We start from the raw sequence: 57671 nt of genomic DNA, 5'->3' as shown, positions 1-57671 counted from the left end.
TTTATTTTTTCTGATATATCTAAAGGACTTTCTTTTCTTACAATAATTCCGTTAATTTCATGCTGAATAACATATTTCATAGAAGCGTCATCCGTAACAATAGGTACAACTCCTGCTGCCATAGTTTCCAAAAGAGCCATTGGTAAACCTTCTCCATAACGAGAGGGTAATAAGAACACATGTGCTTCCTTAATCAAATCAACTTTCATTTTCCCTGAAACGACCCCATAATACTCAAAATCTGCTTGGAGTATTTCTTTACATGAGTCTATAAAATATTGCTTTAATGGACCAGTTCCACAAAGGTAAAATTTAAATCTGATTTTCCCCTTCAAATGTCGAAAAGCATTTACGATATCCTCAACACCCTTACTTCTATGTATCCGACCCAAATATAATATAATCGGTACTTGGTCTGTAATATATCTTTCACTCGCTTTATAGACTTTTGAATCAATACTATTACAAAGCACAACAGCTGAGTTATAATCATATAACCGATCAAGAGATTCTTTTTCTAAATCACTTAGAACAATTACTTTATCACTATGTTTAAATAGAGATTTGATAATTCTTCTATAAAATATATTGACAGTACCTTCTGTTAAGAAAGCCCCTCCGTGTACATGAAGAAAAACTGGTATTTTCGCCACTCTACACCATAAATTAATTATATATTCACGACTTATACCTTTCGCATTAAGTGGTAAATTCTGGTGTACTAAATCAATTTTATTCTTCTTTAAAGCGAATGGAAAAAGTACTAATTGATTTAATAATCGAAATAGCCAAAAAAAATCATTAACTATATCTGGACGTCCCAATAGATAGTGATAATAAGAATGATCCTTATTATTACTAAGAATAGTAGTAACAACAGCAGCTATACCACTAACATTTTTCGAAACATCAAGACTTGGAGCTGTAATTAAAATATTCATATTTTGTTTATTTTTACTACAACTGCAGGATTCCCTACAACAACAGAATATGGAGGCACATCATGAACAACAACTGAACCTGCTCCCACGATAGAGTTATTACCTATTTTAATGGGACCTACTATAACTACATTTGCTCCTATTTCTACATTGTTCCCTATTATTGGACATCCTCCTCCTGGTTTGGAATTACCAATTGTAGTGTTATGTCTAGCAATAACATTATCCCCTATTATAGTTTTAGAATTCACTACAAAACCTTGCCCATGGTAGATAACAAAATTCTTACCCACTTTTGTCCCATCTGGCAAATCCACTCCTAAAACCCACTGAACTATCAGCTTATAAAAAATTCTTATGGGAAACCCAATTATTCTTAAAAGTATATTATGTGAGAAAAAAGCACTTAACCTAAAACAAAACAGGATGAAACAACTTTTCGTATTTATCATATATGCAAATTAAATATTCAATTTAGATGAAACTATGCCTAAAAACAATAGCCATCTCTTTAAGTCTGTTTCTCCATTTTTTATCTCTCATCCATCCTAATTTAGATAACAAGAAGAAAAATATGCCAACTTTATTTAATATTCCGACAAAAGACAGAGCTCTAATCGCAGATACAAATATAAGATTCCTTTTCCAAAATACCATATCCTTATAGCCATCTTCTGACATTACCCCCCCCGTCTTAATTTTAAGGCAATAAGATTGTAAAAAATCATTCGCTTTATCTAAATACTTATAACTGCCTATGTCTAATTTACCTAATATAAACATTAACACATTTTCGTCAATCTTAAACCCATGATTTCGGTGAAGTAGATTGTCAACTAAATAGTACATCCGCTCCAGTTGAAGTTTTCTGTGAATATGATTTATACTTTGATTATTATCCCGATAATATAGTAAATGTTCATTTATTGTAAAGCAGATGTGCCCATCTGCCAACATCCGATTCCACAGATCGAAATCCTCTATGTGTTCGACAGATTCATCATCTTTATATTTGTACCTTTTCATTAACTCAGCATCAACCATAACCCCTGGATGTACAATCATATTTTGAAAAACAATGGTGTTTTTGATTGCCTCAAAATTTATTGTAATAGCACTTCCCAGTTTACGGTACAGACTTCCATCTTCCGATAATAGATAAGATTGTATATTAACAATGCCAATCCCTGTATAGGTTTTGAATACCTCGATCTGCTTTTCGAATCTATCTGGCAAAGAAATATCATCAGCATCCATTCGGGCAATATATCGACCTTTTGCAAAAACAATTCCCTTGTTTAAAGATTTTATTAGCTTCAAATTCACTTCATTTTTCAGATAAACAATACGAGTATCTTTAAATGATAAAATGATCTGCTCACTAGAGTCCGTACTGCCATCGTTGATGATAATTAGTTCAAAATTAGTATAACTTTGATTCAAAATACTACTTATAGCCTTCTCGACAAAAGACTCTCCATTATAAACAGGCATTATAACTGAAATCTCAGGTACACTCATGCTATCATTAATATTTAATTTAAAAAGAATATAAAAGCAGAAGGCATTACTTTCTGGCAAAGTAATCAAAAATATTTCCTATTACACAATATAGAGTAAAATATCTTTTATTTAATAGATATTTATTAAATTTTCTACGCAGCATTACAGGTCTATAGAATTGCTCCATCATAGTCCAATCTTCAGGCCATATTTTCATCAAACAATTAACTTGTTCTCGAAGTGATATTTTAGGATGAGCTCTAAAAACACACTGAACACTTCTCATAAAAGCACTCTCTATATTTTCCCACAATATTTGATTGGTATCGAATAAGGAAGTGCTATACTTTTCTAAAAAAGAAACAAATGCATCTCTCCATAGCAAATAGCCTAACCATTCAGATTCAAAATTATTATACGTTTGCCCTAATGAATTCTCTCTTCTATAAACCAAATAATTACATTTCCTGGAAAATATTAATGTATCAACATTGCATAGGTAATAGATTATAAAAATAGCATCTTCACCCATATGAACATTTTGAGGAAAACGAATCTTATTTTCATCAATAACTTTTTTATTGAAAAGTTTCGATATTGGACCAGATAATTTCATCAATTTATTCTCAATAAAATAATTGATCATATTTTGTCCCTCGGACACGCACACACACATATCCCCTTGGTATTCAGAATACGTATATCCTGGAACGGCTATTTCGTAGTTATGGAATACCAGATTCAGTTTTCCAACACGACAAGCATCATTATACAATTCTAACAAATAGTCAGGGAAAACCCAATCATCGGAGTCAATAAAGCAAATATACTCCCCTCGACTATTATCCAATCCTAAATTCCGAGCAGAACTTACCCCCCCGTTAACTTTATGAAATACTCTGATACGAGAATCTATCAACAAATAGCTATCACAAATATCTCCAGATCGATCAGTGCTACCATCATTTACTAAGATTAACTCAAAATCTCTAAGACTCTGAGATAAAACACTATTCACACATTCAGACAATAAAGTCTCAACATTATAGACGGGAATAATAACTGATATTTTATATTGAACCATATTTTTCTCTTTTATCTGCTTCAACCGTTTTTTCGACTTAGAATCGAATCCCTTTTATATTCTAGATGAGCTTTTTCTACAATATACAAGGCTATTCCATGAAATACAAATGCTCCTTCTCTAAAAAATTCGATGGTTAAAGGTGATACCAGCAAAAGATATAGGAACCAACATCCAATATAATAGTACTGGGAAAATACTTTTAAGAAATATGCCCGTATAGCATAAGCAATCATTGCTAAAACTGTTGGGATACCTGCAACCCAACTCAAACCTATTAGTCCCCAATCGAACCAACCAGTAATAGATGTCCCTGTTATGTAACCATATTGATCTCTTTGGTGAAATGAATACATATAATAACCATAATCCGAAGATGGATACGGAATACCTGAGCCAAAGATGAACTCCCAAATATTCTTGAAATGATTATTCATATAGTAATCAAGTTGAAGGATGCGTATATAATCACTATCCTCAAAAGAGTCTGTCTGTTGTCTTTCAAACATCCGAGCTATAACATCCTGAATAAATGGAATTTGAACTACCACAACTAAAATTAGTATCATAGCTAGAAACGGGACAATTATTTTTCTTGAAAAACCGTATATGCGAACTACAAGTATAAATGTAACAAATATAGAGGCAATTAACATAGTACGAAAACCTAGCATAACAATAACTATAAAACAAAGTATTATCAGCGGAATATATTTTTTATTTTTATCTACAAGGTATTTATTTATCGAGAAAAAATAGCCTAAAGATGCAACAGCCTGCCCCACTAAACGAAATCGATGCTCATCCTCATTAGAATTCAAGAAGACAAATATCTCTCTAGGATATACCATGTATTGAAAAACATAGCATATAGAAAAAAGGGTTGCTAGTATAAAAATTGAACGTTCAACTTTCTCAATAGAAAAGCACATATAGAGTAAATAAAAATACATTGCAATGTAAAATACATTCCCAAACTCAGCACATCTTATTGAGTCATAAAAACTCTGTCCTCTATTTATGTAAGCGGAATACGTACTAATCAGCAAAAATAAGAAAACAATTAACAAATTCCATTTAAAATAACTCTTCTTCAGAAACGAATCTGCTATAAAATAAAAAAATGGAATAGTCAATATAATTTTGCTATGACCAAATAACCCCCAGAAACTAGTACAAATAAGAACTATAAAAATTAAAGATATACTATTATTTTTCCACATAATAATTATACAGAATTAGTAAAATAAGAACAAGGAGTAGTTCAAATTAAAAAAAAATCTAAAATCAAATCCCATACCATTTTTCAGGAAAGATTGATGGGGGCTCATAGCCTGAATTATACCATTTTTGGGGATAAACAGTTAATTCATTTGATTTATTTAAATAAGCGCCCCAGTAACTAAAACTACTGTTTGCAATTATATTTACTTTACAATAGCTCATCAAATACATATCCCAATGGCTATCTATACCTACATTCCATGAAATATAGGTAGCATTTTCTAACTCGAAATTTTCTTTAACCCAATCCATATCATCAGAGAAAACAAAAAAATGCGGATTCTTATACTTTTGTTTAACCATAGATATTGCATTCCTATAATAATCAGGAGTACATATATTAGTGTATATATCAGCGAACTGGGAGAATAAATAATCTCCTCGCCGTATGTGAATAGATACTGATTCTGTATTTTTAATAGCATTCATAGTTTCAATATTTTTATCATTCAATGGCAAGTTTTTAAATTGTATCCAAGAATTTATATTCTCATAATATTTCTTATCTTGCCACCAGCCATCAAAACAGATTGAATTTATATTATAACTATCGTCTGTTGAGATAAGATCTGAATCCTTATACATATACTTTATGACTTTAATTAACCAATATACTAATTTTATAATTAAATGAGCCTTATTGATTTTTGCATCAAAAAAGTCCATAATTTCAAACCGCCTCTGAATCGCTTTTTTCTCTGGAACATAATATACATATATTTTCTCATTAATCAAAGTTTTCAGATATTGACAGAAAGCATACTCAAAAATCTGGTTTCCAAGACCACCCTTAAATACTACTATTTTCATATATGTATAAAATATTTTTAATATAAAATGGGAGGAATATAATTTAATTAGTCAAAGATTGAGATAAAAAAGATAGTGAAAAAGCGCGCTCTTTATTCAAAATATCATTTACCTCACTCCATTCTATATGCCGAGTTATCTTGTCTTCAGTCAACTCACCTAATGAAGTGATTAATCGATCCTCCAAGTTGAACTTAGATAATAAGGAGGTAAAACGCACCATACCCCTATCTCTATTTCCATATACAATAAAAGGCTTATTAAATAAAATAGCAAATACACAGGCGTGAAAAGAGTCCGTAATAACATATTTTGCATTAAAAAAACCTCTTATCCAGTTCTCTACAGGAGGAGCAATCCGATCCTCTAGTGTAGCATAAACATCCTCTGTTCTAGAATTCACTTCGAATGATTGGTAGCCAAAAGTATTTGAAATTTTTTCTACAACGCTATTTTTCAACTCTGTTCTATCCAAAATATAAGATAATAACCCTCCGCTATCTGATTTAGTTTCGATACAACTAAGCAACTGAAGATAATCTTTATCCGACAGGAGCATGGTTGGATCCAAAACATGAACAGCATTTACTCCAAAATATTTTTCACACATGCTAACAGCAGCAGCCTCTCTTACTGATATTGCTGTAAATAGTTTTGATAAACATTTGCATTTTTTCGTTTGCTTTGGCGTAAAAGCCCATGTTTCCAAGCCAAAAGAAGCTGCATATGATATTCTTTTAGCTGATTCTGTTTCTCTCAAGAAACCCAAAAAAAAATCATAAATACAAGATGTGTATTCTGGACGCCAAACCTGATCGCTACCAACTACATAAGCATCAAATTTATAATCAGTTACCATCCTTAATTTATCTGATGTATCATATACTATCGTTTGAGGTTGAATATTTTTTTCAATAAAAGGGCGAGTATATTGGCTTGTCATTTGTTCTTGCAAAATTCGCTCTTTCTCTGATAAAACAGGCCAACCGCTACCGAATAAACACTTTTTAATGCATTGCTTACTTTTCTCTATAATATAATAGCGAGAGGATATTGGAGTACGTCTTCGATTAATTAACCAAGTGTCATGACCCATTTTTTTCAAGACCATTTGCAATGCATAAGCCTGAAGTATTCCTCCATAATTAGTTGATATGGGTAGTGTTAATATTCCTATTTTCATTATAATTTCATTAATAGAATGCCATCAAAAATTTGCGCCTATCTTTTTCAATTATTTAACAGTGCATATATTGTTAAGAAGTAATCTTTCAGATAAAGCATAAGAGAATTCATTAGGAGGATACCCACAAGCTACCATAGAAATAAAAACTTCTGATTTCTTGGTTTCACATACTTCTTGAAGCTCCCTATCTGTCCTTGGTGTATTACTGCAATTAAGAATACAAGCTCCTATACGATGAAAATGTAGAGAGTACAATAAATTCATAGAATAAATTCCACCATCTATATAAGCCTGATTTCTTTCCATAGGATCTGCAAATACGCCAAGTTCAGCAGTGATAACAATCAGTTTATCCGCTAAATGGCCAAAGCCTCTGTTCCCGTTTTGAATTGTAAATATCTTTTCTATTTGTTCCTTTTTAGTATAAATATACACTCTATATGCCTGCCTATTACAAGCTGATGGAGTATTTCTTGTTAATTCTATTACATTTAACAATTTTTCTACGGACAATGGCATTGAAGAATAATTCCGAATACTTTTTCTAGAGTTCGAAAACTCTAGAAAAGGATTACCTATAGACTGAAAATACTCCTCTTTCGTTACTTTTTTCTGCTTTGTTTGAGTAATATTCATCTGCTTAGAGAATAGAACGATTTGATTTATAGATTTAAGAGTTGCCGTCTTTAATTGATGATTATCTTTATCATGTATTTCTTTATATTCTAAAAGGACAGATATGGCATGCTTTAACTGAGCTTCATCATTATCATATTTTGACAAATATAACAAACAGTTAGCTATTAAAATTACAACTTTATCCTGTCCAAATCCAAGCCTAGGAGTAGGCATTGTTAAACCTTTCTCTATAACATGATAATCTTTTATTATTTTTCCTAGTAGTTTTATTCGATTATCCATTTTTTGGGTTGCCGAATATTTATAGAACCTTTCAAAATCATGTTTATATGCTAAAAATAAGGTTATTCGATCAGAAATAATTTTTGGTAATATCCCCTTTATAATTTGTTTCATTAATTATTATTTTTAAACATTTTATTTACAGTCTTACCTATAAATTTATCAATATATTGTCTTTCATCTCTCTCTAATCCAAAAATATAAATACTGATAGAAAATATTATCATAGATCCCAACATAGTAAACGCAAATCTAAAAGAAAAATCAAATATATTCAAACTTATAATACAAAAGGCCACAGAAAAAATAACTGGTAATATTTCTCTAAAAAAAACCCGATTTACATATTCCTTAACAGATAATCCTCCCAATCTCTTCAAAAAATACAAACGGAAAGAGCAAGCTAGTAATTCGAGAAAGATAAATGCTACAAGGATAGAGTACGAAGGAAATTTAAATTTTAGCAAAAAATAAGCGACTGGCAGATTTAATAAGATTATAGACCCAACAACAACTTGATACATTTCAATTTTACCTATAGCTTGTATTGCTGACTGTAAGCCTATCGTTAATTGATTTACCATTATACCGATAAGCATCAGATTACAAAAAACAACAGTATTATCAGGTACATCTTTCAGCCACAGTTTCAATATTGTAGACATCTCAAATATAGATGGTATTGTTACAAGAGCCATCAAAAAAAAGCCAAATTTACTGGCCATCATAGAGAATCGAAGCATTCTATTTCGATTACCTAAACCTTCACTTTTCATTATTTGAGGATTTAACGCTTGAAGGAGTGCTGCCGAGAAAAAATTCATCTGTCCTGCTACTTGATTTGCAATACCATAAGCAGCATTAATTACAGTGCCTAAAAATAGATTCAATACGACAGCTAAACCTTGTGTTCGAGCTATACCGCACAAGGCACCAAAAAGATTCCATCCGGCAAAAGATGTTAATTTCCTCATCATAGCAGCGCTAAAAGATGTCCATAATAATAATGAACATTCTTCATATCTTTTAATGCAATATAGTGCATATAAAATCAAACAAATAATACTCGTAACTGCTATCGATGTACCATAGAAAAACAATTTATCACCTTCATATCTAAAGAGAGCTAAAGCTATTCCCAATTTTAAAAGAACCTCTACAATATTTATAATGGCTATCCAAAGCATGTTTTCATGAGCATTTAATGATGCTATAAATGGAGGTGAAATCATTGTAAAAAAAACAGTTGCAGACATGAAATGATATATTTTCCTTGCTGTAGATATCCTCTCAATTGGGATATTCAAAAAGCCATCGAAAAGAAAAAGACCTATAATTTCTAAAATAATAACAACAAAAAAAGCTATTAAAATATGTAACAAAAGACTATTGGCGAAAACTATTTTTTGCATTTTCAAATCGCCAACCCCCTGATTAAAAGACAGATACCTTTGCGTCGAGGTAGCCATAGCTGTATTTAAAAAAGATAACATGGCTATAACTCCTGCAACTAAAGTGTATATTCCATAATCAGCCGCACCTAAGGAATTCAAGACAAGACGTGTAGCATATAAGGAAATCCCTACAGTCAATAACATCTTCCCATAGAGGATACCTGTATTAAAAGCTACTTTTGTTGCTATTTGCATACTCTCCTAAAAAGTCTCATTCTTCTATATTTACTCCATAACCATAGGTATATCCATAACCATAACGACCTTTATTTTTTGCCAACTCAACGCCATTCATAACTAAATAAATATTAGGCAGTTTTTTATCACGATAAATTTCATTTATAAAACTGACAGCTTGCTTAGGTGTCACATTCTCTCGCGTAACATAAACAGTTGTATCAGCGTAGGGTGCCATTAAGAAAGTATCTGAAACAACACCAATAGGAGCTGAATCTATTATAATTAAATCATAATGCTTTTTAGCCTCATCAAATAGCTGTTTCATTGCTGGTTTCATTAATAATTCATTAGGATTAGGAGGAATAACACCTGCTTGAAGAATATCTAAAGTTGGGAAACCATCCATTGATACTAACAATGACTTCCAATCGGCTGTAGCCCCAGACAGATAAGATGTAACTCCTAATCCTTTACGAAATGTCATATCCTCGGACAACTTAGGATTCCTAATATCCAAGCCTATGAGTAAAACCTTTTTATCAAGCAATGCAAATGAGGCAGCTAGATTTATGCTTATAAAGGTTTTGCCCTCACCAGGAATAGTTGATGTTACTAACATCACTTTCCTCTCCGATGATCCTAATATAAATTGCATATTATTTCGTAATGTCCTAAATAACTCAATTATTGGGCTCGTCCTATTAGCCTTAATAACTAAAATATCTTCTTTCGAGCCTTTTGCCATTATCTCGCCAATAACTGATACTTCTGATAGTCGCTCTAATTCCTGACGATCTGCAATATTTACTTGCATTTTGTCTCTCATATAAATAATAATGACTGGTATAAAAATACCAATTAAGAAGAAACAGAAAAAGATAAGACTCCTTTTAGGTGATACTGGTTGCTCTGGAATTATGGGATCAATGATAATCTTGGCTTTATCTGAGTATGATGCCATAGATACATTTGTCTCTTCTTTGACTTTCATTAAATAAAGATAAAGAGATTGTTTTATCTGTTGTTGCCTCATTATCTCAAGTAAACCTCGCTCTTGTGATGGTACTGAGTTTACTCGAGTTGCAATTTTTGCTGACTGCTTCTCTGCCTCCTGTATTGAGATATTCAAAGACTTCTTAATATTAGACAATGCTGCTAAGATACTAGATCGTGTATTCGTTAAATCATCCAATGCTCTATTGAAAGACGGGTTATCTTCGCTTACACTACGTTCTAACTTATGATATGATAACAATAAAGAATTGTAATTCGAGATAACACCAACTAACCCTGGATCGGAAATACCTAGATTCGGTATCAGTTTATAGTTATTTTTATCTTGAAGAATGAAATCTTCTACCAACTCCACTGTCTTCAATTGAGTTCCAAGTTCATTTTGTTTTTGATTCAAAGAGGATGCATTCTCAACGTATAGACGAGCTTCTGCCCCTAAATCCGTTATTGATTGTTTTTCTTTATAATCAACAACATCATCTTCAATATTACTTAGTTCTGCAGATATCCCTTTCAATCGTTCATCTACAAATAATGATGTATTTAAAGCAACTTCATTATTATCATCAATATTATTAGTGTTATAAGTTTTAACCATTTCCTTCAAAATACTAGCTCCCTTATTGGCATTCAATGAGTTTATATCAAGAGATAAAACTGAAGATCTTTTTGTCGTTGAACTTATAGACAAGGCTTCAGTTAAAGCGTAAGCTTCTTTTTGGGGGTTCTTTATGTGAACATGATATCTATCACTAAGCTTTTCTTCGGAAACGCCCTGTCTAAAAAAAATTGAAAGACGTCCCAAACCCGATGGTAAATCAACATAACCTGGTAGCTGTATGACTGAACTTTCTATATTTATTTTGTTTTTTTTGTAAATATATTTCCCTTCTACTTCTACTCCTTGAGCCACTTTTTTCAATGTAATCTCTACACGCCCCTTTATATTTTTAGGGCTAACACTATCTATCGAAACATAATATGGACAATCTGTATACACCTCATTATTTCTAAAAAAGCCATCTTCAAAATAAGAAGTATAAAGTTCTAATGAATAGACAACTTGTCGCATTAAATTAGGGGAAGACAATATAGCAATTTCATTGTCAATATTGCTAGTTGTACTCAATAATCCCAGGCTCTCTAGCCCTCCCAATGCACCTCTTCCTGAACCAGTTGCCCCAGGCTTGTCCTCCTTAAGCAAAATTGATACTGAGACTTCGTATCTTTGGTCAGAAATACAATAAAAAAGCACCCCAACAATACAAGACAGAATAACTGAAATTAAAAACCACCTCCAATATTGTAAGTACTTAAATACTAATACTCTCAAATTAATTTCATCTTTGGCTTCAGACTGAGATTCTTGATCATTTCCAGCCATATTTTGTTTACGCATATTTATTAAAAAGCTTATCGTGATAAAACTGAGACAATTGTAATTATTAGTGACAACCCTGAGATCAATGCTGTAGCAGTCAAGGTTTCAACTGAACCAATTTGAGAATTTCTTGCTCGGGCTTTATTTGGCTCAATATACAATTTATCATTTTGTTGAAGATAGTATATGTCATTTTCCAAAAGAACATCCTTATTCTGAAGATCAATCCGTTTCACACTACGAAATCCATTTGCATCCTCTCTTATCAGCATTACATTGTCTCGCCTTCCATAAATAGTCAAATCACCAGCTGTGGCTAAAGCTTCCAAGATAGTAACTTGTTCATTTGTAAAAGAATAAACACCAGGCCTTGCAACTTCTCCAAACACAGCAACCTTGTAATTTAAAAATCGGATATTCACAATTGGTTTTTCTTTTATATACTGAGGGTAAATCATAGAATATATTTTTTGTTGCGCTTCTAGCTTTGTAAGTCCACCGATTTTCAATCTGCCTAAAACAGGGAAATCAATACAGCCGTCTTTATCTACAATATAGTTTTGAAGACTGCCATATCCACCCGTAGCGGAAGAAACCCTAGACTGCACTAGGTCATTCGCTTCCTGAGGAACAAGGGGCAAATTAAAGTCCATTGAAGCCGCATTAGTCGGAGTATTTACGGTGATACTCAGAATATCATTTGGCATAATTATAGCTTCATAATTCTTCGCTACTTTAGCAAATTCTTCAGAAGAGATTAACTCTGCCTCTGTAAGATAAGGGATTGTTTTATACGAATTACAAGAAGTTAACAACATAGATACAAAGAGTATCCAATAAAACTTTTTCAATACAAACTTCATATTTTTTTTATTATGTGCATATCGACTAATAGGTTTGTTTTAGGCAATTGCCTCTCATTTATATAGTAATATATCATACTAACCAGCGAAAAAATAATTCAAACATTATTTATGATCAAAAACCACTAGTTATTTTAGCGCTACAAAGTTAGATAACTTTTAGCTTAAACCAAGGATTACGTAAGATAATTTTATATTAAAATAGACTTTTGATTTTCAACTATTGCATTATCTTTGTATAATGGAATCTATAATATTTAAATATATAAACTTTCTACTTCCAAGGCATAATTGTGTAATTATACCCGATTTTGGCGGCTTTATTACAAATATAGAGCCTGCAAAATACACTAATAATAAGATCCTCCCTCCCACTTATACCATAAGTTTCAACAAAGAACTAGGTCATGATGACGGCATACTCATCTCGCATATACATAGAAATGAGTGCATATCATATAATATAGCAACAAAAAAAGTAAAAGAGGAAGTATTTACTATTAGAAAAACTCTCTTAACCGAAAGGATTTTTGAGTGTGGTAAAGTAGGACGGCTAGAATTAGACGATTATAATAATATTATCTTCATAACGAATCCTGTAATTATTCATCCTCAGCTTTGGGGTTTAACACATACAGAACTTTACCCTCTGGCGGGTATTTATAATTCGGAAGGTAAAAGAAAAAATGCATCGAGATTAAAGCATGCGTTAGGTACCACTGCTGCTATCGCAGCTACAGTACTATTATTTATTGCCCCATCCACAAGCATAATCGATAGTAGTAATACAAATAAGCAAGAAGCTAGTTTTGTTCAGTCGCTAACAAAATCATTTCGTTCGTCAGCTAACATTCAAGCCTCTAAAACTGAATCGACAGCGAGTCTTGTTTCAACAACGAATAAGGCTAATTTAGAGGAAGAAGATATTCATGCAGAAAAAACAGTACCATCTCGTAAATATCACATTATTATTGGCGGAGAGGATAATACTGCAAGAGCTAACAGCCTTCTGAAAAAAATACAGAATTCAGACTTTCCCCATGCAAAAATAATCCAGTCTGCGGATAGATACAGAATATCTGCTAAAAGTTTTGATGATAAAAAAACGGCTGAAAGTTTCTTAGAGAATTTCCGTAAAGAAAATCCGAAATATGAAACAGCTTGGCTGTTTTCCACTAGAAATAAGTAATTGCTTAGGTAATCATAATAAAAAGAGTCGGCTGAAATTTCATCCGACTCTTTTTATTATGATTTATTCAGAGACAAGTATTATTCTTTTTCACCATACGCCAAATCGCCGGCATCACCCAATCCTGGGACAATATAAGCCAAGTCATTCAACTCCGGATCGATTGCCGCAGCCCAGATAGTCGTTTTAGCATCCGGGAAAGTTTGTTTACAGTAGTCGATTGCCTGCTGGCTTGCTATAATAGTAGCCACATGAATGTGCTTAGGTTGACCTTTTGTCAACAATGCCTGATATGATAAATCCATACTGCCACCCGTTGCCAGCATAGGATCGGTAAGAATCAACACCTTTCCCTCAATCTTAGGAGAAGCAATATATTCTATATGTACATGAAAACTTTGATGATTTTCTCTGTATTTACGGTATGCCGAAACAAAAGCATTTTCAGCTTTGTCGAAACAATTCAAGAATCCACTATGATATACGAGACCTGCTCTCAATATTGTACCAATTACAATCTGGTCTGTAGGGACATTGGTCGTAGATACACCCAATGGTGTTTGTGTTTCTATTTGAGTATAAGACAGCTTTTTACTTATTTCGTATGCCATGATTTCGCCGATACGCTCTACATTCCGTCTGAAACGGAGGCTGTCGCCCTGAATGTTTACATCCCGCAACTCGCTCACAAAGCGATTAAGAATGGTATTTTGTTCTGATAGATTTATTATTTCCATAATGGTATTTCGTGTTTAATTTATTTTCGTCTTATCTATTCCATATTTCCCATGCAGCAAGTGCCTGTAATTCTAACATCTCAGCTCCGTTTTTGATTATAGCCCCATTTTCTTTAGCTAATTTTAAGAATTTAGTTTCTTCGGGATTATACACTAAATCATATACCAGATGATTTGTTGATATATATTGATAAGGAATATCAGGAGCCTCATTCACATTAGGAAATGTGCCTAATGGCGAAGCATTAATTATTACAGTATACTCAGTCAGTATTTTTTCACTCAGATCTTGATATATGAACGCACCTTCTTTTTTAGTACGTGAAACATATACTGGTTGTATATTTAGATTTTGCAAGGCACGCACTACAGCTTTAGAAGCCCCCCCAGTACCTAATACTAATGCTTTTCTATGAATAGCTGGTTTAATCAAAGGAAATATCGAGTTTTGAAAACCGATTATATCAGAATTATAGCCAATTAATTTCACACCGCCCTTGCTCCTATCGAACTTAATAACATTTACAGCACCTATAGCTTCGGCCTCAATGTCTAATTCATCAAGAAATTGCATAACATCCTCCTTGTAAGGAATGGTCACATTCAGTCCTTTTAGGTCAGGATGAGATTTTATAATATCGGGAAATAAAAGCAACTGTGGTATTTCGAAATTCAAATACGCTGCTTCAATATTTTCTTTAGCAAACTTTTCTGTAAAAAAGCGTTGGGAAAAAGAATGTTTTAACGGATAACCAATAAGTCCGTATTTATTCATATCATCTATAATTTGAACAAAGATAAATACTATACAGAAACAAACAAAAATAGGCGGAAGTTTTTTCTACTTTCCGCCTATCCTTTCTAAAAAACAGCTTACTTATCTCCCATCAAAAATAATTTCGCCAATATCTACAGTAGCCTCATCTTGAGTCAATCGTAATGTTATCGTTTCCTTTTTCTCTCTTCCTGTAGAGTAATAGGTATAAATATCCAGATAAACCGTTGTCGGGCCAACCAGCGTTTGTTCTCTTGAACCAAAATAATGCGCCTGAATTTTATACTTACCCGGTATGGCCTCTTTTATCATGAATTCCTCGGGACCATACCCTCCCGTGAAGTCACTGGAGATATAGCCTCCAACTCGTGTGTTTGGATTATCATAAAAGCACTGCTCACCACAAGGATCTGTTACCCAGAGATCCATATCACTGTTGTCGGTATCCCAATTGAGAACAATACGAATATCCACAGGCATCTCATAAATTAAACGACTATCTATTGCTGACAAGTCTAATTTCACTTTCTTATTTTTTGCCTCTATGATCACCTTATTTATCTCTTCGACAGCGATAACTTCGATGCCCGGGAAGCGACCATCCCAAGAACGTTGTACCAATTTGCACATTATATCTACTGCCTTTTGGTAATCACCATTGGCTGCATAGGCTTGTCCTAAATCACGATATGACTGTGCTTCATTTGGGCGGAGTTCTAAAATCTTATCAAAAAATGCAATTGCATAATCAGTGTGACCAAGTTGATTTAGTCTATTAGCCAAAACACGAAGTAAACGATAATTCTCAACCTCTAGTTCAGCCAGATTGGATAATACAATCAGAGCCTCTTGCTTTAATCCCCTCTCTTCGAATAGAGCCGCCACATCAAGGTAGAAAGATGGTGTAGTTTTATAACCTTCTTTTATGTCCAGATAAACCCGATAAAGTTCAGCATCTGATTTAGCTTTTAGAATTTTCATATATGGTGTATCCGGACTCCAGACTTTCAATTCAATCTTCGCTTGTTTTACTTGTTGTATTGAAGTAGAAGGCTTCAATTTTATCTCTCTATCCATCACCTTATTTTCTGATAAACTTTCGATAGCAACACCTGATATAGAACTACCAGACATACTAGACACCGCCATTCTACTAATATTAATTTCTTCTCTAAGTACCATGTCTTCTTCATCTGAACTCGCTATATCCATATCTGACATAACCATATTATCCTCATAAATAACAGGTGGTACAAAGTGAGGTTCAGAACCTTTCCTATTTTGAGATTGCTTCGAACACGTTTTAGGAAATGACTTATTCCACCAAGCTTTACGGGCATCAAACATCTGCGCTACAGATTCTATGTGCTCTTGTACATAATTACTTTTATTCTTTTTTATATAGTTGATTTGTTTTGTATACTCAGCGAGCAGTTCTTCAGGAGGAGTTATTTCATATTGCACGTAATCTTCTACCCTATCCAAAACGATAAGAGAAGTATTACGGGTTACAATATTGAACTGTTTGCCCAAGGTTTCTATTTCTCGCTTATTTTTATCATAACGAATATCTAATTCTGCAATTCTTTTTTCTGCCCAGACACGCTCCACAATATTATTGTAATCACCAGCATCAGATTTACTCATCGTTATTGTTTTAGAATATAATATTTCATCTTCTACTCCAAAGTGTAACGTAATAGTCGCCGATTTGGTTTTAAGCTTACCAGCCAGAGAAAAAATACTTGATAAATTTACAGTTTGTGGCACAGAAGGCGTTATGTCAGAAATCTCACCTTTATCATAATCAGCATAAAGGAATTGAAGCTCTTGTGTATGCATTCTCGACACTGCTTCGTCCACCGTTTCTTGCATAAGATTTATGAACTTACCACCCGTAGCTGATGCCATATATTTCAATATAGCATGATCCGCTGACAATAGAGAAGTTATTGTATTCACTGGGATGCCCCCTAATTCAGGCTCCGATTCGCCGAAATTTGTCAATCCATCCGAAAAGAACAATATTTCATCAGGTTCATTCCACGATTTTAGTCTTTTCATCGATTGTGTAGACGATGCTGATGGTCTAGGCATCGACCTATTAGAGTTTTTCAGATTCAAAGTACCATATTGGGTGGCTCCATCATATTTTATATTTTCCAATACTTTTCTGAGCTCAGACCAGTTCCCTTCTTTAATGATATACGTTTGAGACTTTATCACATTAAGATTGAAAGAATATAAGAATACTATTTTATCATTTGCTCCCTCGAAATATTTATCCAAAAATTGAAATTCTTTATTTAAATCCCTATTTTCCATAGATGCAGATGCATCCCAATATAATGCAATCGTGGCAGGAATATTTATTTTTTCGCGATTTTTTTGTTTGATTTCCGGCTTAACATTCGTATAAAAATAAAAATCACCACTCAATTTTCCTTGCTCAACAAACTGGGTCTGATTATTCTTGCTAGGAATAGAAAAAACAAGCTGACCCTTAGCATCATAATTTATACTACTATAAGAAGCGACATAAGCATCCCCTGCTCTATCGAACGAAAATTTGCCCCAAGGAGTTTCATCTATCACAGGTTGACTGTTTGTTGCAAAAGCTGTAAGATTCAAGTCGAAGCGATCTAACACATTACCATACTCCACAGGCAAATGAAAGCAAAAGCTACCATTATTTTCGATCAACTCTTGCTCGTAAGCAATTACAACTCTACGTGTCCCTTTTGCAGGTAATGGATATACACGAGTACGAAAATTGTTCCCCTGTGTTTTTTCGAGTAATCCCGGGTCTATTTTCTGACGGATCACCGATTCGAAAGCTTCCTGCCCCTTAGCCTTATCTACAACTACACCTTCGCGTAACTTCCCATTAATATCTAAAGCAAAGCGCGAAACAGATTGCCCGTCGCCCAAAGGGAACTGTAGTTCTCCTTCCAGAATGCGATTATTCGGATTGTAAAATACCATATCAACAGTAGTCACAGCCATAGTTCCGACAACCTTGACATCTACCTTTACTTCCGAAATGCGAACAGGAGATTCGTTCGGCCTTAATGCAAAAACATCTATTACAGGCATAGGTCTTACTCTAATACCCTTTTGGGCATAGCTCAGCTCAACAAAAGCCATGACGACAAGTAAGAAGGTGATCATTTTTTTCATGATAGTTAAGTATTATGTTTGTTTAAAAATGTATTTCTAAAACTATAGATACATTTCCACTTCAAATTTCATAATCTACAATCGAGAAAAAAACAAAAAAAATAGGGTGATCCCATCGGACCACCCTATCTATACTATTTCTCTTATGCTTTTTATTTAGCTGCTTCTGCTTTATAGCGGCTGTTCAATAACTTCAATATATCTTGAGTTATATCGTATTTGTCTTTTGCAGTAAGAATATTATCCAAACCTTTATTACTGAAAATAATCTGATAATTTGCTTTTTTGTTATATTCTACTAAACAAACACGTACCGAATCAGCTAACTGCTCATTAATTTTTTGCTCTTCTTGCGCTAACTCATTTTCTAAGCGTTGAGCCATTTGTTGCAAGTCTGCATTTAATTTTTGGATACGTTGCGATTCTGCTTGAGCACGCTCCTGACTTAGGAATGCATTACTCTGAACCTTACGTTGGAAATCGGTAGCTTCAGTTTCCAACTGTCGTTGTTTTTGAGCTACTGTGTTATTCGAACTTTTAAATTTGTTCATCAATCGCTCTCCCGACACTTTTGCAAATTCGTAGTTAGCAAGTAATGAGTCTACGTTTACGTATGCTATAGGCAATGTTACAGTAGAGTCTCCCGGCTCGAAAGCCAAAGGAGTTTTATCTTCTTCATTTGAATTACCCTTGTTAGTAAAGAACAGTACAAATAAAATGATAATAGCAACAGCCAAAACACCATTAATCACATAAGAAATATTCTTCATTATTTATCTATAAAAAATTAGTTAATCTTACTCCTAGGCTCTAAATATACAAGTTTTATTTTAGAACGACCCGGCAAAGATATATCATAATGTTAAAAGTACGCTACAAATAAACCTTTAAAAGTTGTAAAAATATTGCTTTTTATCCTTTATCTGTATATTTTTATATGTTATTAAGATTGTGAAAAAGTATTATCAAATATAAAAAAGATGAACATAAAAGATTTAAAGCCCGCTTCTATCTGGAATTATTTCCATGAAATCACTCAAATACCCCGTCCATCAAAGAAAGAAGAAAAAATAATTACTTATTTACTTGACTTTGCAAAAAAACATAACTTAAGTGTAAAAAAAGATGATACAGGCAATGTCCTTATCACCAAAGAAGCAACAAAAGGAAAAGAAAACCTACCGATCGTAATTCTGCAAGGACACGTGGATATGGTATGCGAAAAGAATACCGATACTGTACATGATTTCGACAAAGACCCCATCGAAACCTATATAGACGGTGACTGGCTGAAAGCTAAAGGAACGACTTTAGGTGCAGATAACGGCATGGGTGTAGCAGCAGCTTTAACGATTTTAGCATCGGATGATATAGAACACGGTAAACTAGAATGCCTGTTTACGGTAGACGAAGAAACCGGATTGACAGGTGCTTATGCTTTAGGCAAAGACTTTCTTACCGGAGATATTCTCATTAATCTGGATACAGAAGAAGAGGGGCAGATTTATATCGGTTGTGCCGGAGGGAAAGGAACGATAGCGACTTTCACATATAAATCGGAATCGACTCCTGTTAATTTCTTCTGGTTCAAGGTACAAGTAAAAGGGCTCAACGGAGGACATTCCGGCGCCGAGATACACAAAGGATTAGGCAACGCTAACAAGATACTCAATCGCTACCTTTGGGATTTGAACAGAAAATACGATCTTCTTCTTGCAGAGATTGGCGGAGGAAATCTTCATAATGCCATTGCGCGCGAAGCTTATGCGATAGCAGGTGTTCCCTACAATAAGAAAGAGAACATTATTATCGACCTGAATATTCTCGCTCCACAAATAGAAGCTGAACTGAAGGCTGTGGATCCGAATTTTAGAATAACAGTTGAATCGACCGACACCCCTACATCACTCATCGATAAGAATACGACAAATAATCTATTGAATGCTATCTATGGTTGCCCTCATGGAGTATTAGGCATGAGCTTCGATATACCGGGATTGGTAGAGACATCCACTAACCTGGCTTCTATCAAAATGAAAGCCAGCAATACGATTGTTGTAGGAACAAGCCAACGTAGTTCTACCGAATCGCAGAAAGAAAATGCTGCCAATATGGTAAATGCAATATTTACACAGGCTAAAGCAGAGGTAACACATTCTGACGGATATCCAGGATGGAAACCAAATCCGGATTCTAAGATTCTGAATATTGCAAAAGAAACGTATAAAAAACTTTATAATAAAGAACCCGAGATTAAAGCAATTCATGCAGGGCTGGAGTGTGGGTTGTTCCTTGAGAAATATCCTCATCTGGATATGATATCATGTGGCCCGACTATAACGGATGCACATTCGCCGGCTGAACAGATTAATATACCATCGGTTGCTAAGTGGTGGGATTTCTTGCTTGAGGTTTTGAAAAATATACCTGCAAAGAAATAAAATAAAAAGCGGATTGATCTCGAAACATCAACCCGCTTTTTTAAAATTTAAATAGTTGTTACCAAACTAGAGTTTGTGTAATCAGCTTTTTGTTATCTCTTTTTCGCAACTCCAATGAAATAAAATTCATCGAAATTCTGAATTAAAGCTGTTTTAAGATTTTTGGTATCTGCCGGATCCCAATAAGTAAGAGTTAACTCATATTTCTCGGAAGGGCGAGTTTCATCATATCCCGCAACAAGGACCTGACGGCTACTTGCACCACTTGAATCTTTTAGCATGGCAAAAAGACATCTATCATTAAATAAAAAAGATAGAGGGTGCAAACACTCATAAGATTTGTTCGCTTCGAAATAATATGACAGGATTTTCTCTTGCTCGTAAGGGGTAAAGCCATATCGTTTTCTATGTTCATAGCTATCGCTTGTTTTAACAATTTCCATAAATTTCCTCAGGAAAGAATCTGGCCTATCTCCATAGATACCCAATTTTAGATGCATTTGCTGAACACAAGCTGCAAAGCACAGCCCCCAATTTTGCGGTTCTTCGTTGGGAAAGTCGTCTCTCATATTTAAATTAATGTGATAGGAATAAGGACGTAGTGAGACACTCTTTGCTCCTGATCCAAATAGAGCGATTTCACTACAGTTCTTTAGACCAGAGCCTGAGCCCGAACCTGAACCTGAGCCTGAGCCTGAGCCTGAACCAGAACCAGAACCAGAACCAGAACCAGAACCCGAGCCTGAGCCTGAACCTGAGCCTGAACCTGAATATCCAGGACAGTATACTCCACTGCCGCTATCACATGTAACACCTACAGGCTTAAGCGTTCCTTCGACTAGGGAACTATGTATTGTATAATAGTTATTATACTGACATCCAACATAATCGCCAGTAGGGCAAGAAACTCCATAGAATGACCCCGACTTCAAATTATCGGCCGCACTAGAGGCCGCCATTGATGTTTTTAGCTCTTGCTCATTTAAGACTTTGATTTTTTTTAATTTTTCCATTTCTTTTAATGTTTAATTATTGTGTTGTAGGTTCAATTGTTTGCAGCTGCTTCTTTTGTTTACAACTTAACAAAAGGTTTATTTTTATTTATTTGTAGCTAAATCTGTATAATAGGCGACATCATCTATATTGTATCCTTCGGGTAATTCATGACCATTCATGATTATAGTAGGCGTACCCTTCAAAGAGACAGTTTTACACCATCTTCGATGACTCTCTATTTCGTCTAAGACAGTTTGACTCGTGATATCAAAATCATATCTATCAAAAAAATCTTGTCTATTATTTTTTCCATGGCTAAACCATCGATTGAAGATTTCTCTTTTCTCATCGGGCTTTATTTCATCAGACAGATAAACAGCCGTAAGAAAAGTTGCACTGGACTCTAATTCTTCTGAAAAAGACGTGAGTATATACTGAACACATATTTTATCCCCTACTCTGTCTAATAAATTATCTAATTGCTGATGTATAGCTGCACAAGATCCACAATGAGGATTGGTAACAAGGGTTACAAGCGTTTCAGCATCCTTATTACCCCATAAAATTTGAGATATGTCTCTATTTACTTCATAATACGGTTGTACTTTTAACTTGGATTCGAATACTCCTGCATCCATTTTTATACTACTATATCTTAGTTGTACTGCTTTCAATTGCTTCTTATCTATAAAATAGGGTAGCAGTATATTAATTATGGCCGATGGCATAATAAAAAGACATCCAACAATAAAAATTGCAAAAAAGGATAACTGGGGAACATATATGTAATCAAATACCAGATTTATAATGAATGACAGCCAGAGGAGAGCTTGTACAATAAGACATAGAAGGCACCATTCTTTAGCAATAAATTTCTGATACCAAATACTCCATAAACTATAAGGGAGGGCACAGCAATTAATTAAAGCTAAATAAGGATTAAAAGAGGAGAAAAAAAGCAAAACACATAGATTGGAAAGAAAGTAGCCGAATCCAATTTCGCTCCAACCGATAACTCCCATAATTCTGGCAGCAGATGAATCTAAAATACTATTACACCCATGTTTTAGTAATGAGCAAATTTTATCTGCATGATTGTTAGAGATATGCATTTGTTTTTGTAAAAGTAAATAACCGACATAAGCCCCTCCTGCATTTATTGACAGCAACATTAAGAATCCAATATCGGAGTACGACTGGCCAGATATAATCCCCAATATCGATAATAAAACAATGGAGATCAGAAGTACTTTATTACGTAGGAAATTGAATGTCTCTACCCTCTTGTGTTGTGAGTAGTTTGGTTCTATTGACTCATTGTTCTGTTCGGCGATCAGTATGGTGCCATTCCAGCGATTTAAGAAATCATTAATCGGGATTGTTTTACGATCATTTTCCCCTAAATATTGAACATTATCATTGGTGATTTTAGATACAACAGCAAATTTATTATTGATACCTGTTATAAAAGGAGTATTAAGTTCACCCATATTTTCATCTGTGTTTATCTGAAGTCCTGTTGTTTTCAGATTATACTTCGATAAAATATCTGAAATACCGAAAAGCGTGTTTTTGTATGGATGTTCATCATAAAGTTTATTCAAATAGCTTTTTGTGTATTTTATTTTTAACTGTCCTAAAAAAAGCTCTATTATATTTTTTATATCCATATGCGGTTAACTTTTTAGATATGATGGTATTGCTATTTATTAATAAGTCATTTATCAATTCGGATACGAACAAATAATCAGTTTGTTATAAAATAGATATTCTAATTCTGCTACCATAACATTATAAATAAGACTTTTATCTTTTTCAATTTCAGGATAAAAACATTGCTGCAATTCCTCAAATAAGCATTCAAAAGTTTTACTGATCTTCAGAAGAATCAGAATATTATATGCCAAATCATTTATAAGGACTTCTTTTAACCCATCAGTGGATAAGCACGGAATACATGCTATGTCAAAATGAGATGAAGCATAATTCTTATTTATTTTTTCCTTTATTAGTAGTTTTGTTTCTGATGTCCAATCATCCCCAATTTCGTATATAGATAAATGTGGATTGCTCTTGATTACGACAAGAAGTCTATCGCCCTTCGATTTATTTAAAAACTCAAAATAGTTGCACGATTGCTTATCTAAATCGAATAAATAACTATCTGGGATATCCTTCCATTTTATAGATAAATTGTTTAAATAATCTTGGTAAGAAGTTATTCCCATCGGTTTTGTCAGATTGGGTAAAATCAATTGTCTTGTTTCTTTGGGCTGAAGTCGTTTATTATGTGCCGGGAACAGGTCTGTAATTCTCTCATAATATTCCGGATATTTATTCAATAGAGTCCGGCCGAGTAATTCGCAAATCTTCGCATTCCTTTTGTGCCCACCAATAATATGCATCAGACTATATTTATCATAAGAATAAAAATCACAAAATTCATGATAAGTATATCCATTATCTTGTACACTATGGTTAAGCACAGTTGTAACAGCCTTGTTCGATTTTTCTGAAAGAGCATAAAATAATATCTGCTCGAAAAGAATGTTATAATTGACATTGACATTTTTACGATTAATGTCGTTTAATCGATTACCTTCTATAAAGTCGAAAGCAGTCCGACAATATTTTTGTATAAACTGAATATCGTTTCCTCCGATTATTCCGGCATTGTAGGATGGAATGGAATCTTTTTTTAGCACTTCTTTCAAAAAGTCAGGAATAATTATATCTTCTTGTAAGATTCCATCCATCATATTCTTATAGTAATCGGTACCTATTTCTCTGTTCTGTGCAATTAGCCCATCTGTTTCCATTTTTACTCCCAGCCTTTTAGGTAAATAAACATCCCCATCGATGTGTATAAATGGCTTTTTCTGAAGAGAATACGTTAGTAACTTAGGGTATGCCCAATGGTGTTCAGGACAAGAAAGATTGTCGTATTGAATAATGATCTCGGAATAAGGCAATTTTAAAAGTTTACCCAGAATATTATAGCCGGCATAATCTGTGTATAAGACAACTTTTTCATAGTTTTCTTTCAGACTTAAGCAACTCAAAGCCCACGACATTAAATGATATTGTGAGCTTACCCAGCCAAAATCATCATTCAAAATGTCTTTATTTCCATTCCATAGTGTTTGTACTACTCTCATTTATTCTTATTCATTAGTTTTCTATATATATAGATAAATGAGATGTAAAATAATTGTAGATTTTGCACTATATATTTAATAATAATTCGAATAAACAAAGGCCGTCTACTGCATCGCTATTAAAAGGTTAATTTCTGCAAAACAAGGATCTTTTAGTCTTTGAAAGCGTTTTATACGAAAGCAGGGGCCTCTTATAGTATAAATACTTCGGGTTTTATCTATAATAAGGGTTACATACTCAATGAAAATAAATAATCTTAAGTAACACTAAGTGACAATCAAAAAACAACATAAAAGTGTTACCTTTGTTACTTTATTCGATCTAAACAACACAGCATCAATCAGAAAACTAAAATCATACAAATAAGAATAATTATGGATAAAATGAAGATAGAAATATGGTCAGACATAGCTTGTCCATATTGTTATATAGGAAAACGCAAATTAGAAAAAGCTCTGGCTCAATTTCCTCATAAGGACAAAGTAGAACTTGTATGGCATAGCTACGAACTAAATCCGGAGCTTCCCAAAAAGGCTTTAGACAAGACATTTTATCAATACTTTGCCGAAACCCATAATACGACTGAAGCCGCAATAAAGGAAGATCATATCGAACTTATTAAGCTAGCGAAAGAAGTGGGTCTAGATTATAACTTTGACCAGCTTGTTGTTGCAAATACATCCGATGCCCTGCGACTGATAAAACTAGCCAAAGAATCGGGGTTAGCGACAGAAGCCGAAGAGGTGCTTTTCAAAGCGTACTTTGTGGATAGCGAAGATATAAGCGACAGATCGGTTCTTATAGAGCTAGGCGTGGAAGTAGGACTAAGTCAAGACCAGATAATAAAGATGCTTGATAGCGATAAATACATTAATGATATAAAGAAAGATATTGAGTATAGCGAAAATGAGCTAAATTTGGAATATATTCCGTTCTATCTATTCAATAATAAACATATTGTTCAAGGCTCTATTGCCTCCGAAGAATATTTAAAGGTATTGAAAAAATCGTATGATGAATGGGAACAGAATGGTGTTTCTAACGAAAGAGGTGATATCATTAGCGGACAATCGTGTTCTATTGATGGTGTGTGCAGCTAAAAAACTAAATAATTTGTGAGAAAACTATTTTATATTATTCTAATAACTATTTGCTGTTCTTATTTTTGGGCATGCGATGACAATGATAATTTTTCATCCGATTCAAAACTCAAATTAGAATTTTCGACGAGTTCAGTACAATTCGATACTGTTTTTTCGTCTATTGGCTCAACGACCAGACAGTTTAAAATATTTAACAGGAATAATAATTCGTTGACTATTCAATCTATAGAATTGGTTAATGCATCAGTTAGTGGTTTCAGAATAAATATAGACGGGCAAAGAGGCACTAGTTTTTCGGATGTACCAATTCTGAGAAACGACAGTCTTTTTGCATTTGTTGAAGTGACTGTAAATCCGAAAACAAACAGCCAGACCATAATCAAAGATTCTATCCGTTTTGTCACAAATGGAAATACGCAATATGTTCATCTCGAAGCTATCGGACAAGATGTCTATATCTGGAAAGGCAAAACAATCGCAACGGATACGACACTTACCAACAAAAAGCCGTTCTTGATTTATGATTCGTTAGTAGTAAAAGAGGGTGTAACACTGAATGTGAAGGAAGGTACTAAATTCTTTTTTCGTCGCAATGCCTCTTTAATTATTCATGGGACATTAAATGCACAAGGAACTACAAACCAACCTATCGTATTGAGAGGAGACCGCTTCGATAATATAGAAGGAGATATTTCGTACAATAATGTTTCAGGACAATGGGATGGTATATACTTTTCTTCAAGCAGCTACAATAATTACCTAAAAAATTTCAATACTCGAAATGCAACTAATGGAATGATTTTTTTAGAATCTCAGCCTACTATCAAAAAAGCCTCTTTGATAAATACGGTTGTCCAGAATAATTCGGAAAATGGTGTGCTTGCTATCAACTGCGACATAGATGCACAAAACTGTTTATTCGTCAATTCGAAAGGAGCTGCTTTAGAATTAAACGGAGGGAAATATAGTTTTCTACATTGCACTATTGCCAATTATTACGCATGGTCGCCTAGACAGAAAGAAGCTTTAATAATAAAAAATACTCTCGGGCTATCCAAAGCATTACCTCTTAGTCAATGCGATATAATCAACTCGATTATTTATGGCTCGGTAAGCAACGAGATCAATCTAAGTGGCACAAATACCGTACCTTTCGTCTATCAATTTACAAATTGCTTGGTCAAGTCACCACAAACAATTGATCCACAATTTGCTAATACAATATGGAATGAAGACCCCCTATTCAGGAATCTGAATTATGAAGGTAATTACGTATTTGATTTTCAATTAGAACCATCATCTCCTGCGATTAATAAAGCAGATAAGACATTCTCTATAAAAGCTCCTTTCGATTTAATTGGCAGATCGCGCCTTAGTGATTCAAATCCCGATATAGGCTGCTATGAATGGGTTGCAAACTAAAATGATAAAATTCGGAATACTCTTTTATCTAATTTTCTTTTGTCTAATTGAAATACAGGCACAGAATAAATTTCGTGTCATGTTTTACAATGTGGAGAATTTGTATGATATAAAGGATAATCCTAAAACAAATGATGATGACCTTACACCTGCGGGAAACCTCCACTGGACAAGTTATAGATATTGGAAGAAACTGAATGATATAAGTAAAGTCATAACATCGGTAGGCAATGGTATTGCACCAGCTTTAGTTGGACTTTGCGAAGTGGAAAATGACTCTGTATTACATGATCTTACCCAAAAAGCTAATCTAAAAAAAGAGAAATACGAATATATCATAACCAAATCGAAAGACTTGCGAGGCTCTAATGTAGCATTATTATATCAACGAGATCAGATAAGGATTCTTAAAAAAAATACATACACTCCTGTATTAGATGAAAAAGACAGAACAACACGTGATATATTGCATATCACAGGAAAAGTTATTAGTGGAGATACCCTCGATATATTCGTCTGCCATTTCCCATCCCGCACCGAAGGAATAAAGAAAACCAGACCATTCAGAGTAAACTGTGCCCAGTTATTAAAGCAAAAAAGCGATAGTCTTTTCCGTATCCGTAAAAAAGCCAATATTATTATAATGGGAGACTTTAACGATTATCCGAATGATATCAGCATGATTGAAACGCTGCGAGCACAGAGTATAGAGTCAACCGCTTCCTCGAAAGAACTCTATAATATGTTTCTTCACAAGATCGATGATAAAAGCCAGGGAACTTACAAATATCGTGGCAAATGGAATTATCTCGATCAGTTTGTCGTTAGTGGTAACTTATTAAATGTCGACACCAAAGTGAGAATTAAAGACAGAACTGCGACAATCTACTCTGCTGATTTTTTGCTGGAAAATGATGTAAAGTATGGAAATAAAAAGCCTTTCAGAACTTATGTTGGATATAAATATCTGGGAGGCACAAGTGATCACCTGCCCATTCACATGGACCTATTGATAAACGAGTAGAACTCATCTTTCGTCCAAAGCTTCTCTGATGTTACCAAAAACGATGGATAATATACTACGCACTTGTTGCAAACCTTCCTCGTCAATTCTCGCTAAAGCGGCATTCATTGTATCGAATAGCGCTTTTCGAGCTTTCTCTTTTATAGATTTCCCAGTGTCAGTCAAAAAGATATAATTAGACCTGCGGTCTTTGACAGAAGCATTGCGATAAACCAAGTTTTGTTTTACCAAATTGTCTATCAATCTCGTCATACTTGGCTTATCCTTAAATGTAGAATTGCACAATGTTTGTTGGGTTACCCCATCTTCGCGCCACAAAAAAGCAAGGACAGTCCATTGCTCGGGCGTGATGTCCAACCCTTCTTTTCTAAAGTTTCGGTACATCATTCTGTTTATCGCCATTGAAACCTTTCCATTAATGATAGGAAAGATGAGGTCTAGGTCCTGATCTTCGTTTAATTCCATTTTATTATAACTAGGTGTTAATTGAGTGTAAAGATATAATTTATAGATAGTAAAACAATAACAGGTCAATATTTTTTAACTTTGAAGTTTGTAAAATCCGATAAAACACTTATCTTTGCACCCTCATTTTTACGGAAATGAGAATATGTTTAATATTTATTTAAGATTTAATTATGAACAACTACGAAACCGTTTTCATTTTGACTCCCGTTTTATCTGACGTTCAGATGAAGGAAGCGGTAGAAAAATTCAAGGCTCTTCTAGTAGAAGAGGGCGCGAAAATAGTTAGTGAAGAAAGCTGGGGACTTCGCAAATTGGCTTATCCAATTCAGAAGAAATCTACAGGCTTCTACGCTATGCTAGAATTCGAAGCTGATCCGACAGTGATCGCTAAATTAGAGACAAACTTCCGTCGCGACGAACGCGTGATCCGTTTCTTGACTTTCCGTCAAGACAAATTTGCTCACGAGTATGCAGTGAAGAGAAGAGGTTTAAAATCAACCAAAAAAGAAGAAGTAAAGGAGAATTAAATTATGGCACAGCAATCAGAAATCAGATATTTGACTCCGCCTTCAGTTGATGTCAAAAAAAAGAAATACTGCCGTTTCAAAAAGAATGGTATTAAGTATATTGATTACAAAGATCCTGAATTCTTGAAGAAATTCTTGAACGAACAAGGAAAAATTCTTCCTCGTCGTATTACAGGAACATCTTTGAAATTCCAACGTCGTATCGCTCAAGCTGTAAAGAGAGCTCGCCATTTGGCTTTGCTTCCTTACGTAACAGACTTAATGAAATAATAAAAGGAGGAAAAAGATATGCAAGTTATACTAAAAGAAGACGTTCTAAATCTAGGATTTAAGGACGATATCGTAACCGTAAAAGATGGTTACGGGCGTAACTACCTTCTTCCCCAAGGTAAAGGTGTTATAGCTACTGAATCAGCAAAAAAGGTTCTAGCTGAAAACTTGAAACAACGTGCTCATAAACTAGCGAAAATAAAAGAAGACGCTCAAGCTCTAGCTGCAAAACTAGAAGGAGTATCTCTATCGATAGGAGCAAAAACAAGTTCTACAGGTACTATCTTTGGTTCTGTTACTAATATCCAAATTTCAGAAGCCCTGGAAAAACTGGGTTACAATGTAGACAGAAAAACAATCCTTATCAAGGATGCTGTTAAAGAAGTAGGTACTTACAAAGCAATCGCGAAACTTCACAAAGAGGTTTCTGTTGAAATACCTTTTGAAGTAGTTTCTGAATAAGATTCAATCTCAATATAAAAAAAGAGTTATCCATTTGGGTAGCTCTTTTTTTCGCTCATCACATAGTAACTAAATCTAATTCTTCCGTTGAAACCTCTTTTCTTAAAATCCATTGTTCAGTAATTCCATCATACTTGAACAAATACCCATCCATACACCCACAAACAGTTCAGACCATCGACCTAAATTCCCACAGTTTACCTTTTGATTTTAGCTAAAAACATAGGACACATCTAAGTTTAATCGCCTAGTTTTTTTTCATTTCGTCCTAATTTAAAGCATCCATTATATGCAAATCAAATAAATCATCACATTTTATAGATATAATTTATAAAACATTCTCGCTCATAAATTATTGACAACCAACACTAACAATCAACAACCTCTTAAAATAATCTACAAACTCAACTTGGAATCATGAAAAAATAAGTAACTTCGTAGAGTTTAGACAATTAATTATCTGAGTCATTTACATGGCTTAATTAGTAGTCAGTCTGTTATATAAATATAAAACAACCATATACAAGATGAAATCAAAACCGATACAAGACCAAGCGCTTGTCATTTTTGGTGCGTCAGGCGATTTGACATACAGGAAATTAATTCCTGCAATATTCGATTTACATAAACAGGGTTCATTACCTGCTAACTTTGCAGTACTAGGGGTTGCTCGCTCTCCTTTTTCAGATGATTCGTTTCGTGAAAAAATGAAAGAAGGGGTTAAGAAATTTGCAACTGCAAAAGACGCTTCTGATGAAGAACTTGATAGCTTTTGCAAAATGCTTCATTATCTGGCCATAAATACAGATGATGGAAAAGAATACAGCAAATTAAAAGACAGATTGGCTGAATTGGACAAAACTGATAAAACAGCCGGAAATTATATATTTTATCTATCTACTCCTCCAACTCTTTATCCTTTGATTCCACGCTATTTAGCAGAGCAGGGATTAAATAAAGAAGAAGGTAATTTCAGGCGTATAATTATAGAGAAACCATTCGGTACTGACCTTCAAACGGCAATTAGCCTGAATGCGTCTTTAATGAAAGATTACGAAGAAGATCAGATTTATCGCATAGATCACTATCTGGGCAAAGAAACAGTTCAGAATGTATTGGTAACACGCTTTGCCAATGGCATATACGAACCCCTTTGGAACAGAAATTACATCCATCACATAGAAATTACGGCTGCAGAAAGTATTGGAGTCGAGAATCGTGGTAGCTATTATGACCATTCGGGTGCACTTCGCGATATGGTTCAAAACCATTTACTCCAGCTATTAGCCCTTGTGGCTATGGAGCCCCCAATGGCGATCGATTCGGTCGCTATCCGCAACGAAAAGCTAAAAGTATTTCAGGCGCTACGCCCAATGAGCAAGGAGGATTTAGTTAACAATGTTATTCGTGGTCAATATACTTCTTCCAAAATAAAAGGAAATTACACAAAAGGTTATCGTGAAGAAAAAGATGTAGATCCAGAATCACGTACTGATACGTTTTTTGCGATGAAACTATTTATAGATAACTGGAGATGGGGAGGTGTTCCATTTTATATTCGCAGTGGAAAAAGGCTACCGACACGCGTTTCTGAAATCGTTATCCATTTCAAACCTACACCACAAAATCTATTTATTGAGAATAAAGAGTTTTGTAATGATGGCAACATACTTGTACTCCGTATTCAACCCGACGAAGGAATCCTTCTAAAAACAGGAATGAAAGTACCCGGCAGCGGCTATCAGGTTAAGAATGTAAATATGGATTTCCACTATACTCAACTGGAAGGTATGTATGTACCGGAAGCATACGAAAGGTTATTACTCGATTGTATGATTGGTGACTCTACATTGTATATTCGTGGAGATGCTTTAGAATCTACATGGAAATTTGTACAACCACTTATCGACTTTTGGGAAAATAATCCTGATGCTCCACTCTATGGCTACCCCGCCGGCTCGTGGGGTCCGGCATGTGCCGACGACCTTATAGAAGGTGAGCAATTAACGTGGAGATACCCTTGTAAAAATCTATCTGATGATGGCATATATTGTGAATTATGATAAAAGAAGAAATTAAAGTATTTCAAGACACAGAGGCTTTAAGTGAAGGTTTCAGTCAGTTTTTAATGAAGTTACTAGAGGTTTACCCTCATGTCAACTTATCATTATCGGGAGGGTCAACCCCCAAGGTTATATTCGATTATTGGGCAGAACATTGCAAAGAATCAATTCCGTGGGAGCGTATATCATTCTTCTGGGGAGATGAAAGATGTGTTCCACCAGAAAATAAAATGAATAACTACGGGATGACTAAAGAGCATCTTTTCGACAAGATACCTAGACTCAAACCGAAGAGTATATACCGTATACATGGTGAAAATGAATCTGAAGAAGAGGCACAGTGGTATAATAAAATATTGCAACGGAAAATCCTGCAACGTGACAATACTCCTTGTTTCGAGATCATTATGCTCGGCTTGGGTGATGATGGACATACTGTATCGATATTCCCTGACCAGATAGAACTATGGGACAGACCCGAAAGCTGCGTTGTAGGAAAACATCCTGAAAGTGGCATGGAGCGCGTCAGCATAACGGGGAAGGTAGTTAATAATGCACAATACGTAGTTTTTTTAGCTACCGGCAAGAATAAAGCAGAAAAAGTAAGAGATATAATTAAAGAGAGACACTTGTTCAGCGAGAAATATCCTGCAGCCAAGGTAAACCCTAAGCACGGTTATTTATATTGGTTTCTTGACTCAGAAGCCGCCAGCTTGTTGTAAACAACAAATCATAAAATAAGAAAAGGATCGTTTAAAGCGATCCTTTCTTATTTATATTATGTGGCTATTTATTCGTAATGACCTTTTTTCATTCTGAATCCATCCTTTAAACTCGTGCCTCTTGCCTCTATTGATTTATAACTTTGGAATCTCCAAAATTGATGAATATCACTATCATAAGGAACACTCGGGAATTTATGAAAAACTAGGCCGGAAGGTTCTTTAATTATATAAATCTCTACATTATCATTCAATTTAAAAGTATCATATTGAAGCACCTCTTCCGGATACCAGATTTTCTCACGCAAGGGTCTTGGTCTTATAACCGTATTAAAAACAGTCCTCATATTGCAAGCCGGTATAGCTAAACCCTGCAAATAGAATGCTGCAAGAAATAAATAAGGCAATAACATTACAGCTAAAAAGAGAATTCTTTTTTTAATAAAACGAGTACAGTCTATCACATTAAATACCTGAACAATAGATAGAAATATTACAGAAAACAATATACCGGAAACAAATCTTATATCAGGAGTCGATACGAAACCTCCAAGTAAGCATATCATCAATACCCCATAAATTAAAACCAGAGGTATTGATTCTTTCCACGCCTTTTTATAAAAAGTAAATAGAAAGACTATTGGCGATATTCCGGCAAGCACATATACTAGCGCCGTAAAATAGTAATGCATTTTAAGTGTCGACGGCGCATAAAATAATGTTAATGCCCCATGATACACATATTTTAATTGCCATAATGCACCATCATGAATATAACGTCTCTCTATAATTGAAATCTCTCTTGGAAGTTTCCAATCAAAATCGAACAAATCTATTTCATAAATCGGGTGAATTAAGTATCCCGAGATTATAACATTATGAGCCATCCACAGACCAAATATTAAAGAAGACGCACATAGCATAAAAACAAGAGATTTTATTTCTTTATTCTTATATAGAGTAATAAGGACAAACAGACTGATACATGCGATAAAGGCGATAGACAGTTTAAATGTTGCCAACGTAATAAGTACGACGGTATATAATAAGATATTGCCTTTCAGTATCTGCGGATCTAGTATAAGCTTAGAGACAAGGTAGAAAACGATTAGATTAGGCACAATATCCGTAGAAGAATCGCCAATATGGATAAAACCTAAATAAAGGAATAGCAAATAAAGAAAAAGTAAAAAACAACGTCTCAGCTCATATCCACTCTTTACCATTTCGTGAAAAACCCAAAGAAAAACACCTACACTCAACAAACCCTGAATGGCAAATATAGGTTCAACCAATAAAAAACGAAATGTAAAAAGAGAACTCAGTAGAAGATAATTAGAGTTGAAACCTATCCTTTCTTCGAGATTTGCAAGCCCGGGCACAGCGGCAAATTCTTCAATCCATCGTACACTCTGATAGTGGTAGCATGCCGGATCGAAATTAGATGCTCCCCAAGCCACAATAATAACCAACGGCAAAACAAATAAAAATAAAAATATTTTTTCTAACAGGCTATAACTCTCAAAGTATTCCCTTATTCTCCTAAACAAAGAAGTTTTTTTGCACAGAAATGCACTATAGAGAAGGCTAGACAAGAGGAATACAACTACTACTATAACATTTATCGGGAAGAAAAATGAAACTGCTGATAACAAAATCAAAACAAAAGGAATGCCTAATAAGAATGTATCCAACAATGAGTATTGCTCGTCTTTATTACAAATACGGTTATATAACTGAATAAAAAAAGCACCGTATGAGTGAAGTACACTAGTAATTGCAACCCATACCAATAAAACTATCAACATATCTATATACTCAATATATTTTCGAAGCGCAGTTTACACTAAAAGTTTTGTCAAAGGTAAAATATCATCTTGTATAACAAAGATCATATTTCTATTTATTATCGATAAAAGCCAAAAGCTTATCAATATACTCACGATTATTGGATAGCCGCGGCACTTTGTTCTGCCCACCTAACTTGCCTATAAACTTAAGCCATTCATTAAATGTGCCCTTCGGTAAACTTTTCACGATAGGAGTTCCTAGAGACAAATTATATGAACGTTTTGCTTCATAATCTGAATTTACTTTTTTCAAGGTTTCATCCAACACTTGAATAAAAGCATGTAGATTATTCGGCTCTTCGGCAAACTCTATAAGCCACTCGTGCGCTCCTGTATTCTCATCACCAAAATAAACCGGTGCAGCAGTGTATTCAGCTATTTGCGCATTTGTTTCTTTACATGCTTCAGCCAATGCTTTTTCGGCATTATCTATTATGATCTCTTCACCGAAAGCATTTATGAAATTCTTCGTGCGCCCTGTTATTCGAAATAGATACGGATTAGTAGACGTAAACTCGATCGTGTCGCCTATCATATAACGCCATAAACCACCATTGGTCGAAATAAGAATTGCATAGTTCTGCCCAACTTCAACTTCTTCCAAAGTCAATGTATGAGGGTTTTGCGAATCCCATTCATTCATCGGCACAAACTCATAATAAATGCTATTATCGAGCATAAGCAACAAGTCTTTAGAATCGTTAGAAAACTGAACTCCAAAGAATCCCTCCGAAGCATTATAGGTTTCCCAATAATACATATCGGGTTTCTGGATCAGCTTCTTATATTGCTCCTCGAATGGAGTAAAACTAACCCCTCCGTGAAAAAACACTTCGAGATTAGGCCATATATCGGTCAACTCACGACCTGTATCTGCTTTAATCTTCTTTAGAAGAACCAGCAACCATGATGGTACACCCATAAATGCACGAATATCGTGCTTAATCGCATAGTCGGTCAAGGCCTGTAGTTTAATCTCCCAATCGGGCAACAATGATATATGCTCAGGAGTACGGCTCATCTTCGCCCAAAAGTATAAATTGCGAATAAGGATAGCCGATATATCTCCGGTGAAGACACTATCACCAATATTATTGATCTGTTTGCTACCTCCCATTACAAGCGTCTTACCAAAGAAGAACTTAGCATCACGATTGGCTTGTGCATAAATAGAAAGCATTTGCTCGCCACATTTATAATGCCCTTTAGTGAGCGACTCACGGGTAACAGGAATATATTTACTCTTATCTTCGGTAGTACCCGACGACATGGCAAACCAGTTAACCGGCTTATTCCAAAGGATATTATTCTGTTTGTCTATGATAATTTTGTCCAGATAAGGACGCAGATCTTCGTAATGAAAAACTGGAACTTTCTTACGAAAGTCATCTTTTGTTTTTATTGATACGAAATCATACTCTTGACCAATAAAGGTATGCTCTCCGTTACGGAGCAAATAATCTAATACCTTACTTTGGGTTTCAAAAGGCCTGTTTATAAACCTGTCGACTTCCCTGTAACCATGATCAAGATATCTATGAACGAGACGGGTAATCATCCGATTTTGCTTATTTTTCGAAGTTTTTCTTCGTCAATAACTTTTATTTTTCGTCCATCGAGTGCAATAATATGCTCTTCCACGAATGTGGATAAAGTACGGATAGCATTAGACGTTGTCATATTAGACAAACTCGCTAAATCTTCACGGGAAAGGTAAATACTGATAGTAGCACCGTCTTCCTCCAAGCCATAGCTTTCAATAAGAAATATCAGCGATTCGGCTAAACGACCTCTAATGTGTTTTTGAGTGAGATTCACAACACGTTCGTCAGCAATTCCCAGATCGGTAGATAATTCGCGGATAAAGAACATACCCAATCGAGGACTCGACAAGACTAATTCTTCTATAATTTTCATTGGTATGAAACAGATTGTTGCCGACTCGAAAGCCGAAGCTGCCGTAACATAAGGCTCATTGGCAAAATAAGCACGGTATCCGAAATATTGAGTAGGCCTAATCATCCTGATTATCTGACTACGCCCTCCTACTCCTTCTTTATATATCTTCACCTTGCCTTTACACAAGCACATAAGATCCTGTGGGGTTTCTTCCTCTCGGTAGATCACCTCATTCTTTTTAAACTCAAGAATCCTTGTGTTTATAGTAATAATCTCACGCTCTTTGTCGCTCAGTAAATTCCATATCTCCGGAATGCTTTCCGATAGACTAATTACATCACTCTTGTCTGCCACCATAAAGAAATATGACTATTAGAATCAAATACAATCGAAAACAAAGTTAATATTTTTTATTTACAAACATGTTACAAAACATATTTATAATACATTACGTTTATTATTTCTTCTTAAAATCGAATGAATAAATAGGTATTTCACTTTGAATATTACAATAATAAGACTATTTTTGCACCACCTAAAAAAGGATGACTGATTATAATCTGTATAAATCAGCCCTTTAGATTGGTTTGGATTTGATAAACAATAAAAACTAACCCCATAAACCCGTTAAGATGAATATATCTCTAACAAATGTTGACAGTGTAAATGCTGTTCTACAAATAATCATTACAAAAGAAGACTATCTAGAAAAAGTAGAAAGCTCACTTAAAAACTTCCGCAAGAAAGCAAATGTACCAGGTTTCCGTCCGGGAACAGTACCTGCCGGTATGGTGAAAAAGATGTATGGCAAATCTATCATTGCAGAAGAAGTAAATAAACTTGTAGGCGAAGGGTTATACAATTATATCCAAGAAAACAAACTAAACGTTTTAGGCGAGCCTCTTCCAAATGAAGAAAAGCAACAACCTGTTGACTTTGCTACTGAAGGAGATTATGAATTCTTTTTCGATATAGCTCTTGCTCCCGAAATCAAACTTGCATTAACTAAAAAGGATAAAATCACATATTACGCTATCAACGTAAATGAAGAGCTTGTTGAAAAACAAATAGATTCGTACAAGGCAAATTATGGCAAATACGAAACTATCAGCGAAGGTGCTAAAGAAACTGACCTGACTAAAGGTAAAATCACCGAGTTGGAAAATGGCAAAGCAAAAGAAAATGGCATTTCAGTAGAAGCTGGTGTTGTTATGGCTTCTTATATAAAAGATGCTGAAGAGCAAGCTAAATTTGTAGGTGTAAAACCAGGTGATGTTATCACATTCAACCCGGGTAAAGCTTACGAAGGAAACGAAACTGAAATAGCATCACTTCTTCATATCGAAAAAGATGCAGTTGAAGCTATTTCTCCTGAATTTAGCTTCGAGGTAACAGAAGTTACCCGTTATAAAGAAGCAGACCTAGATCAAGAGTTATTCGACAAAATATTTGGCGAAGGCACTGTGAAAACAGCAGAAGAATTCAGAACAAAAGTAAAAGAAACTGTTGCTCAACAATTCACTCCTGACAGTGACTACAAATTCTTGCTTGATGCAAAAGAATTACTGGAGAAAAAAGCCGGTGATATTGAATTCCCTGATGCATTCTTAAAAAGATGGTTAATTGCCAGCGGAAAAGAAAGAACAGCAGAATCGGTAGAGGCTGAATATCCGAAAATTGTAGAAGATTTGAAATTCCATCTAATCAAAGAGCAGATAGCAAAAGACAAAGACCTCAAAATAGAGAACGAAGACGTTAAAGCCATTGCTATCCAAGCAGCGCGTGCGCAATTTGCACAATACGGCATGATGGGTCTTCCTGACGAAATGGTTGAGAATTACGCTAACGACATGTTGAAGAACCAAGATAATGCTCGTAATCTTGTTGACCGCGCAATGGAAAACAAAATCATCGAAAGTTTGAAATCAACACTAGGTGTAACAGAAAAAGCAATTTCACTTGAAGAATTCCGTAAATTCTTCGGAAACGAAACAGCAGAGGAAACAGAAGCTTAATCACAGCATACTAAATAATAAGAAACGAGCAGGTTAATTATATCCCTGCTCGTTTTCTTTTTTCTGCTAATAATTAAGGTAAAAGAAAAGATTTACCCATTATTTCAATTTTTTATTTATAACTTTGTTTAGGTAAGAAAATGTCTTTTACAAAACCTTATCATTATGCCACAATATGCTGGCACGGTAATTGTTAATCCTACATTCAATACTATTATTAAAAATAAAAATAGAAGATTATGAATAATGATTTTAGAAAATATGCGACAAAGCATCTTGGGATGAACGGATTAGCTCTTGACAACTACGTAGGTTTTACAAGTAGCTATATATCTCCGACAATCATCGAAGAACGTCAACTTAATGTTGCACAAATGGATGTATTCTCTCGTTTGATGATGGATAGGATTATCTTCCTTGGTACACAGATAGACGACTATACAGCGAATGTAATCCAAGCACAATTGTTGTATCTGGATTCGGCCGACTCGGGTAAAGACATATCTATATATATCAACTCTCCCGGAGGTTCTGTTTATGCAGGATATGGAATTTACGACACTATGCAATTTATAAACAGCAATGTATCTACTATCTGTACCGGTATAGCTGCTTCTATGGCTGCTGTATTACTTGTAGCCGGAGAAAAAGGTAAACGTTCGGCATTGAAACATTCACGTGTAATGATTCATCAGCCACTAGGCGGAGCACAAGGACAAGCATCTGACATCGAGATCACAGCACGCGAGATAGGTAAAGTTAAACAAGAACTTTACAAAATCATATCTGATCATTCCGGACAACCAATAGAGAAAGTAGCGGCAGATTCTGACCGTGACTACTGGATGACTTCGGCTGAAGCAAAAGAATATGGTATGGTCGACGACGTACTGTTAAAAAATAAATAAGGTCTGCGACCTTATTTATTTTTGCACTTTATTCTACTCAATAACAAGCATTTGTTGTCCTTACCAGAATAAGATTTATATTTAACTTTACTTATATAACCAATTTGCTTAAAAATAGATGGCAAAAAAAGAAAATAGCACACATTGTAGTTTTTGTGGACGAAGCGAGAAAGATGTAAACTTACTTATCTCGGGAATGTCTGCCGAAATTTGCGATAGCTGCGTTGAGCAAGCATATCTGATTGTAAAGGAAGGTCTTGACACAAAGAAATCAGGCTCCCACGGTTTAGACAAAAATAAGCTACCCGATCCGAAGAAAATAAAAGAGTATCTGGATCAATACATCATAGGACAAGATAACGCCAAGCGCTATCTGTCTGTAGCTGTATACAATCATTACAAACGAATACTACAGGAAGATAGTAACGACGATGTAGAAATTGAAAAATCTAACATCATCATCGTAGGGCCTACGGGTACAGGTAAAACGCTTTTAGCACGTACTATTGCCAAGTTACTACATGTTCCATTTGCGATTGTAGATGCAACTGTTCTAACTGAAGCCGGATACGTAGGAGAAGATATAGAAAGTATCTTAACTCGCTTGCTACAAGCTGCCGACTATGATGTGGCCGCCGCAGAAAGAGGTATTGTATTTATAGACGAGATCGACAAAATAGCACGCAAAGGCGACAATCCATCTATCACACGCGATGTAAGTGGTGAAGGTGTACAGCAAGGTCTGCTAAAACTACTCGAAGGCTCGATAGTAAATGTGCCACCACAAGGTGGACGCAAGCATCCTGATCAAAAAATGATTGCTGTAAACACAAAAAACATTCTTTTTGTTTGTGGTGGTGCTTTTGACGGAATCGAACGTAAAATCGCTCAGCGTCTCAACACACGTGTAGTAGGTTATGCATCATTGTTGGAAACAGCAGATGTAGATCGCGAAAACATGTTGCAATACATCACTCCGGTTGATTTAAAATCTTTCGGGTTGATTCCCGAAATAATTGGTCGGTTACCCATCCTCACATACTTGAACCCGTTAGATAGAGTTGCATTACGCCGGATACTGACCGAACCTAAGAATTCTATCATCAAGCAATATATCAAGTTATTCAAGATGGACAATGTCGATCTGACATTTGACGAAGATGTATTCGAATATGTGGTGGATAAAGCAATAGAATATAAACTTGGAGCGCGTGGTTTACGGTCGATTGTAGAATCTATTATGATGGATTCGATGTTCACTATACCATCTACTAAACAAACAGAATTGCATATAACTAAAGAATATGCAGTGGACCAATTAGGAAAATCGAACTTAGACAGGCTAAAAAAAGCTGTATAAATTTGGTTATTTCATAAAAAATAGTCTACTTTCGGTTGAAGTTTAAAACATAGCTGCATAGCTTCATAAAATAAAACGACCTAGAGATGTTTAAATATGTCTAATCAAGACGATACGCTAATTATTGCTCTAAAAAAGCATTTTGGCTTTGATAAATTCAAAGGTAACCAAAAAGAGATCATTCAGAATATTCTGGATGGCAGGGACACCTTTGTACTGATGCCTACCGGCGGAGGAAAGTCATTATGTTATCAACTTCCAGCACTGTTGATGGAGGGAACGGCAGTAATTATTTCGCCACTCATCGCTTTGATGAAAAATCAGGTAGATGCCATGCGGAACTTTAGCGAGGAGGATGGTGTAGCACATTTCTTGAACTCATCACTCAATAAGTCGGCTATTGAAAATGTAAAAAACGACATCTTATCGAAGAAGACAAAATTACTTTTTGTTGCTCCCGAGTCGTTGACCAAAGAAGAAAACATTGAATTTTTAAGTCAGATAAAAATATCGTTCTATGCTATTGACGAGGCTCACTGCATATCGGAATGGGGGCATGACTTCCGACCCGAGTACAGACGAATTCGTCCGATAGTGGCAGAGATTGGTAAACATCCACTTATAGCACTCACGGCGACAGCCACTCCAAAAGTGCAACTTGATATACAAAAAAACCTGGGAATGTCTGATGCCGATGTATTTAAGGCATCATTCAACAGAGAAAATCTGTTCTACGAGGTTCGTTCAAAAACGAATAATGTAGACAGAGATATCATCAAGTATATCAAATCGCAAGGTGATAAATCGGGTATTATATATTGTCTCAGTCGCAAAAAAGTGGAAGAATTTGCAGAAATACTTCAGACCAACAATATTAATGCACTCCCATATCACGCAGGTTTAGACCCAAATACACGCTCCAACAATCAGGATGCTTTCTTAATGGAGAAAGTTGATGTGATTGTGGCAACCATTGCTTTTGGGATGGGAATAGATAAACCCGATGTGCGCTATGTTATACATTATGATATCCCAAAGAGCCTCGAAGGCTATTATCAGGAAACCGGACGTGCCGGCAGAGATGGTGGCGAAGGCAGATGTATAGCATTTTATTCATACAAAGATTTGCAGAAATTAGAAAAATTCATGCAAGGCAAACCGGTTGCAGAGCAAGAAATAGGTAAACAATTACTTATGGAAACCGCTGCTTATGCCGAAACTGCCCTTTGTCGTAAAAAAGTATTACTCCATTATTTTGGAGAAGAATATAAAGTAAAGAACTGTGGTAATTGTGACAATTGTATAAACCCTAAAAAACAAGTGGAAGCTAAAGACTTATTATCAACAGCCCTAGAAGCTGTAATTGAATTAAAAGAAAAATTTAAACCTGAGTATGTTATCAATATACTGGTAGGAAAAGAAACATCAGAAATAGAGACGTACAATCATCAAGATTTAGAAGTTTTCGGCTCGGGTGATGATACTGACGAGGACACATGGAATGCATTGATTCGCCAAGCCATAATTGCCGGATATTTTGATAAAGACATAGAAAACTACGGATTGCTCAAAGTAACCAAAAAGGGTAAAGATTTCTTGAAGAAGCCTGTATCGTTTAAAATATCGACAGACGAAGATGAAGATATGGATGATGATGGTAATATGGATGAAGTAGCAGTGAAAGGTGGCGGAGGCGGCTCTGCTGTGGATCCTGTACTATTCTCTATTATGAAGGATCTTCGCAAGAAGATGGCTAAAAAGCTAAATGTACCTCCTTATGTTATCTTCCAAGATCCATCGCTCGAAGCTATGGCAACAATCTATCCTATAACTACCGACGAATTGCAAAATATTCCGGGTGTAGGTGCAGGTAAAGCTAAGAGATATGGTGACGAGTTTGTTCAAATCATAAGAAAGCATGTTGAAGAAAACGAAATAGAACGTCCTGAGGATTTACGTGTCAAAACAGTTGCAAACAAGTCGAAACTTAAAGTGGCAATTGTACAGGCAATAGATCGTAAAGTAGCACTCGACGACTTAGCAGAATCAAAAGGAATAGAATTCCACGAATTACTTGATGAAGTAGAGGCAATTGTCTATTCGGGAACAAAAATAAATATCGATTATTTCCTTCGCGAAGTGATTGATGAAGATCACATGGATGATATATTCAGCTACTTTCAGGAAGCAGAATCTGACTCTCTAGCTGATGCTATCGACGAATTAGGTATGTATACTGAAGATGAAATCCGATTGGTCAGAATCAAATTCATTTCGGATATGGCAAATTAAGAATGAAAAAAAAAGCTATTTTCCCAGGAACATTCGACCCATTCACCATTGGTCATGATTCCTTAGTAAAACGATCTCTAGGCCTTATGGACGAGATCGTTATTGCTATTGGAGTAAATGATTCCAAAAAAAGTTATTTCTCATTAGAAAAGCGGGTGAACATGATCCGCTCGCTGTACAAAGATGATTCACGCATTACTGTCGGAACATACGATTGCCTGACGGTAGACTATGCGAAAGAAGTCGGAGCAAATTTCATAGTTAGAGGTATACGCTCTGTGAATGATTTCGAATATGAGAAAACCATCGCAGACATGAATCGAAATATATCCGGAATTGAAACTTTTATACTTTTTACTGAACCAGAACTAACACATATTAGTTCTACTATCGTACGCGAGTTATTAAGATACAATCATGATGTCAGTAAATTTGTTCCGGAAGGATTGAATTTAGATATTCAAGACTAAAATAAGATTTTAATATATAAGCCTTTAAGCTTATAAATACAACTCTTAATATGAAAAAAACAACAATATTCGTACTCTGTATTTGTGCTATTGTAACAACAGCTTCTGCTCAATTAAGAATGAGTGAAGGCTCAAAGAAAGTTGCAACAACAATGGCAATTATAGAAAATCTGTATGTAGATGAAGTTAATGATCAAAAGCTCTCGGAAGATGCCATCAGAGCGCTCTTGGAGAAACTCGATCCCCACTCTACTTACGCAAGTGCCGAGGAAGTAAAAGAAATGAATGAGCCGCTTGAAGGAAACTTCGATGGCATAGGTATCTCTTTTAATATGATGACAGATACGCTGTATGTTATAGAAACTATATCGGGAGGCCCTTCCGAAAGAGTAGGCATAAGACCGGGTGATAAAATCATATATGTGAATGACACACTGATTGCCGGTGTGAAAAGAAGCAATAAAGATATTATGTCACGCCTTAGAGGTCCAAAAGGGACTTCGGTTAATGTAAAGGTATTGCGTAAAGGAGAACCTCAATTGCTCGAGTTTAAAATTGTAAGAGCAAAAATTCCTATCTATAGCTTAGATGCAGCTTATATGATAGACAAGCATGTAGGATACATCCGATTGAGCCGTTTTGGAGCAACTACCACAAAGGAGTTTCAGGAAGCTGCTAAAAAACTGAAAGCTGAAGGAATGCAAAGCCTTATACTCGATCTGGAGAATAATGGTGGAGGGTATCTTTCCGCTGCGATTGAGTTAGCCGATGAATTTTTAGAAAAAGATCGATTAATAGTATATACAGAAGGATCGCGCCAACCCAAAAAGCTAGATTCGGCAACAGCTAAAGGTTCTTTCGAGCAAGGCAAACTAGTAATCCTCATCAATGAGGGATCGGCTTCGGCAAGCGAGATTGTATCAGGAGCTGTACAAGACTGGGACAGAGGAATTATCGTTGGACGCCGCAGTTTTGGAAAAGGTCTTGTACAAAGACAAATACCATTGCCCGACGAATCGATGATACGATTGACCGTAGCCCGCTACTATACCCCGACCGGACGTTGTATTCAGAAACCATATACAAGTGGCGACAAGGATGCTTACGAAATGGATGTTATAGAACGATACAATAAGGGAGAAATGATGAGTGCTGACAGCATACATTTTCCTGATTCTCTAAAATATCAGACTCTTATCAATAAACGCACAGTATACGGCGGTGGAGGTATTATGCCCGACTATTTCGTTCCGGTAGACACAACTGCTTACCCTATGTATTTAAGACAAATAGTAGGAAAAGGCGTTACACTCAAAATATCTCATAACGAGGTTGACAATAACCGGAAAGAAATTCTTGCCAAATATCCGAATGCTGAATCTTTTTACAAGAACTATACTATTTCAGAAGAAATCATGCAGAAGGTAATTGCAGCCGGAGAAGAAGAAAAGGTTGAATTTAACGAAAAGGAATATGAAAAAGCGAAGCCGTTCCTTGCTATGCAGATAAAAGCTTTGATGGCACGTGATTTGTACGATATGGCAACCTATTTCAAAATTATAAACGATTACAGCGATATTTACAAGAAAGCTTATGAAATCATCCGTGATGATAAGCAATACGAAGATTTGCTTCGGAAGTAAAGCAAAAATCACACAAATAAAAAAGGATGTATCTTATAGATACATCCTTTTTTATTTTAACTCGAAGGTAAAAGTTAATCTTTCAGCTCTTCGTATTTTATATACTCTCCTTCATTCTCTGAAAATATCTTCTTAGGTACATCATCCTGTACCGGAGAATTTGCATTTCGGTTATTTGCATTATATTTTGAGTATGAAGAGTGTTTACCTGACATAGATGCTATTTTTCTGAAAACAGATAAAATCAACATAATGCCAAGCATTAGTGATGTTATAACAAGAAATAATAAAATTTTCATCTATCAATTATTTAATTAAAAGGTCACAGACCTATTTGTTACTTTTACGAATAACTACCTATATTTTTTCTTACTGAAATTGTATAACAAATATACTAACTTAGTAAATCCTATGTACACTTATTTACTATATTTAACAAGACTTCTCATTAATAAACAAAAGCCGATTATTCATATTTTCAGAAGCGTATGCTCTACTAAAATACTCGATCCAATAAGGATCAAAATAATACCGCCTGCCAAGTTTATACGCAGATTATAACGCCTTCCAACCTTGCAACCAAACACAACACCAAACACAGCAACAGTAAAGGTCACAAGCCCTACTATTATGGCTGGAGTGAAAATCGGTCGATTAACTAGAGATAAGGATAAACCGACAGCCATAGCATCTATACTTGTTGCTACCGCCAGACTGAACATTACACGTATATCAAGAGGATTGAATGGTCTCTTATCTTCCTCTCCCTTAAAGGCCTCGTAAATAACTCTTACACCCAATAGCGATAAAATTCCGAATGCAAACCAATGATCATATTGATCTATATACTCAGCAAACGTAGATCCTATAAACCATCCGAAAACAGTCAGCCCTAATTGAATAAATGCTAACATACCCGCTATCTTCATAACATTGGTCGCACGATGATCGCGAATTATAGCACCACTTGTAAGGGCTATAATCAAACTATCCATGGATAAACCAATGGCAAGAATACTCATTTGAATCATATCCATCGGGTTATATCAGAAAGAGTTTTACGCTTTTTCTCAGGAACTCTACTCTTTTCTTCGTCAATATATCCTAAAGGAAAAATTGCTATCGGCTCTATATTTGCATCTAAATTGAGTGCCTCAGCCAAGACATCGGGTTTGAAATTACACACCCAGCATGTACCTAATCCGATTTCAGCTGCTGCAAGACAAATGTGTTCTGCTGCAATAGCTGCATCTACGTCTCCGAAGTCTTTTTTATCGGTAGCTGTTCGCTTCCACGAAGATGCCGAATCTTTACAAACGACAATACAAAGAGGTGCAGTCTTAAACCACTCTCTATCGTACGCTTCATGAATTTTGAGTTTTACAGATTGATCAGTAATAACATAAAACTGCCAAGGTTGAAAATTGCAAGCAGAAGGAGCTAGTCTTGCACAATTGAGAATGTAGTCTATTTTTTCCCGCTCTACTACCTGCGGCAAATAAGCTCTAACCGAGTAACGGTTTTCGCTAAGGTCTTTCAAATTCATTTTTTAGTGATCTTATATTAAATAAAGAAGTGCCGGTCGTCTAGGAAACCGGCACTTTGCTTTATAGTTCTTCTTCTATCTTATAATTATTTCTCTCACTCGAATTTCGGGAAACAATCTCACCCAGAAAACCTGCAAGAAACAACTGAGTACCCAAAAGCATCATTGTCAACGAAATATAAAAATATGGAGAGTTGGTAACCAATGGATGTGGTACTCCTTGATACATAGCATACCATTTATTAAAACCAACAATAATAACAGCGATAAGCCCAACAAAAAACATAACGCTACCCCACAATCCGAAGAAATGCATAGGTTTGCGCCCAAATTTAGATAAGAACCACAATGTCATCAAATCAAGATACCCATTGATAAAACGGCTCATACCAAATTTGCTTTGTCCGTATTTACGGGCTTGATGACACACTTCTTTTTCCCCTATTTTATTAAATCCTGCGATTTTTGCCAGATAAGGTATGTAACGGTGCATATCGTTGTACACCTCTATATTTTTAACGACTTTCTTGCGGTAAGCTTTAAGCCCGCAATTAAAATCATGTAGTTTTATACCTGATACTTTTCGAGCAGTAGCATTAAATAGTTTTGTAGGCAGAGTTTTAGATATTGGATCGTAGCGTTTCTTCTTCCAGCCCGATACCAAATCATATTTCTCCTCTTTTATCATTTTGTAAAGAGTCGGTATTTCATCAGGGCTATCTTGCAAATCAGCATCCATCGTGATGACAACATCGCCTTCTACTTTTTGAAAAGCACAATGCAAAGCAGGTGATTTGCCATAATTTCGTCTAAAACGGATACCCTTTATATTCGGCGAATCTTTTTGCAGTCCACATATAACATCCCACGAATGGTCTGTACTTCCATCATCAACGAAGACAACTTCGTACGAGAAACTATTCTCGTCCATTACTCGCTTAATCCAAGCATAAAGTTCGGGAAGAGATTCTTCTTCGTTAAACAGTGGTATGACTACAGATATATCCATCCGATTAATTATATTTTTTATTACCAAGAATTCCTATCAATACACCAAAAATTAGCCCAATGAAGGTATTACCGATAAACTTACCAAATATATAAGTCCCCCTATTGTTGAAAATCGAATAAAGGATCCTCTTCGATTCGGCAAACTCTTCATCCGACATCATATCCATTTTTTTAACCTGTTCTATAGACTCGGTAAAAGGATGAATCATTTGGGCAAAATAACCCGGGTCGATAAACTTATAATGAAGGTATATCATTGCTCCTTCGAAAAAAGATGCGAAAAAGCAAGCCAAAATAGTAAAAACAGCACATTGTAATGCCGATTTCATCTTCTCTGCATCGGACTCTTTATATCTAAAATAAAAAATATAGATAAGAAAGAAGGTCCCTGCATTCAGCAAATAATACAGATAGATAAAATGCTCCCAATAACTGGCTCCTACATAAACCAAATACTTAAAAGCCCAGAAAAGCCCCAATATAGCGCCATAGTGCATAGCGTAGTTGATTATCGATGCTTTCTTTTCTTCCATGTTTACTTTATTGAGGTACAAATGTAAGGATTTTGTTTAAAAAATAAGTGCAAATCTGGGATTTACACTTACTTAATTATCAATTTACCGATTTATTATCTTTCGCTACTAAATCGAGCGGATGCTTTATTTTCTCTTTTAACAAGGCTATATCGAGAACCTCTTTGATATCTCCAACATAATGAAACGTCAACCCTTTTAAATAAAGCGGTTTGATCTCCTCTATATCTTTTTTATTTTCTTTGCAAAGAATTATCTCTTTTATTCCGGCACGTTTAGCAGCTAATATTTTCTCACGGATACCTCCTACAGGAAGCACTTTACCTCGTAAAGTAATCTCACCTGTCATAGCCAGATTAGATTTCACCTTGCGTTGAGTAAGAGCAGAAGCCAAAGATGTAATCATAGTTATACCCGCCGACGGACCATCTTTTGGTATAGCACCCTCGGGTACATGCACATGCACGTTCCAGTTTTCAAAAATGGATTCATCTATGCCTAAGGACTGACTATGCGAATGAAGATATTCCAATGCCAAAACAGCTGATTCCTTCATAACATCGCCTAGATTTCCCGTAAGGGTGAGTTTACTACCTTTACCTCGGCTCAAAGATGTTTCGATAAATAATATCTCTCCACCAACCGACGTCCAGGCTAAACCGGTAACCACTCCGGCATAATCATTACCTTGATATTGATCTCTACTATATTTTACAGCTCCAAGATAATCTTGCAAGTCAGCAGGCTCTATCGTTTTCTTGTACTCCTCGTCAGAAGCAACTTTTCGAGCAAGCTTACGCATAAGTTCTGCGATTCTTTTATCCAATTCGCGAACCCCCGACTCTCTTGTATAGTTTTCTACAATCTTTTCTAATGTCTTCTTCGGAATATTGATCGCATCTTTTGTCAAACCGTGATTCTCCAATTGCTTAGGAACAAGATGACGGTAAGCAATTTCCACTTTCTCTTCGATTATATATCCACTAACATCTATCAACTCCATACGATCCAATAACGGTTGCGATATGGTAGATAGATTATTGGCTGTTGCCAGAAACATAACTTTCGACAAGTCGTAATCTATATTCAAATAGTTATCGTGAAATGCAAAATTTTGCTCTGGATCCAAAACCTCTAACAAAGCCGATGACGGATCGCCCTTAAAATCTGATCCTATTTTATCGATCTCATCCAATACAAACACCGGATTAGATGAGCCCGCTTTCAGTATATTCTGAATAATGCGACCGGGCATAGCACCGATATATGTCCGGCGATGACCTCTGATTTCAGATTCATCATGTAATCCACCGAACGAGACACGCACATATTTGCGATTTAAAGCCTTTGCGACCGATTTACCCAAAGAAGTTTTACCAACTCCCGGAGGGCCATAAAGGCAAATAATAGGAGATTTCAAATCGCCTTTCAGTTTTAACACAGCAAGATGCTCTATGATACGCTCTTTTACTTTTTCAAGTCCGAAATGATCCTGATCAAGCACTTTTTGCGCATTCTTTAAATTGAAATTATCTTTTGTATATTCGTTCCAAGGTAAGTCGAGCAATGTCTCAACATAAGTATATTGAGTTGAATAGTCAGGCGATTGAGGGTGTAGACGTTCAAGTTTACTTATTTCTTTCTCAAATGCCTGAGCAACATCCTTACTCCATTTTTTCTTCGCACCTCTGATTTTAAACTCTTCGATATCGGCTTGCTGTGGATTGCCACCCAACTCATCTTGAATAGTTCTTATTTGCTGTTGTAGGAAATATTCTTTTTGCTGTTGATTCAGTTCCTCACGAGTCTTCATCTGGATATTGAGTTTCATTTCCATCATCTGAGTCTCGCGGTTGAGAATGACCAGCAAGTTATAAGCGCGTTCTTTCTCGTCGTTAATCTCCAGCAAAGCCTGTTTCTCAGCGCCCGATACCGGAAGGTTCGTGCAGCAATAGTTTACCAGAACAGATTTAACAGATTCCGAGTTCATTCGCTGAATAAACTCTTTGGGAGGATCTCCATACATGCGTAGCATCTGAACCATTAATTCACGAATAGAATCAAGTAATGCTTTATATTCGGAATCGGTTTTCAATGCAGGAACACTTTCTAATATCTCATAACGTCCTTTTAAGAACGGTTCTGTTTGCGTTACATCTGTCAACCTGAAGCGCTTTTTACCTTGGAATATAACGGTAACATTATCGCTGTCGGGCAACTCGATCACACGTATAATTTCGGCAATAACACCCACCGGATACAAATCGTCCTTTTCGGGATCATCTATGTCGGAATCCTTTTGACAAATAAGGCCGACCAACTTGCCTTTTTGGCGGTTGGCGGCTTTTATCAACTTCATCGACTTTTTCCTTGCCACAGCAATCGGTGAACTTGTTCCCGGGAAGATAGCAGTATTACGAAGGGGTAGAATAAACAATTCTTCCTTCAAATCCTTTTCGTTTATATAGCAGTCTCCATCGATTAAATCGGTTGTAATGATTGAGATAACAGGCTCATCACTTTCGCCAATACCTAGAAGATCTTTCTTATTTTTAAACATATTTATGTCCTTTTTATATATTTCTCTTTTAAATTTAAGAGGGTGTAAAAGTACAGAATTATAACTAACTTTGTCTGATTATAGAACAAAATCTATGCCAAGAGTTTAAAAGCATAAGAATCTGTCAGTTTGATCAAACCGCATGGCTAATCCGTATTTTCAATTTAAACAATTTACTGTCTATCATGACCGATGCGCCATGAAAGTGGGTACAGACGGCACATTACTTGGTGCATGGACCAAACTGGAAGGCGCAAAGAGAATACTTGATGTAGGAACAGGCTCCGGTTTAATATCTTTAATGCTGGCACAGCGAAAAAATGATACTGAAATAGATGCAATAGACACTGATACAGATGCTGTGGAGCAAGCTAATCATAATATAAAACAATCGCCTTTTTTCAAACTCATTAAATGCCAACATACATCATTTCAGGATTTCGCGAAACGGAATAGTATCAAATATGACGTAATTGTTTCTAATCCCCCATTCTTCGTGCAATCGTTAAAATCGCCCGATAAGCAACGCACTTTAGCACGCCATACCGATAGTTTACATATTGAAGAACTGATTGCCCTATCCTCAAAGCATTTGGCAGATAACGGACATTTGTCTATAATATTTCCTTACGAGCAAAAGAATACCCTTATTGCTTTAGCTGCAAAGAGTGGACTCTATATATCTCACATTACAAATATCTTTCCTACCCCTATGTCTACAGCCAAAAGAGTGCTAATGGAATTTTCAAAGGCAAATATTCCTTTAGTAGAGGATGATCTGGTTATTGAAAAAGAAAGGCATGTATATACTGATGATTTCAAAAATCTAACGAAAGACTTTTATTTGAAACTGTGACCCTACTAAATTCGCTTATTCTGCCACCTCGCATATCTGAGGTAAATAAAAGATAAAATGAGCAGACCACCCCAATATACATACTCAACTGTCCAACATACTGCAACCGAAGCTTGCTTATACATTACGATCCAAATCATATAGAGGATATAGGCCACAAGAGTTATCACTTCCAGACAAAGAGCCGCACGTGTATTTCCGGTTCCTGATATAGAATTAAATATTACAGTGCTGACACTACAAATAGGTAAAGCTAACACAACTACCAGCAAAGGATTTACTGATAAGCCAATTAATTCCGGCGAATCTTTGGGAGTAATAAATGATATCCAAAATTCGGGCATAATGGCAGTACAGAGCATTACAATAAATATAACCCCTATACTCAAGCTGCATATTTTTTTAACAAGTGGTATCACATCTTTTATCCGTCCGGCTCCCATCGTATTTCCGACCAGCGTATTGGCAGTCGTAGCGAAGGCATTCATCGGAATAAAGAATAGCATATAGAAATTACGAACGATATTTGTTATAGTCAGTGCATCGACCGAATGCTTCTCCATTGCCATAAAGAACAGAAACCAAGTGGACATAGATACCAGATACTGCACCATCGTAAAAGACGAAATATTTAATATACTACGTATTATAGAAAATCTAAACCGCATTTTCATAAATCCGTATTTCTTCAAATCTACTGTCTTCAATGTGTAGATAACAAAAAACAAGACTGAGGCGATCTCGGATATAACGGCAGCAATACCTGCACCTTCGATACCCAATTTAGGAAATCCGAAATTCCCGAAGATTAGCACATAATCACCTATACAGTTTACGACTGCCATAATTACAGCATTCACTGTAAGAACGCGAGTACGGGCAATACCGACGTAAAATGCACGGAACATTACATTTATAGAAGAAAAGAACAATCCGAATATACGCCACGAAAGATAGGCTTGCATAGCCTGATACACTTCTGCCGAATCTATATATTTAGGTAGAAGAAACTTTGTCATTAAAGACGAGCCCACCACAAGAATGAGAGCAAGTAACTCTAAAAACAAAACACCTTGTATGACAATACTTCCTATTTTATTATGATTCCCCTCTCCATTACGACGACTGATCATTATCTGACCGCCGATGCTGAAACCGAAACACAACGTATAGAAAGCAATGTAATAAATACCGGCTAAGCCGGACGCGCTCTGCGCAACCTTAGCTCCTTCACCAATAGATGCAAGAAAATAGGTAGCGGTTACCTGAACTACATTTTGAGCCAGCAACCCGAGCATTATAGGAACGCTCACCCGCCATATATCTTTATAGGAGTACATAAATGTGGAAAAGTTAGTAGAAAAAAACTTGTTATTTCACAAGCTTATTTGTTTTAGTATCGGGAAATGCCACCCATGGTTTGAACAATCTAGCTTCTTCGAAATCCATTTGAGCATACGACATAATGATAACAATATCACCCGGTTGTACTTTTCGCGCAGCAGCTCCGTTAAGGCAGATTGCTCCCGAACCGCGCTCACCTTTGATAACATAGGTTTCGAGACGCTCACCATTGTTATTGTCGACTATCTGTACCTTTTCGCCTTCTATCAGGTTCACGGCATCCATCAAATCTTCATCAATAGTAATACTTCCTATGTAATTTAAATTGGCTTCAGTTACTGTAACTCGATGTAATTTCGATTTTACAACTTCTACAATCATATCTTTCTACTATTTAGCTATTATGCTTTAATATAAACAATATCATCAATGAGGCGTACTTCTCCGCAATATACGGCTATACATCCTACAACGTAATTGGCTTCTGACCAATCAGCAATAGATTGTAGCGAATACCCGTCTACAACCTCAAAATACTCGACATCAAGACCATCGAATGAATTTATAGTTTCAACTACTTTTTTCACCAGGTCTTGGACAGAATAATCACCGACCCATATCTTACTTTGAAAAAGAGCCTTCGATATATTTATCGCAATCTCTTTTTGCTCAGCCGTCAGTCGCTCGTTACGGCTACTCATCGCCAACCCCGAATTCTCGCGGACAATAGGCATAGCGACAATTTCCACATGTAAGGCAAGTTGCTTAACCATTGCCCGGATAATCGCTAACTGCTGAAAATCTTTTTCACCAAAATATGCTTTATCGGGTTTTACAATATCAAACAATCTGCTTACCACTTGTGCTACCCCGTTAAAATGTCCGGGACGATGCTTCCCTTCCATCACCTTGTCGATCTGACCAAAGTCGAACTGACGGGTATCAGGTTCCGGATAAACCTCTTCTTCGGATGGAGCAAAAATTATCGAAACTCCTGCCTGGGTAAGATATCGACTATCCCGCTCAAGATTACGTGGATATTTTACAAGATCTTCCTTATTATTAAATTGTGTAGGATTAACAAAGATGCTAACCACACAAATATCATTATCGATAAGACACTGCTTCACTAATGATAAATGTCCGGCATGAAGCGCTCCCATTGTCGGAACGAAGCCGACAGTTTTACCACTTGTTCGCAGAGCCGAAATCGCCTCCTGCAACTTACTAACGGTGTGTATTAAATCCATTCTTTTAGTCTATATATTCCTAAAGAGGATACAAAGCAACTAAATATTTATGGAACGGTGAAACAATCATTCTTTTTTGTTTTCAAATTTAACGTAGACAGATATCTAATAATTCATAACAATTGAGATAAAACCAAAAAAATCAGCAATTTGTTAAGTCTGGTTTGCAAATAACAAGATTTTTTTTTATTATCTTTGTACTTTCAATTCAGTTCTGTAAAATAAGACAAATGAGCACAAAGAAAATTTTATACATTACCCAAGAGATAACACCTTATCTTCCGGAGTCTCCAATCTCAGTAAATTGCCGATACTTACCACAAGCTATACAAGAAAAAGGTAAGGAAATCAGGACATTTATGCCTAAATTCGGTAATATCAACGAGAGAAGAAATCAACTTCATGAGGTTATCCGTCTTTCGGGAATGAATTTGATTATAGACGACACCGATCACCCTCTTATTATCAAAGTTGCCTCTATACAAGCAGCCAGAATGCAAATCTACTTTATCGACAATGAGGATTTTTTCAAACGCAAAGCTACAACCGCAACAGACGAAGGCGTTGAATTCGCAGATAATGACGAGCGCAGTATATTCTACATAAGAGGAGTGCTGGAAACAATAAAAAAATTACGCTGGATACCTGACGTTATAGACTGCCATGGATGGATGACTGCACTTACCGGTCTTTATATTAAAAAAGCATACGCTGACGATCCTTGCTTCAAAAATTCAAAAATTGTATACTCCTTATACAATGACGACTTTAAACAACCTTTCAGTGCTAATTTTGCAAATAAATTAAAATTCGACGGAATTAAAGATGCAGATGTTGCCGACTTGACAAAAGGAGAGGTCAGCTATGAGGCTCTTTGCAAGTTTGCTATGCAATATGCTGATGGAATCATACAAAGCGAAGAAACAATAAACCCTACCGTACTGGAATATGCCAATGCTTCAGGTAAAAAATTCCTTCCTTACCAAGGAGACGTTGCCGCTTCGGTGGATGCAATCAATAATTTTTACGATAATATTTAAAGTATCTAAAATAAAACTAGAAAAATACTGTTTATCTTTTGAGAACAGTATTTTTTGTGGATATTTGATGCCCAAATTCATTTAATAATTAATTCTGAATGAAAATAAAGACATTATTAGGTTTTATAATAGCACTTCTTGCTATAAGCTTTATCGCTTGTGATGACGATTTACATTCGGTTGGAAGCTCTATCCAGACCGAGAGTGACAGTATATACGTTAGTGTTGACACTGTTGTGATCACAGCAAAAACTATTTCATTAGAAGATCGCATTTATGCTCGTACAGCAGCAGGAGTTCTTGGCGAGTATATTGATCCGATATTCGGAAAAGTTAAATCAGACTATCTGTCTGAATTTTATTGTCCTAAAGACATGGCATTCAAAAACAAAACATTTTCGATAGATTCTGTACAAGTAAATGTTGTTTTTTCGAGCTTCAGCGGAGATTCCACAAATCTAATGGGAATATCTACATACGAACTTAACACGCCATTAGTAAAAAACTTCTATACAAATATTAATCCAAAAGATTTTTATGACCCGGCAGATCTATTGGGTAGCGGATCTTTTACGGTTAATGATGCATATCAAATAAAATATAGCGATGGCTCTGTTGGACCTAGAATGATTACAACGCAGGTAGATACACTTTTCGGACAAAGATTCCTTAAAGAGTGGAAAACAAATCCCGGAACATTTAAAGATTCAGAATCACTGAGAAAGACATTCTTCCGCGGAATATATGTTACTACTAACTTTGGTAACGGTACGCTTCTGAATGTTAGCAACACTACATTAGATATTTTCTATAAATATGTAGGTCGTAATAGCGGTGACACTGCAGATTCAATCAGAACTTCGATATTCAGCCTTGCTGTGACACCGGAGGTTATACAGATGAATCGCATTCAAAACAAAATAGATCCGGCACTTTTAGAAAACACCGATCTTACACGATCTTATCTGAAAACACCGGCAGGTGTAGCTACCGAGCTGACCATTCCGTTAGGTGAGATAATCAGAAAAATGGGTGCTAATAAAATAGTAAATTCTGCGACATTCAACATAAAAGGTTTCACTGAAGAAGAAACTGCATCAAAACTACAAAGACCGGCAATGCTTCTATTTGTAAATAGCGATTCTCTTCCGACTTTCTTCCCAAATAAAAGACTTGAGAATAATATATCGAGTTTCCTTATGCCAAGAAATACAGGTACCAATACTTACGAATTCTCGCTTAATGGCTATAATATATCCCAGTTGATCAATTACTATGCTGATCATTATAAAAATATGGACAAAAACTCTATCCCTGATCTCAAATACACAATAATACCGGTAAACAGGCTTACGGAAAGAGTAGCTTCGGGATCTTCGTATGTAAATGTGACATCAGGTATCTATAACTTAATGAGTCCTACATCTGCTATATTGAGAACAGATGAGAAAAACATGAAAATGGGACTTATCTTTAGTAGATATTCGGACAGAGAATAACCTAAATAAAATTGATTGCAAATAAAATAAAATACACAGCCAGATTATTACTCCTGTTATACATAGGATATTATGGCTGTGTTTCTTATTTTGTACATATGCACGTATACCAAGGTGCCATATATGTACACTCTCATCCTTACAACAAAGCGACTCAAAATCCGGGAGATAAAGACATACCTCCCTTTGAAACGCATAGCCACAATGCAGCGGGATTTTTCACGCTTAATCAATTATCCAATCTTACTTCTTTCGAGGCTTCGGGCAATACAATAGCGTTCGTCCATCTATCTTTTCGGGTAATACCTTACCAACAGCCCATATTAAGCGAAGTTTCCCCAATAGAAGTCCCTTATTTCAACCTAAGAGCTCCTCCTTCTACTCTTAATTCTATCATCGGCATTCTTTCTTAATAAAATTCTGAACAGAATCCATA

At 35.5% G+C, this 57671-nt stretch carries 51 protein-coding genes (1 of these 51 running past the window's edge); 20 read left to right on the top strand and 31 right to left on the bottom strand.

All coding sequences use genetic code 11. The annotated features are described in order from the left end of the window. The 11 genes from G7Y56_RS00995 to G7Y56_RS00945 form a co-directional block, all read right to left on the bottom strand. Positions 1–941, bottom strand: the 5' portion of a protein-coding gene (locus tag G7Y56_RS00995; protein ID WP_165040340.1) for a glycosyltransferase family 4 protein. Its footprint begins 142 nt before the window's first position; only the first 941 of its 1083 coding nucleotides appear in the window; the start codon lies at positions 939–941; its stop codon lies off the left edge, out of view. Then, positions 938–1393, bottom strand: a complete 456-nt coding sequence (locus G7Y56_RS00990) for a serine O-acetyltransferase (protein ID WP_165040338.1) — start codon at positions 1391–1393, stop codon at positions 938–940. Before G7Y56_RS00990 ends, G7Y56_RS00995 begins: the two co-directional genes overlap by 4 nt. A 22-nt stretch (positions 1394–1415) precedes the next feature. Beyond that, the gene (locus G7Y56_RS00985; protein WP_165040336.1) at positions 1416–2462 is read right to left on the bottom strand and encodes a glycosyltransferase family 2 protein; all 1047 of its coding nucleotides are present in this window, start codon (positions 2460–2462) and stop codon (positions 1416–1418) included. A gap of 46 nt (positions 2463–2508) precedes the next feature. After that, complete coding sequence (locus G7Y56_RS00980) at positions 2509–3528, bottom strand: glycosyltransferase family 2 protein (protein ID WP_165040334.1); 1020 nt, start codon at positions 3526–3528, stop codon at positions 2509–2511. A gap of 20 nt (positions 3529–3548) precedes the next feature. Further along, positions 3549–4379 carry a hypothetical protein gene (locus G7Y56_RS00975; RefSeq protein WP_165040332.1) on the bottom strand — a complete coding sequence of 277 codons (831 nt, stop codon included), beginning with the start codon at positions 4377–4379 and terminating at the stop codon, positions 3549–3551. 436 nt (positions 4380–4815) lie between these two features. After that, positions 4816–5622 carry an alpha-1,2-fucosyltransferase gene (locus G7Y56_RS00970; RefSeq protein ID WP_165040330.1) on the bottom strand — a complete coding sequence of 269 codons (807 nt, stop codon included), beginning with the start codon at positions 5620–5622 and terminating at the stop codon, positions 4816–4818. Positions 5623–5665: 43 nt separating this feature from the next. After that, positions 5666–6805 carry a polysaccharide pyruvyl transferase family protein gene (locus G7Y56_RS00965; RefSeq protein WP_165040328.1) on the bottom strand — a complete coding sequence of 380 codons (1140 nt, stop codon included), beginning with the start codon at positions 6803–6805 and terminating at the stop codon, positions 5666–5668. Positions 6806–6856: 51 nt separating this feature from the next. Further along, positions 6857–7843 (bottom strand): nitroreductase family protein, encoded by a 987-nt coding sequence (locus tag G7Y56_RS00960; RefSeq protein WP_165040326.1) that lies wholly within the window; start codon positions 7841–7843, stop codon positions 6857–6859. Then, complete coding sequence (locus tag G7Y56_RS00955) at positions 7843–9378, bottom strand: hypothetical protein (protein WP_165040323.1); 1536 nt, start codon at positions 9376–9378, stop codon at positions 7843–7845. Before G7Y56_RS00955 ends, G7Y56_RS00960 begins: the two co-directional genes overlap by 1 nt. Positions 9379–9394: 16 nt before the next feature. Further along, on the bottom strand, positions 9395–11776 hold the full coding sequence (locus tag G7Y56_RS00950) for a polysaccharide biosynthesis tyrosine autokinase (protein WP_165040321.1): 2382 nt from the start codon (positions 11774–11776) through the stop codon (positions 9395–9397). 14 nt (positions 11777–11790) lie between these two features. After that, positions 11791–12621: a polysaccharide biosynthesis/export family protein gene (locus tag G7Y56_RS00945; RefSeq protein ID WP_165040319.1), complete on the bottom strand. Its 831-nt coding sequence runs from the start codon at positions 12619–12621 to the stop codon at positions 11791–11793. Positions 12622–12862: 241 nt separating this feature from the next. Between G7Y56_RS00945 and G7Y56_RS00940 the strand changes: the two genes are divergently transcribed. Further along, the gene (locus G7Y56_RS00940) at positions 12863–13810 is read left to right on the top strand and encodes an SPOR domain-containing protein (RefSeq protein ID WP_165040317.1); all 948 of its coding nucleotides are present in this window, start codon (positions 12863–12865) and stop codon (positions 13808–13810) included. A gap of 80 nt (positions 13811–13890) precedes the next feature. Here the strand turns inward: G7Y56_RS00940 and upp are convergent, their stop codons facing one another. From upp to G7Y56_RS00920, 4 genes are all read right to left on the bottom strand, one after another. Next, on the bottom strand, positions 13891–14547 hold the full coding sequence (gene upp / locus G7Y56_RS00935) for a uracil phosphoribosyltransferase (RefSeq protein WP_165020449.1): 657 nt from the start codon (positions 14545–14547) through the stop codon (positions 13891–13893). Positions 14548–14578: 31 nt separating this feature from the next. Further along, positions 14579–15322 (bottom strand): shikimate dehydrogenase, encoded by a 744-nt coding sequence (locus G7Y56_RS00930; RefSeq protein ID WP_165040315.1) that lies wholly within the window; start codon positions 15320–15322, stop codon positions 14579–14581. 102 nt (positions 15323–15424) lie between these two features. Continuing rightward, the gene (locus G7Y56_RS00925; protein ID WP_165040312.1) at positions 15425–18502 is read right to left on the bottom strand and encodes a VIT domain-containing protein; all 3078 of its coding nucleotides are present in this window, start codon (positions 18500–18502) and stop codon (positions 15425–15427) included. A gap of 152 nt (positions 18503–18654) precedes the next feature. Next, complete coding sequence (locus G7Y56_RS00920) at positions 18655–19272, bottom strand: OmpH family outer membrane protein (protein WP_165020446.1); 618 nt, start codon at positions 19270–19272, stop codon at positions 18655–18657. Positions 19273–19482: 210 nt separating this feature from the next. Between G7Y56_RS00920 and G7Y56_RS00915 the strand changes: the two genes are divergently transcribed. Beyond that, positions 19483–20943 carry an aminoacyl-histidine dipeptidase gene (locus tag G7Y56_RS00915; RefSeq protein WP_165040310.1) on the top strand — a complete coding sequence of 487 codons (1461 nt, stop codon included), beginning with the start codon at positions 19483–19485 and terminating at the stop codon, positions 20941–20943. Positions 20944–21035: 92 nt separating this feature from the next. Here the strand turns inward: G7Y56_RS00915 and G7Y56_RS18445 are convergent, their stop codons facing one another. The 3 genes from G7Y56_RS18445 to G7Y56_RS00900 all read right to left on the bottom strand — a co-directional run bounded on the left by G7Y56_RS18445 (position 21036) and on the right by G7Y56_RS00900 (position 25097). After that, entirely contained in the window at positions 21036–21902 is an 867-nt protein-coding gene (locus G7Y56_RS18445) for a hypothetical protein (RefSeq protein ID WP_185153966.1), read from the bottom strand. Positions 21903–22040: 138 nt separating this feature from the next. After that, the gene (locus tag G7Y56_RS00905) at positions 22041–23609 is read right to left on the bottom strand and encodes a thioredoxin domain-containing protein (RefSeq protein WP_165040308.1); all 1569 of its coding nucleotides are present in this window, start codon (positions 23607–23609) and stop codon (positions 22041–22043) included. Positions 23610–23663: 54 nt separating this feature from the next. Continuing rightward, positions 23664–25097, bottom strand: a complete 1434-nt coding sequence (locus G7Y56_RS00900; RefSeq protein ID WP_165040306.1) for a DUF6734 family protein — start codon at positions 25095–25097, stop codon at positions 23664–23666. A 375-nt stretch (positions 25098–25472) separates the two neighbouring features. Between G7Y56_RS00900 and G7Y56_RS00895 the strand changes: the two genes are divergently transcribed. The 3 genes from G7Y56_RS00895 (at position 25473) to G7Y56_RS00885 (ending at position 28647) form a co-directional block, all read left to right on the top strand. Continuing rightward, positions 25473–26198 carry a DsbA family protein gene (locus tag G7Y56_RS00895; protein WP_165040304.1) on the top strand — a complete coding sequence of 242 codons (726 nt, stop codon included), beginning with the start codon at positions 25473–25475 and terminating at the stop codon, positions 26196–26198. Between the two features lie 15 nt (positions 26199–26213). Continuing rightward, positions 26214–27623, top strand: a complete 1410-nt coding sequence (locus G7Y56_RS00890; protein WP_255498600.1) for a choice-of-anchor Q domain-containing protein — start codon at positions 26214–26216, stop codon at positions 27621–27623. Between the two features lie 79 nt (positions 27624–27702). Beyond that, positions 27703–28647, top strand: a complete 945-nt coding sequence (locus G7Y56_RS00885; RefSeq protein ID WP_165040302.1) for a hypothetical protein — start codon at positions 27703–27705, stop codon at positions 28645–28647. Positions 28648–28650: 3 nt separating this feature from the next. Here G7Y56_RS00885 and G7Y56_RS00880 read toward each other — a convergent pair whose 3' ends face one another. After that, a complete protein-coding gene (locus G7Y56_RS00880) occupies positions 28651–29112 on the bottom strand; it encodes a MarR family winged helix-turn-helix transcriptional regulator (protein WP_165040300.1) in 462 nt (153 codons plus the stop codon). A 173-nt stretch (positions 29113–29285) separates the two neighbouring features. Here G7Y56_RS00880 and rpsF point away from each other — a divergent pair, with 173 nt between their 5' ends. From rpsF to pgl, 5 genes are all read left to right on the top strand, one after another. Beyond that, positions 29286–29642 carry a 30S ribosomal protein S6 gene (gene rpsF / locus G7Y56_RS00875; RefSeq protein ID WP_165020439.1) on the top strand — a complete coding sequence of 119 codons (357 nt, stop codon included), beginning with the start codon at positions 29286–29288 and terminating at the stop codon, positions 29640–29642. After that, complete coding sequence (gene rpsR, locus G7Y56_RS00870; RefSeq protein WP_185153912.1) at positions 29643–29912, top strand: 30S ribosomal protein S18; 270 nt, start codon at positions 29643–29645, stop codon at positions 29910–29912. Positions 29913–29930: 18 nt separating this feature from the next. After that, on the top strand, positions 29931–30374 hold the full coding sequence (gene rplI / locus G7Y56_RS00865; RefSeq protein WP_165020437.1) for a 50S ribosomal protein L9: 444 nt from the start codon (positions 29931–29933) through the stop codon (positions 30372–30374). A 527-nt stretch (positions 30375–30901) separates the two neighbouring features. Next, entirely contained in the window at positions 30902–32437 is a 1536-nt protein-coding gene (gene zwf / locus G7Y56_RS00860; RefSeq protein WP_165020436.1) for a glucose-6-phosphate dehydrogenase, read from the top strand. Then, the gene (gene pgl / locus G7Y56_RS00855; RefSeq protein ID WP_165020435.1) at positions 32434–33159 is read left to right on the top strand and encodes a 6-phosphogluconolactonase; all 726 of its coding nucleotides are present in this window, start codon (positions 32434–32436) and stop codon (positions 33157–33159) included. Before zwf ends, pgl begins: the two co-directional genes overlap by 4 nt. Before the next feature lie 68 nt (positions 33160–33227). Here the strand turns inward: pgl and G7Y56_RS00850 are convergent, their stop codons facing one another. The 3 genes from G7Y56_RS00850 to G7Y56_RS00840 all read right to left on the bottom strand — a co-directional run bounded on the left by G7Y56_RS00850 (position 33228) and on the right by G7Y56_RS00840 (position 37265). Further along, positions 33228–34967 carry a hypothetical protein gene (locus tag G7Y56_RS00850; RefSeq protein WP_165040298.1) on the bottom strand — a complete coding sequence of 580 codons (1740 nt, stop codon included), beginning with the start codon at positions 34965–34967 and terminating at the stop codon, positions 33228–33230. A gap of 91 nt (positions 34968–35058) precedes the next feature. Further along, entirely contained in the window at positions 35059–36567 is a 1509-nt protein-coding gene (locus G7Y56_RS00845) for a GH3 auxin-responsive promoter family protein (protein WP_165040296.1), read from the bottom strand. Next, on the bottom strand, positions 36564–37265 hold the full coding sequence (locus G7Y56_RS00840) for a Crp/Fnr family transcriptional regulator (protein ID WP_165020432.1): 702 nt from the start codon (positions 37263–37265) through the stop codon (positions 36564–36566). The genes G7Y56_RS00845 and G7Y56_RS00840 overlap by 4 nt, the downstream gene beginning before the upstream one ends. Before the next feature lie 275 nt (positions 37266–37540). On the opposite strand from G7Y56_RS00840, the gene tig reads away from it, so the two are divergent. The 6 genes from tig to G7Y56_RS00810 all read left to right on the top strand — a co-directional run bounded on the left by tig (position 37541) and on the right by G7Y56_RS00810 (position 45596). After that, complete coding sequence (gene tig / locus G7Y56_RS00835; RefSeq protein WP_165040294.1) at positions 37541–38923, top strand: trigger factor; 1383 nt, start codon at positions 37541–37543, stop codon at positions 38921–38923. Between the two features lie 239 nt (positions 38924–39162). Next, a complete protein-coding gene (clpP, locus tag G7Y56_RS00830; protein WP_165020430.1) occupies positions 39163–39831 on the top strand; it encodes an ATP-dependent Clp endopeptidase proteolytic subunit ClpP in 669 nt (222 codons plus the stop codon). Between the two features lie 118 nt (positions 39832–39949). Beyond that, positions 39950–41191 carry an ATP-dependent Clp protease ATP-binding subunit ClpX gene (clpX, locus tag G7Y56_RS00825; protein ID WP_165020429.1) on the top strand — a complete coding sequence of 414 codons (1242 nt, stop codon included), beginning with the start codon at positions 39950–39952 and terminating at the stop codon, positions 41189–41191. 96 nt (positions 41192–41287) lie between these two features. Then, positions 41288–43483 carry a DNA helicase RecQ gene (gene recQ, locus G7Y56_RS00820; protein WP_165020428.1) on the top strand — a complete coding sequence of 732 codons (2196 nt, stop codon included), beginning with the start codon at positions 41288–41290 and terminating at the stop codon, positions 43481–43483. Positions 43484–43485: 2 nt separating this feature from the next. Continuing rightward, positions 43486–43953, top strand: coding sequence for a pantetheine-phosphate adenylyltransferase (coaD, locus tag G7Y56_RS00815; RefSeq protein ID WP_165020427.1), 468 nt, complete (start codon positions 43486–43488; stop codon positions 43951–43953). 50 nt (positions 43954–44003) lie between these two features. Beyond that, a complete protein-coding gene (locus G7Y56_RS00810; RefSeq protein WP_165040292.1) occupies positions 44004–45596 on the top strand; it encodes a S41 family peptidase in 1593 nt (530 codons plus the stop codon). Between the two features lie 74 nt (positions 45597–45670). On the opposite strand, the gene G7Y56_RS00805 is transcribed toward G7Y56_RS00810, so the two are convergent. From G7Y56_RS00805 to lon, 6 genes are all read right to left on the bottom strand, one after another. Continuing rightward, a complete protein-coding gene (locus G7Y56_RS00805) occupies positions 45671–45895 on the bottom strand; it encodes a DUF4834 family protein (RefSeq protein ID WP_165040290.1) in 225 nt (74 codons plus the stop codon). Positions 45896–46066: 171 nt separating this feature from the next. Then, positions 46067–46633 (bottom strand): manganese efflux pump MntP family protein, encoded by a 567-nt coding sequence (locus G7Y56_RS00800; protein ID WP_165040287.1) that lies wholly within the window; start codon positions 46631–46633, stop codon positions 46067–46069. Continuing rightward, on the bottom strand, positions 46624–47142 hold the full coding sequence (locus G7Y56_RS00795; RefSeq protein ID WP_165040285.1) for a nitroreductase family protein: 519 nt from the start codon (positions 47140–47142) through the stop codon (positions 46624–46626). Before G7Y56_RS00795 ends, G7Y56_RS00800 begins: the two co-directional genes overlap by 10 nt. 61 nt (positions 47143–47203) lie before the next feature. Further along, positions 47204–48151 carry a glycosyltransferase family 2 protein gene (locus G7Y56_RS00790; protein ID WP_165020422.1) on the bottom strand — a complete coding sequence of 316 codons (948 nt, stop codon included), beginning with the start codon at positions 48149–48151 and terminating at the stop codon, positions 47204–47206. A gap of 4 nt (positions 48152–48155) precedes the next feature. Next, positions 48156–48686: a DUF4199 domain-containing protein gene (locus G7Y56_RS00785; RefSeq protein WP_165040283.1), complete on the bottom strand. Its 531-nt coding sequence runs from the start codon at positions 48684–48686 to the stop codon at positions 48156–48158. A gap of 79 nt (positions 48687–48765) precedes the next feature. Further along, entirely contained in the window at positions 48766–51246 is a 2481-nt protein-coding gene (lon, locus tag G7Y56_RS00780) for an endopeptidase La (protein ID WP_165040281.1), read from the bottom strand. Positions 51247–51388: 142 nt separating this feature from the next. Here lon and G7Y56_RS00775 point away from each other — a divergent pair, with 142 nt between their 5' ends. Further along, complete coding sequence (locus tag G7Y56_RS00775) at positions 51389–52102, top strand: tRNA1(Val) (adenine(37)-N6)-methyltransferase (protein WP_165040279.1); 714 nt, start codon at positions 51389–51391, stop codon at positions 52100–52102. Between the two features lie 5 nt (positions 52103–52107). Here the strand turns inward: G7Y56_RS00775 and G7Y56_RS00770 are convergent, their stop codons facing one another. The 3 genes from G7Y56_RS00770 to panC are packed head-to-tail and all read right to left on the bottom strand — an operon-like array spanning position 52108 to position 54696. Next, positions 52108–53442: an MATE family efflux transporter gene (locus tag G7Y56_RS00770; protein ID WP_255498598.1), complete on the bottom strand. Its 1335-nt coding sequence runs from the start codon at positions 53440–53442 to the stop codon at positions 52108–52110. A gap of 31 nt (positions 53443–53473) precedes the next feature. After that, positions 53474–53827 carry an aspartate 1-decarboxylase gene (gene panD, locus G7Y56_RS00765; RefSeq protein WP_165040277.1) on the bottom strand — a complete coding sequence of 118 codons (354 nt, stop codon included), beginning with the start codon at positions 53825–53827 and terminating at the stop codon, positions 53474–53476. A gap of 20 nt (positions 53828–53847) precedes the next feature. Beyond that, complete coding sequence (gene panC / locus G7Y56_RS00760) at positions 53848–54696, bottom strand: pantoate--beta-alanine ligase (RefSeq protein WP_165040275.1); 849 nt, start codon at positions 54694–54696, stop codon at positions 53848–53850. Between the two features lie 230 nt (positions 54697–54926). Here panC and G7Y56_RS00755 point away from each other — a divergent pair, with 230 nt between their 5' ends. The 3 genes from G7Y56_RS00755 (at position 54927) to G7Y56_RS00745 (ending at position 57648) form a co-directional block, all read left to right on the top strand. Next, the gene (locus G7Y56_RS00755) at positions 54927–55736 is read left to right on the top strand and encodes a glycogen/starch synthase (protein WP_165040273.1); all 810 of its coding nucleotides are present in this window, start codon (positions 54927–54929) and stop codon (positions 55734–55736) included. Positions 55737–55834: 98 nt separating this feature from the next. After that, the gene (locus G7Y56_RS00750) at positions 55835–57235 is read left to right on the top strand and encodes a DUF4270 domain-containing protein (RefSeq protein WP_165040271.1); all 1401 of its coding nucleotides are present in this window, start codon (positions 55835–55837) and stop codon (positions 57233–57235) included. Positions 57236–57333: 98 nt separating this feature from the next. Continuing rightward, entirely contained in the window at positions 57334–57648 is a 315-nt protein-coding gene (locus G7Y56_RS00745; RefSeq protein ID WP_255491303.1) for a hypothetical protein, read from the top strand. Positions 57649–57671: the final 23 nt, after the last annotated feature.

It is taken from the genome of Dysgonomonas sp. ZJ709 (genome assembly GCF_011039195.1).
Lineage (GTDB): Bacteria > Bacteroidota > Bacteroidia > Bacteroidales > Dysgonomonadaceae > Dysgonomonas.
The sequence above is the reverse complement of the archived record's forward strand: the minus strand, read 5'-3'. Positions and strand labels throughout refer to the sequence as shown.

What these genes read in the sequence shown, in the direction of transcription:
- G7Y56_RS00990 (WP_165040338.1), bottom strand. Translation starts at nt 1,393, where the DNA reads ATGATAAATACGAAAAGTTGTTTCATCCTGTTTTGTTTTAGGTTAAGT.
- G7Y56_RS00985 (WP_165040336.1), bottom strand. Translation starts at nt 2,462, where the DNA reads ATGAGTGTACCTGAGATTTCAGTTATAATGCCTGTTTATAATGGAGAG.
- G7Y56_RS00980 (WP_165040334.1), bottom strand. Translation starts at nt 3,528, where the DNA reads ATGGTTCAATATAAAATATCAGTTATTATTCCCGTCTATAATGTTGAG.
- G7Y56_RS00975 (WP_165040332.1), bottom strand. Translation starts at nt 4,379, where the DNA reads ATGGTATATCCTAGAGAGATATTTGTCTTCTTGAATTCTAATGAGGAT.
- G7Y56_RS00970 (WP_165040330.1), bottom strand. Translation starts at nt 5,622, where the DNA reads ATGAAAATAGTAGTATTTAAGGGTGGTCTTGGAAACCAGATTTTTGAG.
- G7Y56_RS00965 (WP_165040328.1), bottom strand. Translation starts at nt 6,805, where the DNA reads ATGAAAATAGGAATATTAACACTACCCATATCAACTAATTATGGAGGA.
- G7Y56_RS00960 (WP_165040326.1), bottom strand. Translation starts at nt 7,843, where the DNA reads ATGAAACAAATTATAAAGGGGATATTACCAAAAATTATTTCTGATCGA.
- G7Y56_RS00955 (WP_165040323.1), bottom strand. Translation starts at nt 9,378, where the DNA reads ATGCAAATAGCAACAAAAGTAGCTTTTAATACAGGTATCCTCTATGGG.
- G7Y56_RS00950 (WP_165040321.1), bottom strand. Translation starts at nt 11,776, where the DNA reads ATGCGTAAACAAAATATGGCTGGAAATGATCAAGAATCTCAGTCTGAA.
- G7Y56_RS00945 (WP_165040319.1), bottom strand. Translation starts at nt 12,621, where the DNA reads ATGAAGTTTGTATTGAAAAAGTTTTATTGGATACTCTTTGTATCTATG.
- G7Y56_RS00940 (WP_165040317.1), top strand. Translation starts at nt 12,863, where the DNA reads ATGGAATCTATAATATTTAAATATATAAACTTTCTACTTCCAAGGCAT.
- upp (WP_165020449.1), bottom strand. Translation starts at nt 14,547, where the DNA reads ATGGAAATAATAAATCTATCAGAACAAAATACCATTCTTAATCGCTTT.
- G7Y56_RS00930 (WP_165040315.1), bottom strand. Translation starts at nt 15,322, where the DNA reads ATGAATAAATACGGACTTATTGGTTATCCGTTAAAACATTCTTTTTCC.
- G7Y56_RS00925 (WP_165040312.1), bottom strand. Translation starts at nt 18,502, where the DNA reads ATGAAAAAAATGATCACCTTCTTACTTGTCGTCATGGCTTTTGTTGAG.
- G7Y56_RS00920 (WP_165020446.1), bottom strand. Translation starts at nt 19,272, where the DNA reads ATGAAGAATATTTCTTATGTGATTAATGGTGTTTTGGCTGTTGCTATT.
- G7Y56_RS00915 (WP_165040310.1), top strand. Translation starts at nt 19,483, where the DNA reads ATGAACATAAAAGATTTAAAGCCCGCTTCTATCTGGAATTATTTCCAT.
- G7Y56_RS18445 (WP_185153966.1), bottom strand. Translation starts at nt 21,902, where the DNA reads ATGGCGGCCTCTAGTGCGGCCGATAATTTGAAGTCGGGGTCATTCTAT.
- G7Y56_RS00905 (WP_165040308.1), bottom strand. Translation starts at nt 23,609, where the DNA reads ATGGATATAAAAAATATAATAGAGCTTTTTTTAGGACAGTTAAAAATA.
- G7Y56_RS00900 (WP_165040306.1), bottom strand. Translation starts at nt 25,097, where the DNA reads ATGAGAGTAGTACAAACACTATGGAATGGAAATAAAGACATTTTGAAT.
- G7Y56_RS00895 (WP_165040304.1), top strand. Translation starts at nt 25,473, where the DNA reads ATGGATAAAATGAAGATAGAAATATGGTCAGACATAGCTTGTCCATAT.
- G7Y56_RS00885 (WP_165040302.1), top strand. Translation starts at nt 27,703, where the DNA reads ATGTTTTACAATGTGGAGAATTTGTATGATATAAAGGATAATCCTAAA.
- G7Y56_RS00880 (WP_165040300.1), bottom strand. Translation starts at nt 29,112, where the DNA reads ATGGAATTAAACGAAGATCAGGACCTAGACCTCATCTTTCCTATCATT.
- rpsF (WP_165020439.1), top strand. Translation starts at nt 29,286, where the DNA reads ATGAACAACTACGAAACCGTTTTCATTTTGACTCCCGTTTTATCTGAC.
- rplI (WP_165020437.1), top strand. Translation starts at nt 29,931, where the DNA reads ATGCAAGTTATACTAAAAGAAGACGTTCTAAATCTAGGATTTAAGGAC.
- zwf (WP_165020436.1), top strand. Translation starts at nt 30,902, where the DNA reads ATGAAATCAAAACCGATACAAGACCAAGCGCTTGTCATTTTTGGTGCG.
- pgl (WP_165020435.1), top strand. Translation starts at nt 32,434, where the DNA reads ATGATAAAAGAAGAAATTAAAGTATTTCAAGACACAGAGGCTTTAAGT.
- G7Y56_RS00850 (WP_165040298.1), bottom strand. Translation starts at nt 34,967, where the DNA reads ATGTTGATAGTTTTATTGGTATGGGTTGCAATTACTAGTGTACTTCAC.
- G7Y56_RS00845 (WP_165040296.1), bottom strand. Translation starts at nt 36,567, where the DNA reads ATGATTACCCGTCTCGTTCATAGATATCTTGATCATGGTTACAGGGAA.
- G7Y56_RS00840 (WP_165020432.1), bottom strand. Translation starts at nt 37,265, where the DNA reads ATGGTGGCAGACAAGAGTGATGTAATTAGTCTATCGGAAAGCATTCCG.
- tig (WP_165040294.1), top strand. Translation starts at nt 37,541, where the DNA reads ATGAATATATCTCTAACAAATGTTGACAGTGTAAATGCTGTTCTACAA.
- clpP (WP_165020430.1), top strand. Translation starts at nt 39,163, where the DNA reads ATGAATAATGATTTTAGAAAATATGCGACAAAGCATCTTGGGATGAAC.
- clpX (WP_165020429.1), top strand. Translation starts at nt 39,950, where the DNA reads ATGGCAAAAAAAGAAAATAGCACACATTGTAGTTTTTGTGGACGAAGC.
- recQ (WP_165020428.1), top strand. Translation starts at nt 41,288, where the DNA reads ATGTCTAATCAAGACGATACGCTAATTATTGCTCTAAAAAAGCATTTT.
- coaD (WP_165020427.1), top strand. Translation starts at nt 43,486, where the DNA reads ATGAAAAAAAAAGCTATTTTCCCAGGAACATTCGACCCATTCACCATT.
- G7Y56_RS00810 (WP_165040292.1), top strand. Translation starts at nt 44,004, where the DNA reads ATGAAAAAAACAACAATATTCGTACTCTGTATTTGTGCTATTGTAACA.
- G7Y56_RS00805 (WP_165040290.1), bottom strand. Translation starts at nt 45,895, where the DNA reads ATGAAAATTTTATTATTTCTTGTTATAACATCACTAATGCTTGGCATT.
- G7Y56_RS00800 (WP_165040287.1), bottom strand. Translation starts at nt 46,633, where the DNA reads ATGGATATGATTCAAATGAGTATTCTTGCCATTGGTTTATCCATGGAT.
- G7Y56_RS00795 (WP_165040285.1), bottom strand. Translation starts at nt 47,142, where the DNA reads ATGAATTTGAAAGACCTTAGCGAAAACCGTTACTCGGTTAGAGCTTAT.
- G7Y56_RS00790 (WP_165020422.1), bottom strand. Translation starts at nt 48,151, where the DNA reads ATGGATATATCTGTAGTCATACCACTGTTTAACGAAGAAGAATCTCTT.
- G7Y56_RS00785 (WP_165040283.1), bottom strand. Translation starts at nt 48,686, where the DNA reads ATGGAAGAAAAGAAAGCATCGATAATCAACTACGCTATGCACTATGGC.
- lon (WP_165040281.1), bottom strand. Translation starts at nt 51,246, where the DNA reads ATGTTTAAAAATAAGAAAGATCTTCTAGGTATTGGCGAAAGTGATGAG.
- G7Y56_RS00775 (WP_165040279.1), top strand. Translation starts at nt 51,389, where the DNA reads ATGGCTAATCCGTATTTTCAATTTAAACAATTTACTGTCTATCATGAC.
- G7Y56_RS00770 (WP_255498598.1), bottom strand. Translation starts at nt 53,442, where the DNA reads ATGTACTCCTATAAAGATATATGGCGGGTGAGCGTTCCTATAATGCTC.
- panD (WP_165040277.1), bottom strand. Translation starts at nt 53,827, where the DNA reads ATGATTGTAGAAGTTGTAAAATCGAAATTACATCGAGTTACAGTAACT.
- panC (WP_165040275.1), bottom strand. Translation starts at nt 54,696, where the DNA reads ATGGATTTAATACACACCGTTAGTAAGTTGCAGGAGGCGATTTCGGCT.
- G7Y56_RS00755 (WP_165040273.1), top strand. Translation starts at nt 54,927, where the DNA reads ATGAGCACAAAGAAAATTTTATACATTACCCAAGAGATAACACCTTAT.
- G7Y56_RS00750 (WP_165040271.1), top strand. Translation starts at nt 55,835, where the DNA reads ATGAAAATAAAGACATTATTAGGTTTTATAATAGCACTTCTTGCTATA.
- G7Y56_RS00745 (WP_255491303.1), top strand. Translation starts at nt 57,334, where the DNA reads ATGCACGTATACCAAGGTGCCATATATGTACACTCTCATCCTTACAAC.